Origin of the sequence: Lacticaseibacillus camelliae DSM 22697 = JCM 13995 (assembly GCF_001436615.1) — a bacterium.
Classification (GTDB): Bacteria; Bacillota; Bacilli; order Lactobacillales; family Lactobacillaceae; genus Lacticaseibacillus; species Lacticaseibacillus camelliae.
In genome coordinates this window covers 57,672-112,809 of the sequence record NZ_AYZJ01000067.1, presented here as the reverse complement: position 1 = coordinate 112,809, position 55,138 = coordinate 57,672, and the positions used below count along the sequence as shown (strand labels likewise).

Annotated in this window: 44 protein-coding genes, 6 tRNA genes, 1 pseudogene and 1 riboswitch; of the genes and pseudogenes, 38 read left to right on the top strand and 13 right to left on the bottom strand. The window is 55.6% G+C overall.

Going from position 1 to position 55,138, the window contains the following annotated elements:
• Nucleotides 1-63 precede the first annotated feature (63 nt).
• The 4 genes from FC75_RS10010 (at nucleotide 64) to FC75_RS09995 (ending at nucleotide 397) form a co-directional block, all read left to right on the top strand.
• Nucleotides 64-152, top strand: a tRNA-Ser gene (locus FC75_RS10010).
• Nucleotides 153-160: 8 nt separating this feature from the next.
• Nucleotides 161-232: transfer RNA gene (locus tag FC75_RS10005), tRNA-Glu, on the top strand.
• A gap of 5 nt (nucleotides 233-237) precedes the next feature.
• Nucleotides 238-310 (top strand) — tRNA-Val (locus tag FC75_RS10000).
• 13 nt (nucleotides 311-323) lie between these two features.
• Nucleotides 324-397 (top strand) — tRNA-Asp (locus FC75_RS09995).
• Between the two features lie 47 nt (nucleotides 398-444).
• Here the strand turns inward: FC75_RS09995 and FC75_RS09990 are convergent.
• Nucleotides 445-1,086, bottom strand: coding sequence for a hypothetical protein (locus FC75_RS09990; protein WP_054662945.1), 642 nt, complete (start codon nucleotides 1,084-1,086; stop codon nucleotides 445-447).
• A 117-nt stretch (nucleotides 1,087-1,203) separates the two neighbouring features.
• A riboswitch (SMK box riboswitch) is annotated at nucleotides 1,204-1,290 on the top strand.
• On the opposite strand from FC75_RS09990, the gene metK reads away from it, so the two are divergent.
• From metK to FC75_RS09960, 6 genes are all read left to right on the top strand, one after another.
• Nucleotides 1,291-2,475, top strand: a complete 1,185-nt coding sequence (metK, locus tag FC75_RS09985; protein WP_054662947.1) for a methionine adenosyltransferase — start codon at nucleotides 1,291-1,293, stop codon at nucleotides 2,473-2,475.
• Between the two features lie 25 nt (nucleotides 2,476-2,500).
• On the top strand, nucleotides 2,501-4,000 hold the full coding sequence (locus FC75_RS09980) for an MDR family MFS transporter (RefSeq protein WP_056989801.1): 1,500 nt from the start codon (nucleotides 2,501-2,503) through the stop codon (nucleotides 3,998-4,000).
• Nucleotides 4,001-4,083: 83 nt separating this feature from the next.
• On the top strand, nucleotides 4,084-4,827 hold the full coding sequence (locus tag FC75_RS09975) for a MurR/RpiR family transcriptional regulator (protein ID WP_056989800.1): 744 nt from the start codon (nucleotides 4,084-4,086) through the stop codon (nucleotides 4,825-4,827).
• 248 nt (nucleotides 4,828-5,075) lie between these two features.
• The gene (locus FC75_RS09970; protein WP_056989799.1) at nucleotides 5,076-6,437 is read left to right on the top strand and encodes a PTS sugar transporter subunit IIC; all 1,362 of its coding nucleotides are present in this window, start codon (nucleotides 5,076-5,078) and stop codon (nucleotides 6,435-6,437) included.
• A 91-nt stretch (nucleotides 6,438-6,528) separates the two neighbouring features.
• Complete coding sequence (locus FC75_RS09965) at nucleotides 6,529-7,971, top strand: 6-phospho-beta-glucosidase (protein WP_054662950.1); 1,443 nt, start codon at nucleotides 6,529-6,531, stop codon at nucleotides 7,969-7,971.
• An 11-nt stretch (nucleotides 7,972-7,982) separates the two neighbouring features.
• Nucleotides 7,983-8,906: an ROK family protein gene (locus FC75_RS09960; RefSeq protein WP_054662953.1), complete on the top strand. Its 924-nt coding sequence runs from the start codon at nucleotides 7,983-7,985 to the stop codon at nucleotides 8,904-8,906.
• 65 nt (nucleotides 8,907-8,971) lie between these two features.
• Here the strand turns inward: FC75_RS09960 and FC75_RS09955 are convergent, their stop codons facing one another.
• Nucleotides 8,972-9,667 (bottom strand): phosphatase PAP2 family protein, encoded by a 696-nt coding sequence (locus FC75_RS09955; RefSeq protein ID WP_054662955.1) that lies wholly within the window; start codon nucleotides 9,665-9,667, stop codon nucleotides 8,972-8,974.
• Between the two features lie 322 nt (nucleotides 9,668-9,989).
• Here FC75_RS09955 and leuS point away from each other — a divergent pair, with 322 nt between their 5' ends.
• The 3 genes from leuS (at nucleotide 9,990) to FC75_RS09940 (ending at nucleotide 14,918) form a co-directional block, all read left to right on the top strand.
• On the top strand, nucleotides 9,990-12,398 hold the full coding sequence (gene leuS / locus FC75_RS09950) for a leucine--tRNA ligase (protein WP_056989798.1): 2,409 nt from the start codon (nucleotides 9,990-9,992) through the stop codon (nucleotides 12,396-12,398).
• A 173-nt stretch (nucleotides 12,399-12,571) separates the two neighbouring features.
• Nucleotides 12,572-14,203 (top strand): putative polysaccharide biosynthesis protein, encoded by a 1,632-nt coding sequence (locus FC75_RS09945; RefSeq protein ID WP_056989797.1) that lies wholly within the window; start codon nucleotides 12,572-12,574, stop codon nucleotides 14,201-14,203.
• Between the two features lie 4 nt (nucleotides 14,204-14,207).
• On the top strand, nucleotides 14,208-14,918 hold the full coding sequence (locus FC75_RS09940) for a pseudouridine synthase (RefSeq protein WP_056989796.1): 711 nt from the start codon (nucleotides 14,208-14,210) through the stop codon (nucleotides 14,916-14,918).
• A 38-nt stretch (nucleotides 14,919-14,956) separates the two neighbouring features.
• Here the strand turns inward: FC75_RS09940 and FC75_RS09935 are convergent, their stop codons facing one another.
• Entirely contained in the window at nucleotides 14,957-15,787 is an 831-nt protein-coding gene (locus tag FC75_RS09935) for an NAD(P)H-hydrate dehydratase (RefSeq protein WP_054662957.1), read from the bottom strand.
• Between the two features lie 100 nt (nucleotides 15,788-15,887).
• Here FC75_RS09935 and FC75_RS09930 point away from each other — a divergent pair.
• The 9 genes from FC75_RS09930 (at nucleotide 15,888) to FC75_RS09890 (ending at nucleotide 26,928) form a co-directional block, all read left to right on the top strand.
• Nucleotides 15,888-15,971, top strand: a tRNA-Leu gene (locus FC75_RS09930).
• A gap of 439 nt (nucleotides 15,972-16,410) precedes the next feature.
• The gene (locus FC75_RS09925; protein WP_082623142.1) at nucleotides 16,411-18,381 is read left to right on the top strand and encodes an ABC transporter substrate-binding protein; all 1,971 of its coding nucleotides are present in this window, start codon (nucleotides 16,411-16,413) and stop codon (nucleotides 18,379-18,381) included.
• A 115-nt stretch (nucleotides 18,382-18,496) separates the two neighbouring features.
• A complete protein-coding gene (locus FC75_RS09920) occupies nucleotides 18,497-20,005 on the top strand; it encodes an ABC transporter permease (protein WP_056989795.1) in 1,509 nt (502 codons plus the stop codon).
• Nucleotides 20,006-20,008: 3 nt separating this feature from the next.
• Nucleotides 20,009-20,956 carry an oligopeptide ABC transporter permease OppC gene (gene oppC / locus FC75_RS09915; RefSeq protein ID WP_056989794.1) on the top strand — a complete coding sequence of 316 codons (948 nt, stop codon included), beginning with the start codon at nucleotides 20,009-20,011 and terminating at the stop codon, nucleotides 20,954-20,956.
• Nucleotides 20,957-20,970: 14 nt separating this feature from the next.
• Entirely contained in the window at nucleotides 20,971-22,086 is a 1,116-nt protein-coding gene (locus tag FC75_RS09910; protein ID WP_054662959.1) for an ABC transporter ATP-binding protein, read from the top strand.
• Nucleotides 22,076-23,026, top strand: coding sequence for an ATP-binding cassette domain-containing protein (locus FC75_RS09905; protein WP_054662968.1), 951 nt, complete (start codon nucleotides 22,076-22,078; stop codon nucleotides 23,024-23,026). The genes FC75_RS09910 and FC75_RS09905 overlap by 11 nt, the downstream gene beginning before the upstream one ends.
• A gap of 135 nt (nucleotides 23,027-23,161) precedes the next feature.
• Nucleotides 23,162-23,245 (top strand) — tRNA-Leu (locus FC75_RS09900).
• 172 nt (nucleotides 23,246-23,417) lie between these two features.
• On the top strand, nucleotides 23,418-25,160 hold the full coding sequence (locus FC75_RS09895) for an ABC transporter ATP-binding protein (RefSeq protein ID WP_056989793.1): 1,743 nt from the start codon (nucleotides 23,418-23,420) through the stop codon (nucleotides 25,158-25,160).
• The gene (locus tag FC75_RS09890) at nucleotides 25,135-26,928 is read left to right on the top strand and encodes an ABC transporter ATP-binding protein (RefSeq protein WP_054662971.1); all 1,794 of its coding nucleotides are present in this window, start codon (nucleotides 25,135-25,137) and stop codon (nucleotides 26,926-26,928) included. Before FC75_RS09895 ends, FC75_RS09890 begins: the two co-directional genes overlap by 26 nt.
• Nucleotides 26,929-27,071: 143 nt before the next feature.
• Here FC75_RS09890 and FC75_RS09885 read toward each other — a convergent pair whose 3' ends face one another.
• On the bottom strand, nucleotides 27,072-28,409 hold the full coding sequence (locus FC75_RS09885) for a metallophosphoesterase (RefSeq protein WP_056989792.1): 1,338 nt from the start codon (nucleotides 28,407-28,409) through the stop codon (nucleotides 27,072-27,074).
• A gap of 112 nt (nucleotides 28,410-28,521) precedes the next feature.
• Here FC75_RS09885 and FC75_RS09880 point away from each other — a divergent pair, with 112 nt between their 5' ends.
• Nucleotides 28,522-29,586, top strand: a complete 1,065-nt coding sequence (locus tag FC75_RS09880) for a competence protein CoiA (protein ID WP_054662974.1) — start codon at nucleotides 28,522-28,524, stop codon at nucleotides 29,584-29,586.
• Here FC75_RS09880 and ald read toward each other — a convergent pair.
• From ald to FC75_RS09865, 3 genes are all read right to left on the bottom strand, one after another.
• A complete protein-coding gene (ald, locus tag FC75_RS09875) occupies nucleotides 29,554-30,663 on the bottom strand; it encodes an alanine dehydrogenase (protein ID WP_056989791.1) in 1,110 nt (369 codons plus the stop codon). The two genes, FC75_RS09880 and ald, sit on opposite strands and share 33 nt — an antisense overlap.
• Nucleotides 30,664-30,778: 115 nt before the next feature.
• Nucleotides 30,779-31,390, bottom strand: coding sequence for a DsbA family protein (locus FC75_RS09870; protein ID WP_056989790.1), 612 nt, complete (start codon nucleotides 31,388-31,390; stop codon nucleotides 30,779-30,781).
• 115 nt (nucleotides 31,391-31,505) lie between these two features.
• Nucleotides 31,506-32,099, bottom strand: coding sequence for a CYTH domain-containing protein (locus FC75_RS09865; protein ID WP_056989789.1), 594 nt, complete (start codon nucleotides 32,097-32,099; stop codon nucleotides 31,506-31,508).
• Nucleotides 32,100-32,201: 102 nt separating this feature from the next.
• Between FC75_RS09865 and yjbM the strand changes: the two genes are divergently transcribed.
• Genes yjbM through FC75_RS09845 form a run of 4 tightly spaced genes read left to right on the top strand, consistent with a single transcriptional unit; the run spans nucleotide 32,202 to nucleotide 35,483 of the window.
• Nucleotides 32,202-32,924 carry a GTP diphosphokinase gene (gene yjbM / locus FC75_RS09860; RefSeq protein WP_056989788.1) on the top strand — a complete coding sequence of 241 codons (723 nt, stop codon included), beginning with the start codon at nucleotides 32,202-32,204 and terminating at the stop codon, nucleotides 32,922-32,924.
• A complete protein-coding gene (locus FC75_RS09855) occupies nucleotides 32,899-33,708 on the top strand; it encodes an NAD kinase (protein WP_054662989.1) in 810 nt (269 codons plus the stop codon). Before yjbM ends, FC75_RS09855 begins: the two co-directional genes overlap by 26 nt.
• The gene (locus FC75_RS09850; protein WP_056989787.1) at nucleotides 33,698-34,597 is read left to right on the top strand and encodes an RluA family pseudouridine synthase; all 900 of its coding nucleotides are present in this window, start codon (nucleotides 33,698-33,700) and stop codon (nucleotides 34,595-34,597) included. Before FC75_RS09855 ends, FC75_RS09850 begins: the two co-directional genes overlap by 11 nt.
• Nucleotides 34,598-34,613: 16 nt before the next feature.
• Nucleotides 34,614-35,483, top strand: coding sequence for a DegV family protein (locus FC75_RS09845; protein WP_056989786.1), 870 nt, complete (start codon nucleotides 34,614-34,616; stop codon nucleotides 35,481-35,483).
• Nucleotides 35,484-35,547: 64 nt separating this feature from the next.
• On the opposite strand, the gene FC75_RS09840 is transcribed toward FC75_RS09845, so the two are convergent.
• The 6 genes from FC75_RS09840 to FC75_RS09815 form a co-directional block, all read right to left on the bottom strand.
• Nucleotides 35,548-36,015 carry a hypothetical protein gene (locus tag FC75_RS09840; protein WP_056989785.1) on the bottom strand — a complete coding sequence of 156 codons (468 nt, stop codon included), beginning with the start codon at nucleotides 36,013-36,015 and terminating at the stop codon, nucleotides 35,548-35,550.
• A 50-nt stretch (nucleotides 36,016-36,065) separates the two neighbouring features.
• Complete coding sequence (locus tag FC75_RS09835; protein WP_173581556.1) at nucleotides 36,066-36,704, bottom strand: copper homeostasis protein CutC; 639 nt, start codon at nucleotides 36,702-36,704, stop codon at nucleotides 36,066-36,068.
• A gap of 12 nt (nucleotides 36,705-36,716) precedes the next feature.
• The gene (locus FC75_RS09830) at nucleotides 36,717-37,538 is read right to left on the bottom strand and encodes an undecaprenyl-diphosphate phosphatase (protein ID WP_056989784.1); all 822 of its coding nucleotides are present in this window, start codon (nucleotides 37,536-37,538) and stop codon (nucleotides 36,717-36,719) included.
• A 142-nt stretch (nucleotides 37,539-37,680) separates the two neighbouring features.
• Nucleotides 37,681-38,715: a lactonase family protein gene (locus FC75_RS09825; RefSeq protein WP_054662997.1), complete on the bottom strand. Its 1,035-nt coding sequence runs from the start codon at nucleotides 38,713-38,715 to the stop codon at nucleotides 37,681-37,683.
• 110 nt (nucleotides 38,716-38,825) lie between these two features.
• On the bottom strand, nucleotides 38,826-39,803 hold the full coding sequence (locus tag FC75_RS09820; RefSeq protein ID WP_056989783.1) for a GMP reductase: 978 nt from the start codon (nucleotides 39,801-39,803) through the stop codon (nucleotides 38,826-38,828).
• 180 nt (nucleotides 39,804-39,983) lie between these two features.
• Nucleotides 39,984-40,931, bottom strand: a complete 948-nt coding sequence (locus FC75_RS09815) for a magnesium transporter CorA family protein (protein WP_054663000.1) — start codon at nucleotides 40,929-40,931, stop codon at nucleotides 39,984-39,986.
• Between the two features lie 69 nt (nucleotides 40,932-41,000).
• Between FC75_RS09815 and FC75_RS09810 the strand changes: the two genes are divergently transcribed.
• From FC75_RS09810 to FC75_RS09760, 11 genes and pseudogenes are all read left to right on the top strand, one after another.
• Entirely contained in the window at nucleotides 41,001-41,828 is an 828-nt protein-coding gene (locus FC75_RS09810; protein ID WP_056989782.1) for a methyltransferase domain-containing protein, read from the top strand.
• Nucleotides 41,829-42,054: 226 nt separating this feature from the next.
• Nucleotides 42,055-42,564: a tRNA (cytidine(34)-2'-O)-methyltransferase gene (locus FC75_RS09805; protein WP_054661674.1), complete on the top strand. Its 510-nt coding sequence runs from the start codon at nucleotides 42,055-42,057 to the stop codon at nucleotides 42,562-42,564.
• A gap of 75 nt (nucleotides 42,565-42,639) precedes the next feature.
• Complete coding sequence (locus FC75_RS09800; protein ID WP_056989781.1) at nucleotides 42,640-44,961, top strand: DNA translocase FtsK; 2,322 nt, start codon at nucleotides 42,640-42,642, stop codon at nucleotides 44,959-44,961.
• 9 nt (nucleotides 44,962-44,970) lie between these two features.
• A complete protein-coding gene (gene yfmF, locus FC75_RS09795) occupies nucleotides 44,971-46,230 on the top strand; it encodes an EF-P 5-aminopentanol modification-associated protein YfmF (RefSeq protein WP_054661677.1) in 1,260 nt (419 codons plus the stop codon).
• Between the two features lie 11 nt (nucleotides 46,231-46,241).
• Complete coding sequence (gene yfmH, locus FC75_RS09790) at nucleotides 46,242-47,540, top strand: EF-P 5-aminopentanol modification-associated protein YfmH (RefSeq protein WP_056989802.1); 1,299 nt, start codon at nucleotides 46,242-46,244, stop codon at nucleotides 47,538-47,540.
• Nucleotides 47,537-48,262 (top strand): elongation factor P 5-aminopentanone reductase, encoded by a 726-nt coding sequence (gene ymfI, locus FC75_RS09785; RefSeq protein WP_056989780.1) that lies wholly within the window; start codon nucleotides 47,537-47,539, stop codon nucleotides 48,260-48,262. The genes yfmH and ymfI overlap by 4 nt, the downstream gene beginning before the upstream one ends.
• Before the next feature lie 87 nt (nucleotides 48,263-48,349).
• The gene (locus tag FC75_RS09780; protein WP_054661680.1) at nucleotides 48,350-49,291 is read left to right on the top strand and encodes a helix-turn-helix domain-containing protein; all 942 of its coding nucleotides are present in this window, start codon (nucleotides 48,350-48,352) and stop codon (nucleotides 49,289-49,291) included.
• Nucleotides 49,288-49,863 carry a CDP-diacylglycerol--glycerol-3-phosphate 3-phosphatidyltransferase gene (pgsA, locus tag FC75_RS09775; RefSeq protein ID WP_054661682.1) on the top strand — a complete coding sequence of 192 codons (576 nt, stop codon included), beginning with the start codon at nucleotides 49,288-49,290 and terminating at the stop codon, nucleotides 49,861-49,863. The genes FC75_RS09780 and pgsA overlap by 4 nt, the downstream gene beginning before the upstream one ends.
• A gap of 57 nt (nucleotides 49,864-49,920) precedes the next feature.
• Nucleotides 49,921-51,177, top strand: a complete 1,257-nt coding sequence (locus tag FC75_RS09770) for a competence/damage-inducible protein A (protein WP_054661685.1) — start codon at nucleotides 49,921-49,923, stop codon at nucleotides 51,175-51,177.
• A 179-nt stretch (nucleotides 51,178-51,356) separates the two neighbouring features.
• Complete coding sequence (gene rny, locus FC75_RS09765) at nucleotides 51,357-52,925, top strand: ribonuclease Y (RefSeq protein ID WP_056989779.1); 1,569 nt, start codon at nucleotides 51,357-51,359, stop codon at nucleotides 52,923-52,925.
• Between the two features lie 142 nt (nucleotides 52,926-53,067).
• Nucleotides 53,068-55,026: pseudogene (locus tag FC75_RS09760) on the top strand (KUP/HAK/KT family potassium transporter); the annotation flags it as partial.
• Between the last annotated feature and the right edge of the window lie 112 nt (nucleotides 55,027-55,138).

Below are 55,138 nucleotides of genomic sequence, written 5' to 3'. Positions count from 1 at the left end.
GGTAGAGCACCTGACTGTTAATCAGGGTGTCGTCAGTTCGAGCCTGACATCCGGAGTTTTTATGGAGAGTTGTCCGAGAGGCCGAAGGAGCATGGTTGGAAACCATGTATACGAGTTTACCCGTATCAAGGGTTCGAATCCCTTACTCTCCGTTGAGTATGGCCCGTTGGTCAAGTGGTTAAGACACCGCCCTTTCACGGCGGTAACATGGGTTCAAATCCCGTACGGGTCACTTATGGAGGATTAGCTCAGCTGGGAGAGCGTCTGCCCTACAAGCAGAGGGTCACAGGTTCGAGCCCTGTATCCTCCATTTTTTTGCTTTTGGTTCCATGGTCTAGTTGGTTAGGACGCCTGCCTGTCACGCAGGAGATCACGAGTTCGAGTCTCGTTGGAACCGTTCCACATGAAAAAGCGTTCATCCTAGGATGAACGCTTTTTTGATGTCTAGCCGTGAATCCGAATAAAGATAAACGTCAGGTTCAAGATGATGCCTGCCCAACTAAACGGTAGCGGATTTGGTTTGATGCGGCGTGTATTGAGTACACTTGCCACGACCAGAAACGCTGCGCAGAAAGACAAAGTGAACTGTTGCATCCAGTAACCCATGCCAAGCCCTGCGAGCCCAAGTACCGCCAATAGCCATAGCGGCAGATTTCCGGCCCATACGCAGAGCAGCAGTAAGCCGTTGATCAAGGCGAAAACGATTGGCGCAAGCGTGGTGAGACCTTGGGTTAGGTTTGCGCTTAACATGATTTGAATGAAGGTCAGTTCAACCAGCCAACCGGTGATGGCCATCTTGGCACTCATCTTCTGAGTGGCCAACAGCCAGCCGAGTCCAACTTGGGCCAGTGCCAGCGGCAAGAGCGCCCACTGACTGCTGCTGCCGATGATGGCAAGCGCGAGGGCCGCAATCGTCCACGGCGTTGTGCGGCTGGTGGTGCTCAAAGCGGCCAAGACGAGGGTCAGGCCAAGCAGGGCCAAAAACGGCCAGTCATGCCAGTTGAAGTTTGACAGGCTGAGCATTAGTGGCAGAGTCGCTGCCTGAAGAAAACGGCTGACGCTGAGCACACATTTTTGAATCGTCATAAGCAAATTCCTTTCATCATGTGTCCTATGATACCGAACAGGGCGATGCGGTGCAAAAGTAATTTGTGATGGCCTGCAAAGGACGTTAGATTTAACCCTAACCCTGTGATAAGATTAGACAGTTGCAAAGAATTCCCGATGGGATCCAAGGCGGCGCGTCTTGGAGATGCCTTGTAACCGAAATTAAAGGGGGAAACAATTAAGATGCAAGAACGTCATCTATTTACCTCAGAGTCAGTCTCTGAGGGTCACCCAGACAAAATTGCAGATCAGATTTCCGATGCAATTTTGGATGCGATGCTGGCGCAGGATCCGGATGCTCGTGTGGCGTGTGAAACGACCGTGACCACAGGGCTAGTCCTGGTGGTTGGTGAGATTTCGACCACTGCCTATGTTGATATTCAAAAAACAGTGCGTGACACGATTCGCCGCATTGGTTATGACAAGGAATCCGGGTTTGATCCGGACTCCGTCGGTGTGCTAACGGCGCTAGATGAGCAGTCGCCGGACATCGCGCAGGGGGTCGATGATTCCTACGAGGCGCGTGAAGGCGAAGATGATCCACTTGATCGCATCGGCGCCGGCGATCAAGGTATGATGTTCGGGTACGCGATCAACGAGACGCCTGAGTACATGCCGCTGCCAATTGAGCTGGCACACAAACTGATGCAGCGGATCGCTAAGCTGCGCAAGGATGGGACCATTACTTACTTGCGCCCGGACGCGAAGGCGCAGGTCACCGTTGAATACGATGATCACGAAAAGCCGATGCGCGTGGACACCGTTGTGGTGTCCACTCAGCATGATCCGGATGCCACCTTGGCCCAGATTCGCAAGGATGTCGAGGAGCAGGTCATTCGCGCGGTGATTCCGGCCAACCTACTGGATGACAACACGAAAATTTATGTGAACCCAACAGGCCGGTTTGTGCTGGGCGGGCCCGAAGCGGACTCCGGTTTGACCGGGCGCAAGATCATCGTCGATACTTATGGCGGCTTTGCGCGTCACGGTGGTGGGGCCTTCTCTGGCAAGGATGCGACGAAAGTTGACCGGTCTGCCTCGTACGCGGCGCGCTACATCGCCAAGAACGTGGTGGCGGCCAAGCTGGCTGACAAGCTGGAGGTCCAGCTCGCCTATGCGATTGGGGTGGCTCAGCCCGTGTCGGTTTCGGTGGATTGCTTCGGAACAAACAAAATTCCTGAGGCAAAAATTGCCGAGGCCATTCGCGATAACTTTGATCTGCGGCCGGCGGGAATCATTAAAATGTTAGACTTGAAGCGGCCGATTTACGAGCAAACCGCCGCCTATGGTCATTTTGGACGTACAGATGTTGATCTGCCATGGGAACACCTTGATAAGGTGGCCGATTTGGCGAAGTACTTAGATTAACGAGAAAAGAGGCGGCCGTTCCAGGATGCTGGGCGGCTGTTTTTTATGGAATGGAGAAATTATAGTGAGTAAAACCAAGCAAACCAACGTGGCAATCACAACAATCGCAATTTTCGTGGCGACGTTCATGACCGCGATTGAAGGCACAATTGTGGCGACTGCCATGCCCACGATTGTCGGTGACCTTCACGGCGTTCGCCTGATGAACTGGATCGTGTCGATATATTTGCTGACCAACGCGATGGCAACGCCAATCTACGGTAAATTTGCGGATAAAATTGGCCGCAAGCCGGTGTTTCTGCTTGGCTTGCTGATTTTTATCATCGGGTCTGCAGCCTCGGGGCTTTCCCAGTCTATGCCGGTCCTGATCATCTGCCGCGCTTTTCAGGGTATTGGTGCCGGCGCCATTATGCCCGTGACCTTCACCATTATTGCGGACATCTATCCGTACGAAAAGCGGGCCAAAGTGCTGGGATTCAATGGCTCGGCGTGGGGCATCGCGTCGGTGGTCGCACCACTGCTTGGTGGCTTCATTGTCGATTCTCTGTCCTGGCACTGGATCTTTTTCATTAATGTGCCCATTGGCTTGATCACGATGGCGCTGATCGCGGTCTTTTTCCACGAGCAACACGAAACGGTACCGGCACCTGTGGATTACCTGGGGACGTGCTGGCTGGTACTGACGCTGCTGCTGTTGATGCTGGGCTTTCAGGCGTTAGCCGGGACCCATGGACTGTCTAGTTTTCTGGGCCTGCTCATTGGGGCGGGCATCACCCTGTGGTTGTTTGTTCGCCGTGAACGGCGCGCCGCCGATCCCATTATCGACTTGAAGCTGTTCAGCAATCGCCCGTTTGTCGTTGCCAACGTGCTGGCCGCCTTGGTGTCCGGAGTCGTGATCGGCTATGAGACTTATATGCCGATGTGGGTGCAAGGGGTCTTAGGCATGGCGGCGTCGTTTGGCGGCTTTGCCATCACCCCCAGCAGTCTGATGTGGGTCATCGGCTCCTTCGTTGCGGGACGTTGGCTGACTAAAACCGCGCCAAAACGGATCCTGACCTTTGCCCTGCTGGATATTCTGGTGGGCATCCTGATCCTGGCGCTAGTGCCCGAAAGCACACCGTACGTGGCCTTCTTGGTGATTGCTGGGGTGATGGGCTTTGGGTTTGGAATTGTCATCACGACGACGACAGTTCGCGCGCAGGCGGTCGTGAAACCGGACGAGGTTGGCGTGGCGACCAGCTTTAACACGCTGTCGCGGACGCTAGGCCAGACGCTGATGGTGTCTTTGTACGGCGTGGTCCTCAACCTCCGCATGGCGCAGGGCGTTGCGGCCCACCCAGCAGTGAACATGGGGATGCTGAATCGGTTGATCAATCCGCAAACCGCCGTTAGCCTGCCGCGTCACCTGTTGCCCGTGCTCCACGAAATTCTGTACTCTGGGTTGCATAACATTTACTTCTTTTCCGTGGTCATTGTCGTGTTGGGTTTGGTGTTCAACGCCTTGGATCGCTCGGGCAAGCAGTAGAATTTGGCAGGCAGAATTATTGAGAGTTGTAATTTTAGTTTGAAGCCGTCATAATAGAAGAAAAGGCTTTTGGGGGCGCTTCATTGTTCTCTTACGAAAAATTACAGACGCTGAACGATATTGAGACGGCAATTTACAATTACGTCATCAAGCACGAGGCGGCAGTGGAAACCATGCCCATCCGGGAACTGGCCAAACACGCCCATGTTAGTACCGCTTCTGTCCTGCGTTTTGCCGAAAAAATGGGTTACGACGGCTATGCCGAACTGCGCTTTGCGCTGAAGCAGGATCGTAAAGCAAAAGCGGCAGAGTTTCAGGCCACCACTTACGATACTTCGGTCCAACTGGCTGATTTTTTCAACAAGGTGAATTCCGCCGATTTCAGTAAGTTAATTGACGAAGCGCTAGCCATGGTTCTAAAGGCGCCTTTGGTGATGTTTTTTGGGTTAGGGTCAGGGAACTCGCTTGCGCAGTACGGCGCACGCTTCTGGTCGAACGCGGGGAAAATTGCATTGCCTGTGTACGATCCATTTCAGCCCTTCCCGCAAAGCAGTCCGCTGCCGGCAGGGACGGTCTTGGTCGTGCTCTCGGTTTCCGGTGAAACGACTGAAACCATTGATTTTGTGAATAAGGTCCGGCCCGAAGACGTCAAGATAATTGCGGTGACAAATTCAGGCAACTCGACCATGGCCAAACTGGCCGACTTGACGATTGCGTACTTCATGCCCGAAATTAAGCACGCCTCGCTTAATTTGACGACTCAGGTGCCGGTGGTCTACCTGATTGAGCTGATCGGTCACCGACTGGATGAGCTCAACCACCAGTAAACATAACGATAGTTCTGACACCCGTTACAATCCTGTAACGGGTGTTTTTAAGTGAAACCGGTTTCTTTACAGGCCTCAGGGGTAGCGCTTACGTGGTGGAAGCGGCTACACTAATAACTGTGATGAGCGCATCACATTGATTTCGGCCGAAATCATTCATATCGCAGGGTGACCTGCACAAGCGTTTAGCAATGATACATTGACTTGGCTGCCGAGTGAAATCGGCGGCAGAAAGATAGGTGAACATAATGGGGGATTATATCAACCAAAAAGTTTTGCCTAAGATCATGAAGTTCACGAGCACCCGTCCGATCACGGCCTTGAAGAATGGCATGATGTACACCATTCCTTTCATCATCGTGGGGTCCTTCTTCCTGATTTTGGGTTCGTTGCCTGTTGAATCATGGGCAAACTGGATGAACAGTACCGGCTTGGTTCCGTACTTCAACCAGATTTATAACTTTAGTTTTAACATCATGGCGCTGATTGCCGTTACCGGGATCGCGTATGAATGGGCACGTGCTGAAAAAATCGATCCGCTGGCTTCAGGGATCACCGCGCTGCTGTCATTCCTGATCGTGCTGCAGCCTTCTAACCCAATCGTTAACCAGGCTGGCAAGACCATCGTCACCAACTCCCGTGGGATCACGGGCTGGATCGATACCGGCTTCTTAGGCGGTAAAGGGATGATCGCCGCGATCATCATCGGCCTTTTGACCGGCTGGATCTATTCCTGGTTCGTTAAGAACAACATCACCATCAAGCTTCCTGATTCAGTGCCAGCGAACGTCGCTAACTCGTTCATCGCGCTGATTCCAGCCGCCGTTCTGCTGACCGGCTGGGGCCTGGTTTACATGTTCTTCGATCACTTTGCCCACGAAGGCATGCTGCAGTGGCTGTACCAAGTTATTCAGACACCACTGCAAGGGCTGACTGATTCCTTCGGCGGGGTCCTGGTTGTTTCCCTGCTGATCACGTTCCTGTGGTTCTTCGGGGTTCACGGGTCCGCGATTATCTCTGGTGTTATGACTGGGATCCTGATGTCCAACTCAACTGATAACGCTGCGCTGTTCCACTCAGGCAAGGCGCTGACGGTTGCTAACGGCGGCCATATCTTCACGCAGGCGCTGCTGGACCAGTTCGGGACTGTTACCGGTGCTGGTATCACCGTTGGGCTGCTGTTCTACATCCTGTTCTTTGCGAAGTCCGATCAGTTGAAGGCGTTGGGTACTTTGGAAATTGCCCCAGCGATCTTCAACATCAACGAGCCATTCCTGTTCGGGATTCCGCTGGTTATGAACCCTGTTCTGGCTATTCCGTTCATGGTTGTCCCTGCACTTTCCATGTCGCTCACTTACTTTGCGATTAAGCTTGGGATAATTCCACTATTTAACGGGATATATGTGCCGTGGACCACACCGGCAATCTTCTCTGGGTTCTTGGTCGGCGGCTGGCGCACTGCCCTGTGGCAGGCTCTCATGCTGGCCATGTCCTTCGCGGTTTACTTCCCATTCATCCGCACCTACGACAACACGTTGTTGAAGCAGGAGCAGGAGAAGTTGGCTGAGGAAAACAAGGAAAAATCTGATACTGCAACGGCTCAGGCTTAATGCTGAACTAGTCTAATTAGTTCTTAAGCGTCCGGATCCCGTGGATTAAACACCGGGCTTCGGGCGCTTTGTTTGTTGAAAGGAGTGCCACATGGCAAAATTACGCAAAGATTTTCTCTGGGGTGGGGCTGTTGCTGCGCACCAACTGGAAGGCGGCTGGCAGGAAGGCGGTAAAGGCGTTTCCGTGGCCGACGTGATGACGGTTGGGGCCAACGGGGTTGAACGGCGTATCACCGACGGGGTGAAGCCCGGCGAGAACTACCCCAACCACGACGCCATCGATTTTTACCACCACTACAAAGATGACGTGAAACTGTTTGCCGAGATGGGACTCAAGGCTTTTCGGACCTCGATCGCGTGGACCCGGATCTATCCCAATGGGGACGAGACCGAGCCAAATGAAGCCGGACTGAAGTTCTACGATGACCTCTTTGATGAGCTGTTGAAAAATGGCATTCAGCCGGTCATTACGCTGTCCCATTTTGAGATGCCCTACCACCTTGTCACTGAATACGGTGGCTGGCGGAATCGCAAAGTGATCGACTTCTTCGTTCGGTTTGCCACCACGGTCTTTAAGCGGTACAAGGACAAGGTCAAGTACTGGATGACCTTTAACGAGATCAACAACCAGGCCGACTACAAGGCCAAGTTTGCGCTGTTCACCAACTCGGGGCTGCTGATCAAACCAGGCGAGAACGCCGAGGCGGTGATGTATCAGGCGGCCCACTACGAGACGGTTGCCTCAGCGTTGGCCGTGCAAATCGGCCACAAGATCAATCCCCACTTTCAAATTGGGGCGATGATTGCCATGGTGCCGATTTATCCAGCCAGTCCTGATCCCCGCGACGTCTTCAAGGCCGAGCGGGCCATGCAGTCCCGTTACTGGTTCGCTGACGTGCAGGCCAACGGGCGCTACCCAAGCTGGCTGACCGAGTACCAAAAGGCGAAGAAGATGAACCTCGATATCACCCTGGCTGATTTGGATGTGCTTAAGGCCGGGACCGTTGATTACATTGGTTTTTCTTATTACATGTCGTTTGCCGTGAAGGCCAAAGCAAGCGAACCTTCAGCCTTTGACTACCAGGAAAGCGTCGACAAGGTCGAAAATCCCACGGTGAAGCGCTCTGAATGGGGCTGGCAAATCGATCCGGTGGGGCTGCGTTACGCAATGAACTGGTTCAACGACCGGTATCACCTGCCGCAGTTCATTGTTGAAAATGGGTTCGGCGCGGTCGACAAAATCGACGCCCAGCACCATGTCCACGACGATTACCGGATCGCTTACCTGAAGGCACACATCGAGCAGATGAAGCTCGCGGTTGAAGTCGATGGGGTGGACCTCATCGGGTACACGCCATGGGGATTCATCGACCTGGTGTCTGCCGGCACCGGCCAAATGGATAAACGCTACGGGTTTATCTATGTGGACAAGAACGATGAGGGCAAAGGCACACTGGCGCGCTACAAGAAGGATTCCTTCTATTGGTACCAGCAAGTCATTAAGAGCAACGGTGAGGATCTGGACGCCAAGTAGGAGGCGGGCGTATGAAAACATTCGTCGGATTTGACGTCGGCGGGACGACCATCAAATACGGTTTAGTCTCGGCGGCAGGCAAAATTTTAGATCACGGGTCGTTTAAAACGCTCAAGCGCGCGTCGAGCAACGTCAACAAAATGGTCGGTGTGGTCACCGCTTATCAAAAGCAGCAGGTCATTGATGGCGTGGGGGTCGATGCCCCAGGAATTGTCGACAAAGATGGTTACATGATCACCGGTGGGGCCATTGACAGCTTTTACCGGTACCCACTGGGGAAGACCCTTCGCGACAAGCTGAAGCTGCCTGTCAAGGTCGAAAACGATGCCAACGCGGCCGCCATTGCCGAACGCTGGCTGGGCAACGCCAAGGATGTCGACGATTACGTCTGCCTGGTTTTGGGCACAGGCATCGGCGGCGGCCTTGTCCTTAATGGGGACGTCTATCGCGGTGCGCATGGGATGGCCGGTGAAATTGGCTGGAGCATCACGCATGACTTGGATTTTCGCGACGACCTGGAAGGGGTTTCGCTGAATTATGCGGCTTCGGTGGTCACCGGGCTGGTCCGGCGCTACAATCTGTCCCTTCAGCACTATGACCCCAAAGCCAAGCCGGAAAAAGACGCCGCTCAGATCATTGCGCTGGCGCACGAGGACGATATGATCGCCCTGCCGGTGTACAGCCAGTTCTTGAGCGATGTGGTCGTGATGCTGATGAACCTGATTGGCACACTCGATCCTGAGCGGATTTTGATCGGCGGCGGGATCAGCCAAAACGACACGTTCATGCAGGACCTGCAGGCGCGGTTTGACGAGTACATTGCCCGCCACCGCGGACTGAATGAGGCCCGCAAGAGTTTTCCGTACAAGATCATGCCGGCTGGGCTGCGCAACAACGCAGGCCTGATCGGGGCGGTTTATCCGCTGACCCGGTAACGCAAAAGGATCCAGACTTCCTGGGGAGGAGGTCTGGATCCTTTTTTGTCCGGCATCGAAGGCCGTTATTTTCGTGAGTTGGCCTTGTGCTGAGGACCGGCCCAGCCGGTGGGCCCCACGGCGGTCAGCCACGGGTACATCAGCCACCACAGCAGCATCAGGCCGGCCAAGGCAGAGCTCCAGCCGGCGAACACATCAGTGGGAAAATGGACTTGCACATAAATGCGCGAAACGCCAATGAGGATGATCATCACCGTTGAGAAGCCGACCAGAAAGTGGCGAGCGCGCGGCAGCGACACCAGGCTGAGCGCGATCAGGATGACAGTCCCGTAAAGCAGCATTGAGCCGCTGGCGTGCCCGGAGGGAAAACTCCAGCCCCCGGCAGTAGTCAGCGGGGTGATCCTTGGGTCTTGAACAAACGGGCGTGGCCGGCGAATCCAGTTTTTGATGATGTGGTTGACTAAGCTCATCAGGCAAATCGAAGCAAAGGCGAACCAGGCATAGCGGCGCCGCCTGAAGTAAAAGAGGACGGCGGCGACAATCAGGCCCACGATCACGACCACCGGCGGGTCGCCCAGGTTGGTGATCACCAGCACAATGGCGGTCAGCCAGGTCGGGCGGTACGCGGTGACCACTTGGACGACGGCATGATCAACGGTCGAGATCCATGCGGCGTGCGTGATGACGCCGCTTAAAAGTGGGATGAAAACCGCTAAACTGACCGCGGCTATAATCAGCGGATACACAGGACGTTTTTTCATAATAATGAATTTTAGCATACTTCCGTGGGGATGCCGCTTGTTTCAACCTTAGGATTTTGCTATGATTGACGCAACATCGAACGTGTTTGGGACGAGTAGGCAAAGTGTTTCGCTTAAGAAAGCAGGCGGCTGCTGCAAGCCTGTGCGAAGCTTCGGCGAACTGACCCAAGTCATGCACGCCGGCACTGGCCGTTATCCAGAAACAAGGGCTGCTGTTAGGCAGAACTTAGGTGGTACCGCGGCAAAAAGCCGTCCTAACAATGTTAGGACGGTTTTTGTCGTTTTTCCTACCACGCTCGATAAATTCAAGGAGGCATTAAGCATGTACGATCACAAGGCGATCGAGAAAAAGTGGCAAAAGCACTGGGCTGAGCACAACGAGTTCAACACGACGACGGACCCGAACAAGAAGAATTATTACGCGCTGGACATGTTTCCGTATCCGTCAGGGCAAGGCCTGCACGTTGGCCACCCTGAGGGCTACACCGCCACGGACATTATCGCGCGGATGAAACGGGCCCAAGGCTACAACGTGCTCCACCCAATGGGCTGGGACGCTTTCGGGTTGCCTGCCGAGCAATACGCGCTGAATACCGGCCATAATCCCAAGGGCTTTACCCACAAAAACATCGAGACCTTCAAGCGCCAAATCAACAGTCTCGGCTTTTCCTACGACTGGAACCGGGAAATTGCCACTACGGATCCTAATTACTACAAGTGGACCCAGTGGATCTTCGAGCAGCTGTACAAGCATGGCCTGGCTTACGAGGCGGAAGTGCCGGTCAACTGGAGCCCGGACCTGGGCACCGTGGTCGCCAACGAGGAAGTCATCGATGGCAAAACCGAGCGCGGCGGCTTCCCTGTGATTCGAAAGCCGATGCGTCAGTGGATGCTGAAAATCACCGCTTACGCCGACAAGCTTTTGGCCGACCTCGATGACCTCGATTGGCCGGAAAACATCAAGCAGATGCAGCGGAACTGGATCGGCCGCTCGGTGGGCGCGCAGATCACTTTTGAGGTACAAGGCACTGACAAGCAGTTCGATGTCTTTACCACCCGGCCAGACACCCTGTTTGGCGCAACCTATGTGGTCATGGCGCCGGAGCACGCGCTTGTCGACGCCATCACGACCCCTGAGCAGAAGGCCGCGGTGGCTGCTTACAAGGCAGGCATCGAGCACAAGTCTGACCTTGAGCGGACCGATTTGAATAAGGAAAAGACCGGCGTGTGGACCGGGGCCTATGCCACCAACCCGGTGAACGGGGATAAGTTGCCGATTTGGATCTCCGATTACGTGCTGGCGACATACGGCACCGGCGCCATCATGGCGGTGCCAGCTCACGACGATCGCGACTACGCGTTTGCCAAAAAGTTCAATCTGCCGATCCGCGCAGTCATCGAAGGCGGCGACATCGATGATGCTGCCTACACCGGCGACGGTGTGCACATCAATTCCGATTTTCTGAACGGCAAGAACAAGCAAGACGCCATTGACACGATGCTGCAGTGGCTGGAAGACAAGAAGATCGGCGAGAAGAAGGTCAACTACAAGCTGCGCGACTGGGTCTTCTCCCGGCAGCGCTACTGGGGCGAACCGATTCCGGTGATTCACTGGGAAGACGGCGAAACCACCCTGGTGCCCGAAGATGAGCTGCCCCTTGTGCTGCCTGAAGAGGCGGACATCAAGCCGAGCGGTACCGGCGAATCGCCACTGGCCAACCTGGACGACTGGGTCAACGTGGTCGATAAAAACGGCCGCAAAGGTAAGCGCGAGACGAACACCATGCCGCAGTGGGCAGGGTCGTCCTGGTACTTCCTGCGCTTTGTCGATCCCCACAACAAGGAAAAACTGGCCGATTACGATAAGCTGAAACAGTGGATGCCCGTTGATCTGTACATCGGTGGCGCGGAGCACGCGGTCCTCCACTTGCTGTACGCGCGGTTCTGGAATCTCTTCCTGTATGATATTGGCGTGATCCCGAACAAGGAACCCTTCCAGCGGCTGTTCAACCAGGGGATGATCCTGGGCGACAACCATGAGAAGATGAGCAAGAGCAAGGGCAACGTGGTCAATCCGGACGACGTGGTCGAAGAATACGGTGCTGATACGCTGCGGCTGTACGAGATGTTCATGGGCCCGCTGGATGCCGGCATCGCCTGGAGCACAACTGGCCTGGCCGGGGCGCGGAAGTTCCTGGACCGTGTCTACACGACCTTCATCGACGACAATGGCAAAATGCGTGATCACATCACGACCATCAACGATGGCAAGCTCGACAAGGTTTACAACGAAACGGTCAAGAAGGTCACCGAAGACTACGATGCGCTGCACTTTAACACGGCCATTTCACAGATGATGGTCTTCATCAACGAGGCGCGGAAGGTCGATGACCTGCCGTACGCGTATGTCGAAGGGTTCGTCAAGCTGCTGGCGCCGATCGCCCCACACCTGATGGAGGAAATCTGGCAGAAGTTGGGCAATGAACACAGCCTGACTTACGCCCCATGGCCAACTTACGACGAGAAGGCCTTGGTCACCAAGCAGGTCCAGCTGATGGTCCAGGTCAACGGCAAGCTCCGCGGTCATGTTATGGAAGCCGTGGATGTTGATAAAGATCAGGCCATTACGGATGCGATGGCGATCGATAACGTCAAGAAGTTCACGGCTGGCAAGACAATCGTTAAACAGATCGTGGTGCCAAATAAGATCGTCAATATCGTGGTTAAGTAGTGCTAAAGTGGTCCGGCGCAGGTCGGACCATTTTTGTGCGAAAAATTACGGATTGCTAACGTCTCCGGGTTCTGATTGAAAGGAGCCCGTGCTTCACTTAAAATAGAGAATAATCTAAAGGGCCTCACCGTTTCAGTAGAGGTCATATCAAGTGAGAAAATTGGGGTAAAGGCATGGCAAAAAAACCGCAAGTCAAAACACCGAGTGCGCAGGAACAAATGCTGCGCGGGTCGGCTTGGATGACAGCCGGAAGTATTTTGTCCCGAGTCCTCGGGGCAATTTATATTATTCCGTGGCGCATCTGGTTAGGTGCGGCTTTTTTGGCGGCCAATAATCTGTTTACCAAAGGGTACAACATTTACAGCATTTTCCTGACGATTGCGACGGCCGGGGTGCCAGGGGCGATTTCTAAGCAGGTGGCCCATTACAACGCGATGAATGAGTACCGCACCGGCATTCGGCTCTTCAAGCAAGGCACCATTTTGATGGGGGCCATGGGGCTGCTGTCCTTTGGCTTGATGTGGGTGCTGGCGCCGTGGCTGGCGCTCAACGACCCTGCGCTGACGCAGGTCTACCGGTCGCTGGCCTGGCCGCTGCTGATCATTCCTGTCATGAGTATCATGCGGGGGTTCTTCCAGGGCTATAACGACATGGCGCCGTCTGCGCTGTCGCAGCTGGTTGAGCAGGTGGCACGCGTCATTTACATGCTGGTCATGACTTACGCCATCATGGTGCTGGGCAGTCACAATTACGTGGATGCGGCGTCGCAGTCGACGTTTGCCGCGTTCGTCGGGGCCGTTTTTGGCCTGTTGTTGCTGGTTTTAGTCCTGCTTTCCCGGCGCCAGAAGTATCAGACCTTGGTGGAGGGGTCGACAGATGCCGTGAAGATCTCCACGCCACACATCCTGAAGGAAATTGTGGCGCAGGCGGTGCCGTTCATCATTATTGGGTCCGGTATCAACCTTTACTACTTGTTCGATCAGTACACCTTTAATCCCATGATGGCCAGCCATTGGCGCGCCAGCACGGTCGAACTGAATAGTTTGTTCACGCTGTTTGCCGGGAACGCCAATAAGCTGATCATGATCGTGATCAGCTTGGCGGTCGCCATGTCGTCGACGGTGCTGCCGCTGCTTTCAGGGGCGAAGACGCGTGGGGATAAGCACGCCATCGGCGAACAGGTGACCAATCTGCTTCAGCTGTTCTTCATTGTCATGGTGCCCAGTGCACTGGGGATGGCGGCGGTGGCCAAGCCGCTTTACGTGGTTTTCTATTCTTACGATCAGCTTGGCATTCGGCTGCTGGTGCTTTCTGCGTTTGTGGCGGTGGGCATGGGCTTGTTCACGGTGCTGGCCGCGGCACTGCAAGGACTGTTTCACAACCGCATCGCCATTTACGACATGCTCGTGGGGATGGTCGTGAAGGTCGTCCTGCAGTGGCCGCTGATTTACTTCCTGAATGTCTGGGGGCCATTAGTCGCGACCTTGGCCGGGATGCTGGTGTCCAGCCTGCTCATGATTCACGCGCTGCGTCAGCGTTATCCGGTCCGGCTGCGGCAAACCGGTCGGCGCCTGGTCGGGATCACGCTGTTTTCGGTATTGATGGCAGTCGTTGTGCGGCTGATCGTCTGGCTGGTGGGTCTGGTGATTGCGCCTGAACGCGCAGTCGGTGCGGTGGTTGCCCTGGTGATTGCAGTGCCGGTTGGGGTCGTCATTTACGGCTATGCGCTGCTGAAGACGCGCCTGGCTGACATGGTGCTGGGCGAACGCGTTGGCCGGCTGCGCACGCGCCTGCACATGAGGTAGGCCAATGAGATTAGATCGCTATTTGGCTAATCTTCAGTACGGGACGCGCAGCGACGTCAAAAAAATGATCAAGGCCAATCGGGTCGGCATTGATGGCCAAAAAGTTCGCAATGGCAGTGTGGCTGTCGCGCCCGGTGCGCAGGTGACCGTCGACGGTGAAGTGGTTGGCGGCAGTCTGCAGGTTTACTACTTGATGAATAAGCCCAGCGGGGTCTTAACGGCTAATTCCGACGCGGCCCAGAAAACGGTCCTTGATTTGATTCGCCCGGCCGATAAGCGGCCGGGCCTGTACCCGGTTGGTCGGCTGGATAAGGACACGACCGGCTTGCTGTTACTTACCAATGATGGCGCACTCGGACATGCGCTTTTGGCCCCTAAGCGCCATGTGCCAAAGACCTACCTGGTGACGCTGGCTTCGCCGCTAACGCCTGCGATGGCGCAACAATTGGCACATGGGATCACCTTTCAGGAGTTCACCAGCGCACCTGCGACCGTGGTGGTGCGCCCCGCAAGCGGCCAGCGTCTAATTGAGTTAACGATTCACGAAGGCAAGTTTCATCAGGTGAAGCGGATGCTCAAGGCAGTGGGTAATCAGGTCACTGCCTTGGCACGGGTTCAAATGGGCCCGTTGCAGCTGCCCCCAGACTTAGCGCCTGGGCATTACCGGAGCCTGACGGCTGAGGAGTTGGGCCAGCTGCTCAAGGCAAAAAAATAATCGAACCGCCACCTGGCGATTCGATTATTTTTTCGGCCTTACACCTGCGCTGCGGCAGCGCGCTGCATGTAGTTTGGCAGCTGCTGAATCAGCATCGACGGGAGGACCACGTAATTGGTTTTCGCCAGTTCCTCGGCGATTGCGCTGTGGGCGTAGACCGCTGCTGAGACGACATCGTCGCTCAGGCCGAACTGGGCAATGAAGCCGGCCAGCATGCCAACGAGGGTGTCGCCCATGCCGCCGGTGGCCATTGCAGGGGTGCCCACGGGGTTCTCATAGCTGGCTGTTGGCGTAAATAGTTCGGTGCGGTGTGATTTCACGATCACCGTTCCGGGCAGTTTAGTTGCGGCGGTTTGGTTGGCCAGTGGGGTTTGATCCCGCACGGCAATGCCGGAAAGACGCTGCCATTCCATCTGGTGTGGGGTCCAAACGGTGCGGGCGTGGCTGACAGTGAGTTGGTGCTCGGCAATCAGCGTGATCGCCGAGCCGTCGATGATCAGCGCCTGCGAATCCTTGACGGTTTTCAAGGTGTGGCTCAGGATCGATGCGGCCAGCTCATCGGTGCCTAGGCCGGGGCCAATCGCGACGACGTCCACCGTGCGGATCAAGGCCATCAGCTGCGGATCATCGTAGGGGATGATCATAGCCTCAGGCAGGCGGGCGTGTAAGGCGCTACGGTTGACTGGCGCGGTGGCGACGCTGACCAGGCCGGCACCACAATAGACGGCAGCGCTGGCGGCCATGATTGCGGCCCCACCGAACTGAGCGTTCCCGCCGATGACCAGCACGCGCCCAAAAGTCCCTTTGTGGCTTTCTTGGGGCCGCGGCTGGATGACCCGATTGATCAACGATGCGGAAATCTTCTTCACAGCAATCACCTCATCAGCATTATACCGCACCACTAGGTGGCTTTTTTCCCAAAAGGGGTTGGCAAGACGCCGTTTGATTGATATACTTATTCCTGTTGTTGCCGCAATGGCGGAATTGGCAGACGCGCAGTGTTCAGGTCGCTGTAGGGTTTTCCCTGTGCAGGTTCGACTCCTGTTTGCGGCATCAGGCGACATCGAAGTCGGTCATCGAAAGGTGATCGACTTTTTCTTTTGCGTTTTTATGGGTCACCGGGGTTTGCAGGGGGAAATCATGGCAATCGCAAAAAAGATATTTCAAAGGTTAAATATTGCAAACCATGACTCATTCTAAGAAGCCGGCTGGCCAACTTAGAATCCTTTAATACTTGGCAAACGCCGAGAGACCAGGGACTGGATGCCTCAGAAAACTCCGTTGCAGTGGGCAATTTTGCGCCTGCTTCTGTTCGTCAGTGGTGACTGAGCCCCGGTGTCAGCCAGAATTGTTCAAGAAAAAATCGCATTTGTTCGCGAAAAACCTCCACACATGCTTGACACCCCCCTCTAATCAATTTATAATCTTAGATATTCTCAAGTACGTTAGAGGCGGAATTGGGAACTATCTCATAGGTTGGAGGCTTATGTGTATGAAGATGAATAAGAAACGAGGCGCGGTGGTCGTCGCATTGACGCTGGCCACACTGCTCGCTGCTTGCGGTAATAGCTCAAGTAGCAACAGTTCCTCAAAGAACAGCACTTATAATTATGTGTATTCGACTGATCCGGATAACTTTGATTACTCCGTTACCAGTCGTGCGACCAACAGTAATCACTTGGCCAACTTCGAAGAGCCTTTGATGAGCACTAACAAGTATGGTGAAATCGTCCCAGGTCTGGCAAGTTCTTACAAGGTGACCAATGGCGGCAAGACTTACACTTACACGCTGCGTAAGGGTGTGAAGTGGGTCGATGCCCAAGGCAACACGTATGCCAACGTTAAGCCGCAAGACTTTATCACTGGTATGAAGCACGCCGTTGAAGCAAAGTCCGAAACCTTGTACATCGTTCAAGGCTCCATCAAGGGCTTGGATGATTACGTCAATGGTAAGACCAAAGACTTCAACAAGGTCGGCATCAAGGTTGTTGGCAAGAACAAGATTCAGTACAACTTGAATGAAGCAGAACCATTCTGGAACTCCAAGTTGCAATATGGGATCTTGGAGCCAGTCAACGCGAAGTTCTTGGCTGAAAAGGGCAAGAGCTACGGCCAGCCAAAGGCTAACGCGATTTTGTACGATGGCCCATACCTGCTGAAGAACTTCACTTCGAAGTCTGTCATCGAGTACACGGCTAACCCGAAGTACTGGAACAAGAAGAACGTTCACGTTACGGACGTCAAGGAAACATACAACGACGGGTCAAACCCAGACGCTTTGTACAAGTCCTTCCAGAAGGGTGATTTCTCTCAGGCGCGGGTATACCCGAACCTGCCAGGTTACAAGTCAGTTAACAAGAAGAACGTTGTTTGGGGTCCTCAGGACGCTTCGACGTACAACATGACCTTCAACTTGGACCGTAAGTCATACAACATGACCGATAAGAAGACGGACAAGCAAAAGGCTGACACGAAGAAGGCTGTTTTGAACAAGGACTTCCGTCTGGCGATTCAGTTTGCGTTTAACAAGACCGCGTACAACGCGCAGTCAACTGGTGCCGCTGGTGCGACGAAGTCTCTGCGTAATTCATTCATCCCGCCTACTTTTGTTCAGGCTGACGGTAAGAACATCGGGACCTTCACCCAGACAGATCTGCACGCACTGGGCTCTGAATACAAGTTCATGGATCTGACGGATGCGCAGGATGGCACTTACAACAAGGCTGCTGCCAAGGCTGAATTTGCCAAGGCGAAGAAGGCACTGTCTGCTGAAGGGGTTTCATTCCCAATCAAGCTTGATCTTCCTGAAGAGGAAAAACAGGCGCTGCAGCTGAACCAAGCTAAGTCCTTCAAGAAATCTGTTGAGTCCGTGCTGGGCAAAGACAATGTTGAAATCGACATCATCCAAGCTGCTGAAGACAAGTACTTGGCAGGGACTTACCAAGCTGCAACTGGTGCACAGTCCGACTTTGATATCAGTAACGCTTCCGGCTGGAGTCCTGACTATCAGGATCCTTCCACTTACCTGGATATCTACAAGCCATCTAGTGGTGCGCTGCTGAACACCTTGGGTCTGACGCCTGCTTCTGCTTTGACTTCCGCAGCCGACAAGGCTGATTACGCCAAGGCTGCCAAGGCTGCAGGTCTTGATAAATTTGAGGAATTGACTAACCAAGCCGAGGCCATCACAACTGACACGAATGCTCGTAACAAGGCTTTTGCTAAGGCTGAAGCTTACCTGTTGAGCACTGGCGTTCAAATTCCAATCAATTCTCTGGGCGGTACTCCTTCTGTAACGAAAGTTGTTCCATTTACTGGTTTGAAGTCATGGACTGGTGCAAGTTCATCTCGTTTCGATGGGATGAAGATGCAGTCTAAGCCTGTTACGACTTCGCAGTTCAACAAGGCACTCAAGGCGTGGACCGCAAAGCGCGCTGAAATTGCTAAGGAACAGGACAAGTAAACTAAGCTTTGAGCTGACTCGATAAGCTCTTTGAACTTAGGCGTGTTAAAGGGCTAGCACACTGATAATGTGACTAGCCCTTTTTCTTTAATGAAGATAAGAGGGGGAACCGCACATGAAGAAGTATCTGTTCTTTCGCGTACTTCGTTCAATCGTGAGTATCTTTCTGGTCACGACCCTGACATTCATCCTGATCTACACGATGATCCCACGACGGGACGTGTTCAAGCAGGATCCGATGATCAACAAGTTGTCCTCGAAGCCCGACTCGCTGACTGATTACAAGAATAACGCGTACGAAAAAATGAACTACATGGATTACAAGGACACTAGGTCACTGATCAAGACGGTCGAGAAAGCCGATCCTAAGGTCACAGTGACAGCTGCCCATACCGCCTCCAACCAAGCTGCGTTCGAAAAGTGGACGAAGGCTAATGGTTATACCTTGCACCGCTTTAAGATCAGCAAGGATTACTATGCTACGCGTGATCTGCCAATTTGGGAACGGCTCGGCCGCTTCTATGGCAATATGATCAAAATCGATACCCCGTGGGCCATTCATGACCCGAAAAACCCGAATCTGCCGCGCTACCTGAAGATCAAGCATGATCCTTTGGTTGGCTGGGCTGTCGTTGGTTCGGGGACAAAGTACCGTTACCAGCTTTACTTCAACTCGAAGTTTCCGTACATTCACGAGAACTTCTTGAAGTTCAACCTTGGGACTTCCTATCCAACTTATGCTGGCGAACCTGTCAGTGAAGTGATTGGCGGCGGCCAAGGCCCTGCCGACAGCATCACTAAGACGTTCCCGAACGGTCGTAAGCTCATCACGTCTGATGACGTGTACACACGGGCCTACCAGCCGCGGAAGCACCGCGATCCCGAAGCCTATGAACAGTACAAGGACGATTACACCAGTACCGAGCAACTCAACCGCGATCCTTCAATGGTTGGGACTTCTGTCCGGGCCGGGTTCATCGGGCTGATCATCTCGTACGCCATTGCGATTCCGATGGCCATTTACATGGCGCGGAAAAAAGGCAAGTGGTTCGACCGCGCCGGGACCTTCGTGGTCACCGTGCTGATTGCCGTCCCGAGTCTGGCCTTCATCTACGTCTTCCGTTACTTAGGGGCCACGCTGTTCGGCCTGCCGGATTCATTTCCAACTTTGGGGGCCGAGAACTGGCGTTCTTGGGTTCTGCCTGCGGTGGTCTTAGGGCTGCTGAGCGTTTCCGGGCTGGTGATCTGGTTCCGGCGTTTCATGATCGACCAGCAGAAGTCTGATTACGTGAAATTTGCCAAGGCCAAGGGCCTGAACGAAAGCGAAATTTACACCAAGCATATCTTTAAGAACGCCTCGATTCCAATCGTTCAGGGGATTCCTGGATCTATCATCGGATTGATCGGTGGGGCCACGATGACCGAAGAGATTTTCGCTGCCCCTGGGATGGGGAAGATGCTGCCAGATTCAATTTCTGCGCACAATAACGCGGTCGTTATCGCACTGGTCTTCATCTTCACCACCATTGCTGTTCTCTCCGTTCTGCTTGGCGACATTGCCATGGTCCTAGTTGATCCGCGAATTAAGCTGTCGTCGTCCGACACATCAAAGGGGGAGGAATAGTCAATGGCTGAAAAAGAAACTGCTCAACCAGAAATTCAGGATTCCGACTTTACCCCGGTGGAGATTGATAAGCTTGAAACTGAAAAACTCGATACCGAAAAGTACTCGTATTGGGGTTCTGTCGGCCGTGCGTTTTTCTCCAGCAAGATGACCATTTTCCTATTACTGCTGATGCTGGCAATCCTGTTGATGTCGTTCATTCAGCCGTCATTTTCTGGCTATTCGCTGAACAACGTGTCTAAAATTAACGATTTTGGGGCCCGATACAACTGGCCGAGTGCCAAGTACTGGTTCGGGACCGATGACAATGGGCAATCACTGTTTGATGCGATTTGGGCTGGTGCGAAAATTTCCATCTCGATTTCCGTCATTGCGACGTTGATCACGACGGTTATCGGTGTTGCCGTTGGTGCGGTCTGGGGCACTTCTAAGGGCCTTGATCGCATCATGCTGGAAGTTTACAACGTTATTTCTAACGTGCCTCAGCTTTTGATCATCATGGTTCTGTCCTACTCCTTCGGGGCGGGCTTCTGGAACCTGATTTTCGCGATGACCGTCACCGGGTGGTTAGGCACAGCGTACTTCATCCGGGTCCAGGTCATGATCATGCGCGATCGTGAGTACAACATTGCGTCCAAGACACTGGGCACTGGGCTGGGACGGATGGTTTTACGCAACATCATGCCGTACCTGACATCCGTTATTGTCACCCAAGTCTCGCTGTCCTTGCCGTCCTACATTTCATATGAAGTGTTTCTCTCCTTCTTGGGCGTTGGGCTGTCGGCCAGCACCCCGTCACTGGGCCGGTTAATTTCCAAGTACTCACCATACATGACGAGTTATCCGTACTTGTTCTGGCTGCCGGTGCTTGTGCTGGCGCTGATCGCGGTTTCCCTGTACTTGGTCGGCCAACGGCTGGCTGATGCTTCGGATCCGCGCACACACTTATAAAAGGGGGAGTGACAATGAGTGACGAAAAAGAACCGATTCTGAAAATTGACGACCTCTCTGTTCACTTCCATGTCCGCGGCAAGACGCTCAAGGCAATCCACCATGTCTCGATGGATCTCTACAAGGGTGAAGTACTGGCCATTGTCGGGGAGTCCGGTTCCGGCAAGTCTGTTCTGACCAAAAGCTTTACCGGAATGCTGGAAGAAAACGGTGAGATTGCCGGTGGTACGATTGTGTACAAAGGCAAGCACCTTGAAAAGCTAACGAAAGATAAGCAGTGGGAAGGGATTCGTGGCAATGAAATCGCCACGATTTTCCAGGACCCGATGACATCGCTGGACCCGATCCGGACGATTGGGTCTCAGATTGCCGAAGTCGTGGTCAAGCACCAGGGCAAGTCGAAGGCCGAAGCAAAGCAAATTGCGATTGAGCTGATGAACCGCACAGGCATTCCTAATGCGGCGGCCCGCTACAATGAGTACCCGTTTGAGTATTCTGGCGGCATGCGGCAACGGATCGTCATCGCCGTGGCGCTGGCTTGCCGGCCAGACATTTTGATTTGCGATGAACCGACAACCGCGCTGGATGTCACGATTCAGGCCCAAATCCTCGACTTGATCAAGTCCCTCCAAAAGGAAGACGGTTTTACCACCATTTTCATTACGCATGACCTGGGGGTTGTGGCGTCCATTGCCGACCGCATCGCAGTCATGTATTCCGGCCGCATCATTGAGTACGGCACCTGCGACGAGATCTTCTACGATCCGCGTCACCCGTACACTTGGAGCTTGCTGTCCTCGCTGCCGCAATTGGCCCAAAAGGGTGGTCAGCTGTACTCGATTCCAGGCACGCCGCCAAGTCTGTACAAGGACATTGTCGGCGACGCCTTCGCGCCGCGCGATCCGTGGGCGATGAAGGTTGACTTCAAGGCCGACCCGCCATTCTTCAAGGTTTCCGATACGCATTACGCCAAGACATGGCTCTTGGATCCGCGGGCGCCGAAGACTGAAAAGCCGAAGCTGATTCAAAACCTGCACGAACGGATGGCCGCAACTGTGGCGGAATCCCACTTGGAGAACTTGGATCTGGCGCTCAATGCCAATAAGGAGGATGATGCAGATGGCGAATGATAAAGAAACAATTGTTAGTCTGAAGGATCTGCAGATCTCCTTTGGCTCAGGGAAAGATAAGTTTGTTGCTGTTCAGGATGTCAACTTCGACATTTTCAAGGGTGAGACCTTCTCGCTGGTTGGCGAGTCCGGGTCTGGCAAGACCACCATTGGCCGCGCCATTCTGGGCATTAACCCAACGGAGAAAGGGACCATTACCTTTGAAGGGGAACAGATCAACGGCAAGATCTCTGAAAAGAAGAAGCACTCAATCGAACGCAAGATTCAGATGATCTTCCAGGATCCGTCGGCCTCCCTGAATGACCGGGCCACTGTCGACTACATCATTTCGGAGGGTTTGTACAACTATGGGCTGTTCGATTCCGAAGAGGACCGCGTCAAGAAAGTTCGGACGATGCTTGAGGAAGTTGGGTTGCTGCCAGAGCAGTTGTACCGTTATCCCCATGAATTCTCAGGCGGCCAGCGTCAGCGTATCGGGATCGCCCGCGCGCTGATCATGCAGCCGGACCTCGTGGTGGCCGATGAACCGATTTCCGCGCTGGATGTTTCCATTCGGGCGCAGGTGCTGAACCTGCTGAAGAAGTTCCAGCGTGAACAGGGTGTCACCTACCTGTTCATTGCCCATGACCTGTCTGTTGTCCGGTTCATCTCGGATCGCATTGCGGTCATTCGCGCCGGTCGCATTTTGGAGCTGGCGCCGACTGAAGAGCTGTTCACGAACCCGATTCATCCGTACACCGAAGCACTGCTTTCGGCTGTGCCAGTGCCGGATCCGCAAATTGCCCGCACGCGCAAGTCGTATGTTTACGACCCGAGCATGCACCACTACGAAACCGATAAGCCAAAGTTTGTCGAGATCAAGCCTGGTCACTTCGTTTACTGCAACGAAGAAGAACAGGCCCGTTACACCAAGGAATTGAAAGAACAGGGTCAGATCTAGTCTGCTCCTCTGGTAGGTCGTTCGGCCCCCTCTGGACGGCTTCCCGTAAGTCCCCACTCATCACGAGTGGGGACTTTTTGAATCCGAAAACGGTTGGCAAAGCGTGCCGCGCTTGCTATAATACTAGTTGTTGCTGCCGCAATGGCGGAATTGGCAGACGCGCAGTGTTCAGGTCGCTGTAGGGTTTTCCCTGTGCAGGTTCGACTCCTGTTTGCGGCATCAAAGTTCTTGAACCGGTCATCCCCAGATGGCCGGTTTTTTGTCGTCTAAAATATTTGACAGCCGGGCGATGTGCAGTAAACTGACCTTATGAACATTTCAAGCAGCGCCACGGATCCTTAGTCCTTACTAGGCCTGGGTTCAGTGGCGCTTTTTTCGTGGAGGTGGCAAGGTGTTTAAAATCCTGATGCAAAATATGCATGGCAAGGTGCGCCTGACATTTTTTCTTGCGCCGCTGGTCATGCTGATCGAGGTCTTCTGCGACTTGCAGCAGCCGACGATGATGGCGGACATTGTGGACTCAGGGCTGGCCAAGGGGGACATGCAGTTCGTGATCAAAACGGCGGCCTTGATGCTGATGTTTGCGTTGATCGGCATCTGTGCCGGAGGCGGGTCCGGCGTCTTGGGCAATTATGCCTCACTGCACATGGGGCAGAGCCTGCGCACGAAAATGCTGACCATTGCCTTAAATTCTCGCGCGGCTGGCGGCCTGCCGCCGGCAACTTTGATCACCCGTATCACCAACGACGTGACCCAGATGCAAAATTTGGTGATGATGATGACCCGTGGGATGGTGCGGGCGCCGATGCTGATGCTCGGCGGCGTCGTGATGTCGACGCTGGTGTCGCCGCGCCTGGCGCCGATTTTATTCGTGATCCTGCCAATTCTGCTGGTTTACACGCTGGTCGTGATGCGGCGCAGCCTGCCGTTTTACACGGACATGCAAGGCAAAACCGATGACATGAACCGAGTGATGCGGGAAAATTTGCAAGGCGCTAAGACCATCAAAGCGTTTGTGCTTGAAAATCACCAGCAGGCGCAGTTTACTGAGACCAATAACGCCTTGCTTGACAGCTCCGTGCGGGCTTCCATGGCGACGGTGCCGCTCGCGCCGGTGATTCAATTTTTGCTCAATCTTGGGGTCGTGATCGCGTTGGCGTATGGTGGCACCCTGGACGTCGGTGGGGTGATCCTGGATGGGCAAATCATTGCCTTCATCAATTACATGATTCAGATCACCAACGCGATGGTCATGACGGTGAACATTATCACCGCCTTTTCGCGGGCGATCACATCGGCGACGCGCGTTCAAGCGGTCCTCAGCGAGCAAGTCGGTGAGGTGCAGGTGGGTTCTGCTGCTGACGCGCCACAGGATTCGAGTGTGACGTTTGATCACGTGTCGTTCGGCTACGATCAAAGCAAGCCCATTCTGGATGACATCAGTTTCTCCGTGCCAAGCGGGCAGTGGCTCGGCATTATCGGCACCACTGGTTCCGGCAAGTCGACCTTGATCAACTTGCTGACGCGCGGGTTTGATGATTACACCGGCACTATTAGGATCGGCGGTGTGGACACCCAGCAGCTCGACTTGGCGGCTGTGCACCACAAGGTGACCGTGGCCACTCAGGACGCCATGCTGTTTTCTGGGACGGTGCGGCACAATCTGACCTTTGGTGAAAAAGCAGCCACCGAGGCCGAGCTGGCGGCCGGCGCGCACTTGGCGGACGCAGATGAGTTCATCGAGCCGCTGCCCAAGCGGTATGATGCCCCGGTTGAGCAAGGCGGGAAGAACTTCTCAGGCGGCCAGCGGCAGCGGCTGAACATTGCGCGTGCGGCCGTGCCTGACCCGGATATTCTCGTGTTTGACGACGCGACGAGCGCGGTCGACCAAACCACGAACGCCAGGATTCAGCAGCGGCTGGTCGAGCACCGGCGCGGCCGCACGACGCTGATCATCTCGCAGCGGGTGGCCAACCTGCTGCAATGCGATCAGATCCTGGTGATGCAGGAAGGGCGACTGGCGGCCCGGGGGACCCATCAGGAGCTGCTGGCCAGCTCGCCGTTTTACGCGCAGTTGGTTGAGACTCAGCTGGGAGGAGGGCGTTTTGATGCAAGTGATGAATCGCGGGCCTAGACACAACCTGCACCAGGAAAAGGCCCAAGTCACGGACTGGCAGGCGACGGCGCGGCGGATTTTAGGGTACATTGGGTTTGCGCGCGGCAAGCTGATTATTGTGTTTGTGCTGACCATCTTCACCACCGCGGCGACCATTATTGGCAACCGGGTCAACGGCATTGTCGTCGATCAGTTTCTCAAGGCCAGCAAGTTGCATTTGCTTTATGTCATCTGCTTGGTCCTTGGCGTGATGTACCTGCTCTCGGCGGTGTTCACCTATTTTCAGAATGCGGTGACGGTAAAAGTCGCCCAGAAGGCGTCGGCGGACATTCGCCGTGATATCTTCAGCAATCTCCAGCGCCTGCCGATGCGCTACTTTGACACTCATGACAACGGGGATGTGATGTCGCGGCTGACCAACGACGTGGACAACATCAACACCGCCATGATGCAGACCTTTGTCCAACTTTTTACGGGCATTGTTTCTGTCGTGGGCATGGGGGCAGCGATGCTGGTGCTGTCGCCGCTCCTGACGCTGATCGCGCTGGCCGCCTCGGGGTTGACGTACCTGTTCACCCGCGCTGCGGCTAAGGTCACGCAGAAGGCCTTCATGACGCAGCAGGAGGCACTGGGCGCTTTGAACACGCAGATTGAGGAATCGGTTTCGGGTAAGCAGGTGGTCCAGCTTTTTGACCACGAGGCGGACACGATGGCGACATTTAATCAGACCAATGCGCGATACACGCATGCCGCGTTCATCGCCCAGTCTGTGTCCAGCTTTATCGGGCCGGTGAACAACGGGACCAACAACCTGGCGTACCTTGCCATCACCGCCGCAGGGGCATTTTCGATCCTCACCGGCAGCAGTACGATCACGGTTGGGATCATCTTCACGTTTCTGATCTATCTGCGCAATTTCACCGGGCCGATCAACAATGTCCTGAATTTGATCAACACCCTGCAGCTTTCGCTGGCTTCGGCTGAGCGTGTCTTTGAGGTGATCGATGAGCAGCCGGAGAAAGATGTCCCAGAGGCGGTCTCAGTTAAAACCACCACCGGGCACGTTGAGTTCGAGCACGTTGATTTTGCCTATGAACCGGGCCGCCAGATTTTGCATGACATTAACCTCGTTGCTGAACCTGGCCAGACCATCGCGCTGGTAGGGGCAACCGGCGCGGGCAAGACCACCATCATGAACTTGCTGACCAATCTTTACCCGCTGCAGTCCGGCCGGGTGCTGCTGGACGGTCGCGACGTGACTTTGATTCGGCGTGAGGACCTGCGGCACTTGATCACCGTGGTTCAACAGGAGCCCTACATGTTCCAGCTGTCGATTCGAGAAAACATTCGGCTGGGCCGAGCCGATGCGACCGACGATGACGTGGTGCTGGCGGCGCAGCGCGCCCATGCAGACGGGTTTATCCGCCAGCTGAAGGACAGCTATGATACCGTGCTAGCCGAGAATGCGCACAACATCTCGCAGGGCCAGCGGCAGCTGCTCAGCATTGCCCGTGCCTTCATTGCTGAGGCGCCGGTGCTGGTCTTGGATGAGGCAACGGCATCAATCGATTCCAACACCGAGGCGGATGTTCAGCGGGCCATGACCGGGCTGATGAAAGGCAAGACCAGCTTTGTGATTGCCCACCGGCTGTCTACGATTCGTCACGCTGATCAAATTCTGGTCATTGATGATGGGCGCGTCGTGGAGCGCGGCACGCACGAGGAACTGCTGAAGCGCAACGGGGCGTATGCTGCCTTGTACAACAGTCAGTTCGATCAGCATTAGCAGGCGACTGAGACATTAAGTCGTTTTAGCCTACAAGACAAACACCTCTGCGCCACGATGCGGTTTAAAATCGCGGTGCAGAGGTGTTTGTTTACTCGACTGTTGCGTGATGGAACGCGATTGGGGCATTTATGTCGCGCACTTCACTTGGTGGGGATGACTTGATGCAGGTCGTTGCGATCTTTATCCTGCATAATTGATTTCATATAGCGATGAATACTCGGCACTTGGTCATCCACCTGGTAACCGGTTGTGGCGCGCAGCTTGGCCGCCGCCGCATTGGAAATGTCGTCTTGGCCGGTGAAGAAGCGCCAGTTGAGCTCACCCAAGAATTTAACGCCGGCCTCGCGTTTGCGTTCGCTCATCTGATGGTCAAAGAGGCTGTTTACCGCCAGCGCCTCACCATTTTGCAGGAAGAGCTTCTTCAGGTAGGCCTGGTAGTGCATCAGGTCAGGATTGTGTTTTTGTTTGGCCGTCAGCACGGGCCGGACGTTGACGGCTTGGCGATCATACGTCAACTGGTTCGGCGTCAGCTGCACGACACCATATCCGGCCGGTGAGATCGAAAAGGCCCCATCAACGATTTCCACTGGTTCGGCAGCCGTGCTGCCGCTTTTAATATCCTGGGCGTGAATGTGACCAGAAAAGACAACGGGCACATGGTACTGGGTCAACAACTTGCGAAGCTGCGGGGCGTTATTCAACACGTAGCCGCGGTTGACCATGGCGTTGTGCGTGTACAGATTGTGGTGCATGAAGACCAGGCTGGTGCGGCCGGCCTTCTTGGCGGCCGCCAGCTGACTGCGCAGCCAGCTCATGGTCGCTGGCTTCAACTCGCCTCCGGTGTTGGGATTGCGATTGCTCGGCTGAACGGTGTAAATGTTGGAGTCAAGCATGATCAGCTGATAATCGCGATTCAGCGTCACGGTGTAACTCAGCGAATCCGCATCCTCGCTGGTTTCATTGCGGTAGCCATCGCTAAAAATATTGCGCCAGTCCGTGGGGCTGATGTGGGCCACTCTGAGTTGCCGGTTGCCCTGATACTTGCGCGCCCAGCCGTCGTAGATGTCATGGTTACCAGGCGTGACCAGAACGTGGATGCCCGCTTTTTGCAAGGGGGCCAGCCGCTTTGCGAGGCTTTGCGCACTGGCCTTGGCCCCGTTGAAGGTGACGTCACCGGTAATGATCACGGCAGTGGGACGCGGCCGGGCGGTCAGCGCCTCGTGCACCAGTGCGCGAATGGCCACCGGCTGGTAGTCAACGTCTTTGCCCGCGGCGCTGCGGGCAATCTCGCGGTAGGCCGCCTGGTGATCATGCAGGGCCGGCGCGATGAAATGCGAGTCTGACAGCACCCAGAAGCTTGGTGTGCGACTTTGGGTGAGCACCTTGGCCGCAGTGCGCTGCGGGGTCGCCAGGGTCAGCCCCCACGCCAGCAGGCTCATTGCGAGCAATGCACTCAAGATTTTGCCAAACCACTTCATCCGCGACCCCACCTTAGATATATTCGTTAAATTGATTGTACCGCAGTTAGTCGTGTATTGCCGATGCGTTTCCGGTGTGAGACGGCGTAATCTTTGACTGGAGGTGAGGGGCATGCTAGTTGCGTTGAATGAGGCAGATGAGCTGGTGACGCTGCGCAGCCACGAGCAGGCGAAAGGGCTTAGCGGTCAGCGCTTTCGCTGTCCGGCGTGTCGAGGCGAGCTGCGAATCAAAAACGGGGCCCAACTGATCGCGCACTTTGCGCACAAGGACAACGCCTGCAAAACGTCAAGTGAGCCGGAAAGTGAGACCCACCTGGCCGGCAAATGGTGGCTGGCCAAGTTTGGGGCGCAGATCGGCGAGACGGTGACGCTGGAGACTTATTATCCTGAGATTCAGCAGCGCGCCGATGTCGTCTGGGAGCACCAGGGCAGGCAGCGCATTTTGGAGTTTCAGTGCAGTGGGATCAGCCCGGAGCGGATTAAAGCGCGGACGGATGGCTATCAGTCACTAAACTTAGAGGTGATTTGGATCGCGGGGCCGCAGTATCTGACCCGTTGGCCCGGCAGCAAGCAGGCAAGGTTTCTGCGGTGGGGCAAGGACATGGGATTTCATCTTTGGCAGCTGGACCCGGCCAAGCAAGCGATGACACTCTTGCAGCTGACAAGCCAAGCCATCGTTGAAACCGAGTATCGCCAGGGCCTGCCGACCAGGAGACAGACGCGAGTGTACGTTGAGCCGCTCGCCAGTCGCGCCAAGGCGATTCAGGCCGCGCTTGTTCACCGTGCACCGGCCGTGATGCAGTTGCAGGCGCGCGCCAGCGGCCAAGGCCTAAACTTGGCGGGCGCGCCTTGGCTCATGCATCAAGCGCTGCGGCATTTACCAGGTCTTGATGCCCCGGAGTGGGCCATCCGCGCCGCGTGGCTGCTTCGGTTTCAGCATCAGCCCATTGAAAAAGCCGCCGAGGCGGCTTTCTGGCAGCAGTATTCAAGCGTGCGCGCCCCGCAGCTGCCTGAGGGCCTGCTGCAGGCGGCAGTGCGGCGGCAATGGCTGGCCGTGTTGACAACTGGGGGGTATTTACAGGAAAGCGCCACTGGCTGGCAGTGGCGCCGCGTGCCGCGGTGGTACGACACAGTCGATGAAAAGTTACAGGCGCTCGGCCAGGCCGGCCTCAGCTAAGTCCAGGCTTTGGGCAACGGCGTGCTCAACCAGGGCGCCTTGGTAAGTATTGATCCCAGTGAACACCATGTTGTCGGCTTTGGCGGCTTTGGCCAGCCCCAGGCTGGCGATCTTGAGCCCCGCCGGGGTCGTGACCGCCGTTAAAGCTTCGGTGGCTGTCCGCGGCACGGCCCCTGGAATATTGGCCACAGCGTAATGAATGACGCCGTGTTTAACATAGGTGGGGTGGTCGAAGTCGGTCGCGTGATCTGACGTGGCAAAGATGCCGCCTTGATCGATCGGAATGTCGACGACGACCGAGCCGGGCTGCATGCTGGCCACCATTTCTTCGGTCACGATTTTCGGCGCCTTGGCGCCTGGGATCAGCACCGCCCCGATGGCCAGATCTGCAGTGGGGAGAATGGCGCTGAGATTAGCCGGCGTCGAGAACAGCGTTTCGATTTGACCATCAAAGTCGGTGTCGAGTTTGGCAAGGACATGGGCGTTGATGTCCATGACGGTGACCCGTGCGCCCAAGCCAAGCGCGGTGCGCGCCGCATTTTCACCGACAACGCCGCCGCCGATGACCACGACATGGGCTTTCGGCACACCAGGGACACTGGTTAGCAGGATTCCCTTGCCGCCGTTTTGATTCTGCAGGCATTCCGCCCCAACAAGCACCGCCATCCGTCCCGCCACTTGGCTCATCGGGGCCAGCGCGGGGAGGTCATCTGCCGGCCCCACCATGGTTTCGTAACCGATGCCGGTCACCCCGGCTTTGAGCAGTGCCAAGGTCAACTCACGGTTTGCGGCCAAGTGCAGGTAGGTGTAAAGAATGAGCCCTTGCCGAAAGAAGTGATACTCGGCCGGCAGGGGTTCTTTCACCTTGATCACCATTTCTGCTGCCCAGGTGGTACTGGCATCGGTCATCGTGGCACCGGCCGCCTCATAGGCTTCGTCGGCATAGCCAGCGGCGAAACCGGCATCGTGTTCCACGGCGACGGGGTGACCGGCGGCGACAAAACTCTGCACGCCGCTGGGGGTCAGGGCAACACGATTTTCATTGTTCTTGAGTTCTTTGGGGATTCCAATTTTCATGAGTTCATCTCCTTGCTGATATGAGTTAATGATACGCGCCTGCCTGCAGCAAAAGCGAGAAAGCGGTTACGCTGTCAAGCAAAAAAAACGGCCAGGCAATTGCCTGGCCGTTTGGTCACTGCAAAACGTGGAATAAGTCTTTTGAGGGTTGAATCTCTGGCTGAGTGATAATTTTTTGCACGACGCTCTTAAACCGTTCGTAGGATTTCAGGTTGCCCAGGCGCAGCCCATCGCCGGCACTTGCGCTGTTCATGATCACCACCGCCGGCGTCTTGGTGATCCCCATCTCGACGGCAATCGCTTGATCGGAGGCGAGACAGTGGTGCATTTCTTCGCGGCGCCGATCATCACGAAACGCGTCGAGGTCGAACCCGACCGCCTCGAGGCACTCATAGGCCGTCTCCTGGTCGTAAGGGGCAACTGGAATCGTCATGTGGGCCTGTTCCATGATCAGCAGCTTGCGTGCCTTTTGATTGCCCTGAAACTGGGCTGCCTTGTAGTCCACAGCCAATTGGTAGGCCGTGTCAAACAACTGGTTGCGAAGGGCCAGATTGTGCGAATCCAAATGGGCATCGGCCATGTACTGGTCGATGACTTTAAAGTTGACCAGCGGAACGAAGCGGAGGCTGATCTTTTGCGTCAACTCACTGGAAAGACGCTGGACGATCAGTTCTGCTTCACGGCAGCGGCTGCCAATGGGGTTGATGAACAAGAAAAGTTCTAACACGGCGAATCCTCCAGTTTGGGCTAATAAGCAACGGGTTAAGGTTTGACCAACCTTTGCACCGACTGTCGGTGCCTATTGTTTATCCTTACCTTACCAGAAATCTTATCAAAGACAATTAATCAGCTTGTGAAATATTCACGTTGGCATACGCCCGCCGAACTTTGTTTTGCACGGGCTGCAAGGCGATTGCAAACTGCTTGGTCGTTTGATCCCAGTAACGCTGGGCGGCTGCTGGGTCGGTGTACTCCAGCTCCAGCTCCCAGTCCCGCTTGCCGTTTGGGTACAGCGTTTCATCTAAGGTCAGCTTTCCGGCAGAAACATCGAGTAAGCGCCGCCAGGTGGTGGCCGCGGCAAATTGCTGAAGGTTGTCTGGCAGGATCTGCTGGCTCGCTAAATACTCGCGAATCTGGCCGTGGGTGGCGACGCTGTTGGCCCGGATCAGCTGGCGCGCTTCACTGACGGTCAGAGGGTCAGTCATTTCCTCAAGCAGGCGGTCGGGCCCTTTGGGGAGCTTTAGCGTTTCCTCAGCCCGCGTGTTAAAGAGCCGGATGCGCAGGCCCAGGCCAGCTTTGTGCAAGCGAAAATCGGCCGTGTCATAGTAGGTATTGGCTTGACCGAATGCCGGGGCAAAGGGCAGTGCGGCCTGCAAGGCGGCAGCTTGGTCAGCTGTGATCAGGGTTTTGAACTCTTGCTCGGATTGGATACTCATACAATTCACCTCGGTAATAGTATACAGCTACTCTTCTGGCCGGTGGGTGGCAGGCGGCGCATTTATGGTAAAATGAAACAGAATCAGAGTGGAGGCTTTGGCATGCAGCGCGATTGGGATACTTTTTTGATGCCATACGAGCAGGCAGTGAAGGAACTTAAAATTAAATTTCGCGGTATGCGCAGCCAATTCCTTCAGGAAAGCCGTCATTCCCCGATTGAAATTGTCACCGGCCGCGTCAAACCGGTGGATTCGATCATCGAAAAACAGTCGCGAAGGTACATCTCGGATGCCTTGCTTGAACAGGACATGCAGGATATCGCCGGGCTGCGGATCCAGTGCCAGTTTGTCGAGGATATTTACGCCGTCGTGGATCTGATCCACCAGCGCACGGACATGAAGGTCGTCGAGGAGCGGGACTACGTGACCAACGTGAAGCCATCGGGTTACCGGAGCTATCACGTGGTCATTGAGTATCCGGTCCAAATGGTGGAAGGCGAGAAAAAGCTGCTGGCCGAGATCCAGATCCGGACCATGGCGATGAACTTCTGGGCCACCATTGAACACTCGCTGAACTACAAATACCAAGGGGAGTTCCCCGATGCGCTGAAAGAGCGGCTCAAACGCGCGGCCCAGGCCTCGGCGCTGCTTGATAACGAAATGTCCGAGATCCGTGAAGAAATTCAGGAGGCGCAGCGCCTGTTTTCCTACGGCAAAGGGCAGAATATGCCGCGGCGGTTGGATGAACCGGATTCTTCCCATGATAACGACGCTGACGGTAAGCAAAGGATGAATGACGATGCGCATAGCGATCCAAGCAAATAATAACGCGAGTTCTCAGGCGGCCCGGCAAAAACTGATCAAGGGGCTGAAACAGGCTAATTTTGAGGTGGACGTGCCGCATCCGGAAGTCGTCATCACCATTGGCGGGGATGGCACCCTGCTTTCGGCGTTCCATCGCTACGCCGCGGTGCTGGATGAGGTCCGATTCATCGGGGTCCACACTGGCCACCTGGGATTCTACACCGACTGGCGTGACTACGAGACGGATGAGCTGATTGCGGCCCTTAAGCGGGATTCTGGGGAAAGTACCAGTTACCCACTGCTGGATGTGCTGGTCGACTACGAAGACGGGACGACTGCGCACTTTTTAGCGCTGAATGAAGCCACGTTGAAGGGCACGAGCGGCACCATGCGCACTGATGTTTACGTCAAGGAGAATTTTTTTGAAAGCTTTCGCGGCGATGGGCTGTGCGTGGCCACCCCGACAGGGTCGACGGCTTATTCCAAGTCCAATGGGGGCGCGGTGATCCACCCTCGGCTGGCTGCCCTGCAAATGACGGAGATCGCCTCGATCAACAACCGCGTGTTCCGCACGCTGGCGGCCCCGATGATCCTGGCGCCAGACGAATGGGTGTCCTTGCGGCCGGAGCCGTTTCAGGAGTATGTGATGTCGATTGATCAGTTCACGGCCAAGCCGGCCATGATCAACGCGATCCGGTTCAAAGTGGCAAGTGAAAAAATCCGCTTTGCCAGTTATCGGCACATGCACTTCTGGGACCGCGTTGAGGACGCCTTCATCGGGGAGAAGAAACCGGATGCGCTTTAAGTGGACTTATCAAGGGCCGCGAGTCAGCCTGCAGACGTTCTTGCGGCACCAAGGGTTTTCACAGGCTCAGCTCAAACAGTTGAAGTTTCATGGCGGTTTTGTGTTTGTGAACAAAAGACAACGCAACACCGCTTTTACTTTGCGGCCGGGTGATGTGATCTTTTTACAAACCGCGCCGGAAGTAGCCGCGGACGCGGTGGTGCCATTCGCCGCGCCGCTTGCGATCGTTTACGAGGATGAATACCTAATGGTGGTCAACAAACCCGCCGGGGTCCCCTCTATTCCAGATGTCGGCAAAAGTCCGGACACGATGGCCAACCGGGTGAAAGCTTACCTGCTAAAGACGCATGCGGAAAGCACGGCGATTCACGTGGTGACGCGGCTGGACCGTGACACCAGCGGGCTGATGCTATTTGCCAAAAGTGGGCTGATCCACAGCCTGCTGGACGCCGAGCTGCACACAGACGACCTGCAGAAGGAATACTTGGCGCTGGTCGCCGGCGCGAGGAAACTGCCGCGGCACGGCTGGTTGGTGCTGCCGATTGGCCATGGCCCTGAGTTTTACATGAAGCGCGCCGTTGTGCCATCGGGAAAGCGTTCGGTCACGGAGTTTGAGACGCTGGCGCAAAACAGGCGCGGCAGTCTGGTGCGCGTGCAGCTGCACACCGGCCGGACGCACCAGATCCGCGTGCATTTTGCCGCCATTGGTCATCCGTTGTTCGGGGACGATCTCTATGGCGGGCCGGCCGCTGGGCTGAACCGCCAGGCGCTGCACTGCTCCCATCTCCATTTCTGGCACCCCATCCTGAAAAAGCCGCTGGAGTTGACGGCACCGCTGCCGAACGATATGTTATCTTTGGAGAACGAGTTGGGCCTGGCCCAAAAATAATGAGGATGTGGGAAAGATGTACCAACTATTGACCGATTCTGCGTGCGATTTGCCGCGTCAGACCCTGGCAGATGCGAATGTTAACTTCGTGTCCTTTCACTTCAATGTTGAAGGCCAGGATCTGACGGATGACATGGGGGGCTCGTACGAGCTAAAAGACTTTTTTGCGAAAATCAAAAATGGCGTGATGCCGTCCACTTCGGCCATCAATGTTGGCGAGTATGTCGACTTTTTCACGCCATACGCCAAGGCGGGAACGCCGGTCGCCTACATTGCGTTTTCGAGCGGTCTGAGCAGTTCCTTTGAGGCGGCGACCGAGGCCAAGGCCATGGTGCTGGAGAAGTATCCTGAGGCGCAAATCGCGCTGGTGGACACCCTGGCAGCCTCTGAGGGGGAGGGGCGCATGGTGCTTGAAGCCATCCGGCTGCAAAAAGAAGGCAAGACCCTGGCGGAGCTGGTGGCTTGGTTCGAAGAGAATCGGCTGCGCCTTCAGGAATGGTTTACTGTCGATTCGTTGGATTATTTGTATCACGGCGGCCGTGTGTCACGCACATCGGCAGCGCTGGGGACGCTGCTCAACATCAAGCCGATCATGGACGTGGATACTCTGGGCCGGCTGCGTGTAGACGGTAAGGTGCGGGCTCGCAAGCGGTCGCTGACCACGCTTGGAGACAAGATGCTGGCGGCGCTGCCAAGCGATCCGCAGCAGCCCATCCTGATTGCCACTTCCGGGGACTACGAGGCGGCCAACCAGGTCCGAGATTACATTTTGGCTAAAGCGCCAGCCGCGAACGTGACGGTGGGCGATATCGGGCTCACGATTGCCAGCCACACCGGTTTCGGCTGCGTGGCGGCGTTCGTCATGGGGACGGACAAACGGCAGTAAGAAATCAAAAAGGCGACTGCCAGCCAATCGAGTCAAGATTGGCTGGCAGTCGCCTTTTGTGTGGTCAGACACTCAGCTCAAACGCAAAGCTGGTCGTCGCCGGCCACGGCTTGTCATCGCTGGCAAAAAAGCCGTGCAGTTGCAGCTGCTTTGCTGCCTTGGTCAGCGCGAACCCACGCGGGCCTTGGTTGCTGAGGGCAGGGCTGGCAACAAAAACGTTGCCGGCCGGTTGATCGCCCCATTGTAGTCTCAGGAAGGCCGCGGCGGCAAGGGGCACCAAGCCCAGGCCGTAGTGCTGGGCCGTTTGAAAAATGTGCGGCAGGGTGCTGCCTTGGCTCAACCCTAGGTCACGCGCGCGGATCAGCCCCAGACGGATCGGGTAGGGCCGCTCACCTGGGTAAACGGGCATGGTCTGGAGGAGCCGCTCGGCAGCCTGGTCGGTTTGGACGTGCCGCTCGCGCAGCGCGTTGACCAGCGCCGCCCGGGTCATGCCGCCGCCGCTCAGCTGAATGGTCGTAAATTGGGGATCCATTTGCCGCCTCCTGCAAAACGCCGTGAGGATCATCCTCGCGGCGTTGACTGTTACTTGAAAGTGACCACCTTGGTGCCATGGGCCTGCTTGACGCCGATGGCTGCGGTGATTTCATCGACATTAGCCGCAGTCACGCCGCCGCCGGGCAGGATCTCAAGCTTGCCCGCAGCCATTTTCACGAGCTCCTGCAGGTGAGGCACCGTTTGGGCAATGGGCACACTCAGCGGGCCGCCGTGAGTCAGGATGCGGCTCACGTCATGGGCGGCCAGCCAGTCAATGGCGGCCTGTTGACGCGCTGCCGGGATCTCGTCGAACGCCATGTGCATAACGACGTTCATTCCGCCAGCGGCGCCGATCAGGTTTTCCATCGCCTCTTCGTCCAACCAGTGGTCTTTCGTCAAGGCCCCAAAGGCCACGCCGTCCGCGCCGAGTTCCTGGGCGACAAACAGGTCAGCCTCCATGATTTTCAGCTCGGTGTCCGTGTAGACAAAGTTGCCGCTGCGTGGCCGAATCATGCAGACGATCCCGGCATCGTGCTCGTGGACGTAGCGAATGGCTTCAGCCATGACCCCGCGCGAAACGGTCGTGCCGCCAACGGTGAGGTTGTCGTTCAACTCAATGCGGTTGGCACCGGCGCGCAAGGCCGCCGGAATGTCAGTAAAGTTTTCAACACAAGCTTCTTTTAACAGCATGAGAACCTCCTAGATGAATAAGACTAGCAGTACCACTAAGCCCAAGGCGATGCGGTACCAGCCAAACGGCTTGAAATCGTGCGTCTGCACAAACTTAAGCAGCCACTTGATGGCCACAATGGCGACCAGGAACGAGACAAGCATACCAGTCAGCAAAATGCCCCACTGTAAGCCGGTGAAGACGTTGCCCTTCATCAGGTAGGAGCCGATTTTCAAAATCGAGACGCCGACCATGGTCGGGATCGCCAGGAAAAATGAGAATTCTGTCGCGACGTAGCGGCTGGCCCCAAGGATGATGGCCCCAAGGATCGTTGCCCCAGAGCGGCTGGTCCCCGGAACGATTGAGAGGGCTTGGAACAGCCCAATGAACAGCGCGGTTTGAAAGCTGATGTCCGCCAGCGTAGTGATTTTAGGTGAGCGGTCCTTGAAGTAGTTCTCGATGATGATGAACAAGATCCCGTACAGGATCAGCATCGAGGCGACCACGATCGGCTTGTGTAAGTGCGCGTCCATGAAGTCGTTCAGCGGCAGGCCGATGATGACCGAAGGCAGGACGGCCACAATGACCTTAAACCACAGCGTCCAAGTCGCGGCACGCTCCGGTTTTGATTTGCTGGGTGCCCAAGGGTTGAGCTTGTTGAAGTACAGCAGCACCACCGCCAGGATCGCCCCAAACTGGATCACGTACTCGAACATGGCCATGAAGGCCGGGCTTTGATTGATTTTGACGATTTGATCGACCAGGTCAATGTGGCCGGTGGAGCTGATCGGCAGGAACTCGGTCAGGCCTTCAACAATCCCGATGATTGCTGCTTTAATGATATCTAACATATTATCCTCCTCAAAGTTGCCAATGGGTCAAGTATACCGGACTCACCAATTATGGCTAGGCGGAAAAGGAAAAATTTCGGTAAAGCCTGACTTCCCACAGTAAAACAGCGCGCCGTGTGGGCACGCTGTGAGACTTTAGGCGTTACGCTTTGAGGAAGACCACATTGACAGATTCTGGGGCGACAATATCCTTTTGGACCATCGTCAGCTTGCCGGAGCCGCTGTCGCGCTGATACAGCGTTGCGTTGCTGGTATTCTGGTTGACCGCCAGCAGGTAGTTTTCGGTGAGATCAAGATTGGCATCGCGCGGGAAGTCGCCTTCCGTTGAAATCTGCTGCACTTCGGTCAGCTCTAGGCCATCTTCTGAGACCGCGTAAACGGTGACGCTGTTGTAGCCGCGGTTGGTCACGTAGATAAACCGGGAGTCCGCGCTGATGCGAATGGCTGCGGCGCCGTTGTGCTTAGTCCAGTCGGCCGGAATGGTCTTCTGGGTCTGACCTTGGGTGAACCCGCCGGTGGCCTGATCGTACTGCAAGACGGTGATCTGACTGGAAAGCTCACCCAGTAGGTAGGCAATCGGTTTGTCGTGATGGAACACCAGGTGGCGCGGCCCGAACCCAGGGGCCAGCTTGAGGATCGCCGGCGTGCCGAGTTTGCCTGCTTCGTCAAGCGGGTAGGTGTAGACCTCGTCCGTCCCCAAATCGATGACCGCGAGGCGCCTGTCAGGGGTCAGACCGGCAAAGTGGACGTGGCTGGCATCCTGTTCAGGCAGTGGGCCATGGCCATGGTGCCGGGCAACATCGGTCGGCGTGAGGGTGCGGTCGGGGTTGATTTTATAGACATTGACGCGGCCTTCGTGGTAATTCGCGGCAAAGACGAGCTGCCGCTTTTCGTCAATCGACACATGGGCGGGACTCGTACCCGGTTCCAGCACGGTGTTGAGCAGCTGCGGTGGGGTCTGGTTCAGGTCAAAGGCTGCTAAACCGCCTTTGCCATCCGCGGCGTCAACGACATACGCCGCATTCGCCTTGGAGACGGCCAGGTAAGTGGGCGAGCCAATGCCGGTGATGTACGGCTCGGCTTCACTCATGGTGCCCGTTTCCGAATCGAAGGTCGCGCGGTAAACGCCTTGGCCTTCGTGTTTGGTGTAACCACCAAGTAAAACAGTTTCTTTCAATGTATTGCCTCCTTGGTTAGATACGTACCCGACCATTATAGCAGAAACCGGATACAGCTTCGAAACACACAACCGCCTGCCGAGGACGGCAGGCGGTTGTGAGGGCGAAGTTAGTACTGATCACCGTTAAAAATCGAGTTTTTCACGATCACGTAATCGACGGCCTTAAGCGCGCCGATGTCGCGACCACCCGCGTAGGAAACTGCTGACTGGAGGTCTTCTTGCATTTCGACCAACGTGTCTTTGATTGAGCCCTTGACCGGCAGCAGGATTTTCTTGCCTTCAACGTTGTGGTGGGTGCCTTTTTGGTATTCAGAGGCGGAGCCGTAATATTCCTGGTATTCTTTGCCGTCTTTGACAATGTGCTTGCCTGGCGTTTCTTTGTGCCCGGCAAATAGTGAGCCGATCATGCACATCGTCGCCCCAAAGCGAATACTTTTGGCGATGTCGCCATTGTTGCGGATGCCGCCGTCGGTGATTATCGGCTTGCGCGCGGCCTTGGCGCACCATCTCAGCGCAGCCAGTTGCCAGCCGCCAGTCCCAAAGCCCGTCTTGAGCTTGGTGATGCAAACCTTGCCTGGGCCAATGCCGACCTTGGTGGCGTCAGCCCCTGCGTTTTCCAAATCGCGGACCGCTTGGGGCGTGCCGACGTTGCCTGCGATCACAAAACTGCCTGGCAGGTATTTTTTGATGTGGCGGATCATGTCCATCACAATGTCGGAATGCCCGTGAGCGATGTCGATCGTGATGTATTCAGGCACCAGCTGAGCGCCGGCAAGCGATTTGATGAAGGCGAACTCCTCGTCCTTCACCCCCACGGATATCGAGGCAAACAGGCCGGCCTCGTGCATGTCGCGGACAAACTGTTCTCGCGTTTCCGGATTAAACCGGTGCATCACGTAGAAGTAACCGTTGGCGGCGAGCCACTTGGCCAGCGGTGCGTCAATAATGGTTTGCATATTCGCAGGGACGACTGGCAATTTAAATTTGCGGCCGCCGAACTCAACGCTGGTATCCACTTCCTTGCGTGAGCGCACCACGCATTTATTTGGAATCAGCTGAATATCTTCGTAATCAAAAATTTCCATGCTTATCGTCCTTTCACCACATCGAGAACTCGTGTGACCTTTGCCACACCACGCGCTAATATACGGTAAGCGTTCGGAAATGTCAACTTATTCTCAAAAATAATATTTTAATGTTCGATACGTTCCGAACAATGCCTCGGACGGGGAAAAGAAAACCCTCGCCGCGGCGAGGGTCATGTGTTAGAAGTACCGATTTTTCCAGAACTGCAGGCCGATGAGGACCGAGATGATCAAAGAGATGATGATGGTGATGATCCAAGAGATATGCATCCCCGCCCAGGGTAAGTCCATATTCATGCCGTAGAACGAGAACACCAGCGTGGGAATGGTCAAGATGATGGAGTAAGAGGTGAGAAACTTCATGACTCCATTCATGTTGTTGTTAATGATGTTGGAGTAGGTGTCTGTGGTTTCGCTGATGATCGAATTCGAGATCTGTGCCATTTCAATTCCTTGCTGGTTTTCGATCAGGATATCATCCAGCAGGTCAGTGCCTTCCTCGTCCAGCTGCAAGGGATCCGTGCGTTCGAGCTGCTGCAGCACGTTGCGATCGGTGCGCAAGCTCATCATGAAGTACACCAAGCCGCGCTGAATTCCCATTAACCCGTAAAGCTCCTCGTTGCGCAGACTAGATTGCAGTTTTGCTTCCAAGCTCTCGCGCGCCTTGTTGATGTCCCGCAAGTACGTCAGGTAGGCTGCCGTTGCGCGGTACATCATTTGCAACGCGGCGTGATTTTGACGTCGGGGGTCAAAGTCAGGCACCCGATTTTCGGCAAACAGCGAAAGTAGCGGCTGGGTCTGCGTATCGATCGTGATCAGGGCGGTTGCGGTGATAATAATGGCCAGCGGGATTGTTTTGTAGGTGACACGCTTTTTCGGGTCCAGCGTCGCCACGGGCATATCAAAAATAAGCAGGTGCACGTTCACGTCCGCATCGTATTCGTAGCGGGCGCCTTCGTCGGGATCCAAGCCGTAGAGCAGAAAGTCTTCCGGCACGCGGGTCTTTTTTTCCAGCGTGGACAGCTCGTCTTTGCTGGGCGCAGTCACGTTGATCCAAACCCCGGGTTCGATTTTGGCTTGTGGCTTCACGCCGCCTTTTGTATCATCGAATTTGTAAACAGAAAGCATGATGACCTCCGCAGACTTTTTCTTAAGTGTACTATAAAACTGTGAGAGTTCGCGGGAAAGGGATGCGCGATGCGAAAAATTGAGGAAAAAGCCAAGGTGATGGCCCAACTGGCAGTGTTTGCTTGTCCAGTTTGCGGCGAGCCGCTGAGTGTGAGTGGGACCAGTTTGCTGTGTCCGAATGGGCACCGGTACGATTTGGCCAAAAAAGGGACGGTCAATTTTCTGGCGAAGCCGAGTCCGACGGAGTACGATACGCCAATGCTGGAGGCCCGGCGGCGCGTCCTACAGGCGGGCTTCTTTGCGCCATTCATCGAGGCCATTGGCAGCCGGCTTGGCGCTGGCGAGACGGTGCTCGACGTCGGTTGCGGGGAAGGCACGCCGACTGCGGCGCTGGCGCAAAGCGGTGCCCTGGCGGTGGGCTTTGACATTTCGGCCCCTGCGATCGCGCTGGCGGGGCGGCTGGCGACCAGCGCGGTGTTTTGTGTCGCGGATCTTGCTCGGCTGCCCTTCCAAGATGACAGTTTTGCCGCAGTGGTCGACTTGTTCTCGCCAGGCGCGTACCACGAATTCGATCGGGTCCTTCGCCCGGGCGGTCGGTTGTTCAAAGTCATTCCGGCGGCAGGCTACCTGCGCGAGCTGCGGCAGGGGCTTTATGCCGGCACGGCCAAGGCTGAATACAGCAACCAACCGGTGCTTGACCGGTTTTTGGCCGCGTATCCTGGTGCGGTCCAGACGCCGCTGACGTATGACTTTCCGGTGACGGCTGCTCAGTTCAGCGATGTCATGAAAATGACCCCGCTGACGTGGCAGGCTGACGCGGCGAAGCGGGCGGCAATGCTTCAGTCGCCGCCGACCAGTATTCACGTGGACGTGTGTTTACTCGAGGCGTCCCGTTAAATGTGAAAACGCTAAGGTTTGGCGCGGTGAAAGCGCTAAATATCAGGCGAGGGCTTGCAAGGTCTAGGCATCGGTGTTAAATTACTCTTAAGCATTTTTATTTCTGGCTTTTATCAGGGCTTGCTTTTGGGAAATTGATAAAAGTTAGCGATGAAAAATTTAACTAACGTACCGTCTCGCCGTGCAGTCACCGAGGTGGTGCGTTTTTTTGTGGAGGTAAGTTAAAATGACCAATCATATTGTGTTGTACCAACCGCTGATCCCGGCCAATACGGGAAACATTGCGCGGACCGCGGCTGCCACCGACAGCGTGCTGGATCTGATCAAACCGCTGGGGTTTTCGGTAGATGACAAGCACCTCAAGCGCGCCGGCCTCGACTACTGGGCCTCGGTGAAGATCGTGTACCACGAGTCGCTTGAGGCGTTCATGGCCACTGTGAAAGCTCCCCAGTATCTTTACCTGGTGTCAAAGTTTGCCGAGCAGACCTATTCCGACGTCGATTACAGCGACGCTGCGGTTGATCACTACTTCATGTTCGGCAAGGAGACGACTGGTCTGCCGGAGCCCTTCATGCGCGCTAATCCGGAAAAGGCGGTCAGGATCCCGATGACGGACAAGGTGCGGGCGTTGAACCTATCTAACTGTGCCGCCTTGGTGATTTATGAGGCCCTGCGCCAGCAAAACTTTGCCGGGCTGGAGCGCAGCCATGTCTATCCGCACGATAAGCTGAAGTAAAGGCGAACGGCGCCGCTTTTTTTCTATTCAAGGCGCCTCGTGTATAATGAGGCTTAGATTCTAAGGAGGCAATTCATGGCGCAGCGGCGGACGAGCAGCAAGCGAAAATCACCAACCAAGCGTAAGCCCCGCACCCGTAAAGTCGACCACACACTCAACTGGGTCGGTTGCGGGCTGTTTGTGGTGGCCGCGTTGGCGTTCTTTAAACTCGGCATTATCGGGACGTTTCTGGCCAACTGTTTTCGGTTGGTGATTGGGGATGCGTACCTTGTCGGGGCGGCACTGGTGGTGCTTTATGGCGCTTGGCTGATTGTTTCCGGCAAGGCGCTGCGGCCGACCGCGCGGCTGAGTTGGGGCGCCGGGCTCATCACGCTTGGCGGGTTGGGGGTCATGTCGGGCCGGGCGATGGCGGCCCAAAGTGTCCATGCCCACTTTTTCCTTGCAACGTGGCGGCTGTTGCAAGGGGATTTTGCCTTGCAAGCAACCACCTCGCGAGTCGGCGGGGGATTGATTGGCGCCGGTTTGCTCAATCTTTTTGCGCCGCTGCTGGCAGAAATTGGCGCGATGATTTTATTCTGGGTGCTCATCTTGATCGGCGTCGCCGCACTGGCCGGCGTTAAACCAGCGCAAGTGTTTGCGGCGGGGCACTGGTTGGCCGCCAAGCTCAGCGAAGCAGTCGCCGGCTTGCGCAACCAGTTCGACCAAGGCCGAGACCTTCGCACCGCCAAGCACACCGCCAAGAAAGAAGCGACTGAGGCGGCATCCAAGCCGGCTCACATGAATGCCGCAACTGAGCCTGCACCTCAATCGAGCACTGAGCCCGCCAAAGACTTGCCCAAGCCGGTGGCCGAGCGGCAGCAAGAAATCAAAATCAATGTGCCTCATTCGGAAGCCGCGCAAACAGAGCTGTTGGCTGATGAAAAAAGCAAAGCGGCAGACGCCGAGCAGCCGCTGGACACCAGCGCAAGCGCTGGCGACGATTACGTACTGCCGGCGATGAGCTTACTGACGCCGATTCCGGCGACTGACCAGTCAGCCGAGACCGCCAAAATCCGCAAGAACTCGGTCAAGCTCAGTGAGACGCTGCAGTCGTTTGGCGTTGACGTGACCGTGAAGCAGGCCACACTGGGTCCGAGCATTACCCAATACGAGATTCAACCTGCGACTGGCGTCAAGGTTTCCAAAATCACCAACCTGGCCGATGATTTAGCGCTGGCGCTGGCCGCCAAGGATATCCGCATTGAGGCGCCAATCCCTGGCAAATCACTGATTGGTATTGAAGTGCCAAACCAGCAGGTGGCCACGGTCGGGTTCCGTGAAGTGCTTGAAAAAACGCCGGCCCATCCAGGGAAGCCGCTGGTGATTCCTTTGGGCAAGGACGTGGATGGGCACGTCAAGACCTTTGATCTGACTAAGATGCCGCATCTGCTGATTGCAGGGGCGACCGGTTCGGGGAAATCGGTCATGATCAATGTGATCATCACGAGCATCTTGATGACCACCAAGCCCGACCAAGTGCGGCTCATGCTGATCGATCCCAAAAAAGTGGAGCTGTCGGTTTATGACGGGGTGCCGCACTTGCTCACCCCAGTGGTGACCGAGGCCAAAAAGGCGCCATCAGCCCTGAACAAAGTGGTCAAGGAGATGGAAAACCGGTACGAGCGGTTTGCCGCCGCAGGGGTTCGCAACATCGGGGAGTACAACCAAAAGGCCAAGGCGGAACATGATCCTGACGTGCCGCATTTGCCGCTCATTGTGGTGATCGTGGACGAGCTGTCAGATTTGATGATGGTCGCCGGCAGCGAGGTGGAAACAGCGCTGGTGCGGTTGGGCCAGATGGCCCGGGCCGCCGGAATCCATGTGATCATTGCCACGCAGCGGCCCAGTGTCGATGTCATCACCGGCCTGATCAAAGCCAACTTTCCTTCCCGCTTGGCGTTTGCGGTTTCGTCAGGGGTTGATTCCCGGACGATTCTGGACATGAATGGCGCCGAAAAGTTGCTTGGCCGTGGGGACATGCTTTTTGCCCCAATTGATGCGGCTAAGCCGATGCGGATCCAAGGGGCTTACATTTCTTCCGAAGATGTGGAAGCGGTCGTTAAATCGATCACCGATCAGGTGGCACCGGAGTATGTCGAGGACATGACCCCGAGCGATGAGCCCGAGGAAGCGGCTGCCGGTGACTCGGAAGACGAGCTGTATGACGAGGCCAAGGCGTTTGTGATTCAGCAGCAAACCGCGTCAACCTCACTGCTGCAGCGCCGTTTTCGGATCGGTTACAACCGGGCGGCGCGGTTGATCGATGACCTTGAGGCAAACCATATTGTGGGGCCGAGCGAAGGCAGCAAACCACGCAAGGTGTTTGTCCAACCGGGACAATCACAGGACGAAAGTTAAGGAGTTTTTATGCGAATTCAATTAACTGATGGTGTATTTCTGAATGTGCTTTCAACCAAACAGTTCAAAACCACCCGGGTCGCCGTGCACTTCATCGCGCCTGCCAAGGCGGAGACGTTTGCGGCCCGCACCCTGTTGACCTCCGTGCTGGAAACCAGCTCGGCCCGGTATCCAACTCAAGCTGCCTTGTCCGCTGCTTTGGAAGCCATGTTCGGGGCTAGTTTCGGCATCGGGGTGGCCAAGGACGGCACGATGCACCGGGTGACTGCGACCTTGAACCTGGTGGCGGACCAACTCGCCCAAGTGCCACTGCTTGCCCAAGGGTTCGCGCTGCTTCACGAGGTGCTGCTCAGGCCGTTATTGGTGGCGGGCCAGTTTGACCGGACCGTGTTTGACCGCGAAAGGAAAAACCTGGCTGCGTATTTGGGCAGCTTGGATGAAGACCGCCAGCTGCAGGCCAGCTTGGCAACGCTGCGGCTGTACTTTGAGGGCAACGGTGCGCAAGCCACGCCTAGTTTCGGGACCACTGCGCAGCTTGAGCGGCTGACCCAGGCGGACTTGATGCACACGTATCAGGCGATGATCCGCCATGATCAGATTGAGATCGTGGTCGTCGGTGATGTCACCGAAGAGCAGGTGCGGCCACTAGCTGAGCAGCTTGGGTTCAGTGCCCGGCCGCAGCCGAGTTTCGCACTGAGTTATCGGCAAGCCGAGGCGCCGGTGCGGCAGCAGACGGTCAAGGCGCACGTGAACCAAGCCAAGCTGAACTTGGCTTATACGGCGCCCAGTGATTTGTATGGCCGTCAGTATTATGCGAACGTGGTGATGAACGAATTATTTGGCGGCTCGCCGTTGTCTCTTCTCTTCACGAATGTGCGCGAAAAGGCTAGCTTAGCGTATTACGCCAGCTCTGCATTTAATCCTTTCCGGCAGTTTGTGATGGTGCAGACTGGCATCGATGGCGCTCAACGCGAGCAGGTTCAGTCGTTGATCACGGCGCAGTTGGCAAATTTGGCGAGTGGCGAGTTTTCGGCGGCCTTGCTTGCACAAATCAAGGAAGGGCTGCTTAACGCGCGGCAGGCCGCTTATGATTCGCCGCGCTTTTTGGCGCGGCAGGAGCTGCTTCAGGCGTTGGTCCCCACTCACCAGCCCGGCTATGCGGCTTATGCGGCGGCGATCACCGCGGTGACCAAGCAGGAAGTCATGGCGGCAGCTGCGGCATTGCGGCTGCAGGCCGTGTACTGCTTGGACGAACAGGAGGCGGAGTGATGGAAACGGCGATGGCAAAAAAGTATTATCCCACGGTTGGGGAAACGTTGGTCACGAAGACCTTGGCGAATGGTCTCCGCGTGCTGTTGGTCCCAAAGCCGGCCTATCACCAAACCTACGCGATGTTTGCCGTCAACTACGGGGGCATCGACGTGCGTTACCAGCCAGCTGGCGTCAGTGAAATGGTGGAAGACCCAGAGGGCATCGCGCACTTTCTTGAACACAAGTTGTTTGAGAAGGAGGATCACGACGCGTTTGACCTGTTTGGCCAAACCGGCGCGTCGGCTAACGCGTTCACCGGCGCCACCAGCACCGCGTATCTGTTTTCGACGTCCACCAAGCTGAGCCAGAACCTCAAGACGCTGCTTGACTTTGTGCAGATGCCCTATTTCTCTGATAAGACGGTGGCTAAAGAACGCGGCATTATTGGTCAGGAGATCCAAATGTATCAAGATGACCCTGGCTGGTTGCTTTACTACGGCATCATCGGCAACTTGTACCCGGGTCACCCGGTTGCCCGTGACGTGACTGGGACCATTGACTCTATCGCCAAGATCACGCCGGAACGGTTATACCAGGCCTACCGGACATTTTATCAGCCCAGCAATATGACGTTGACTCTGGTCGGTAGTTTTAACGCGGCGGCGATCATGGCCCAAATCGCCGATGATCAGGCCCAAAAAACTTTTGCGCCCAGCACCCCAATCGTGCGCGGGGTCGGCTTTGATGGGGACCTGGCGACGATTCTGCCTTATCGAGCAGCCGATTTGCCGGTGATCCGGCCGAAAAGCGCGATTGGGATCAAAGGGCAAGTGGATGTCCAAGCTGATCTCGAAGGGACCAAGTACAAGTTGGCGATCGAGGTGCTGCTGGAAATGGTTTTCGGCGACTCGTCACCGCTTTATCAGCAGTGGTATGACGAGGGGCTGGTGGACGACTCCTTTGCCGCGGACTATATTGCCGGGCGCACGTTTAACTACGCCACGATCTCTGGGGATGCAGACGACCCTTCCGCAATGTCGGATGCCGTCGCGGCGGTGATCGCCCGCGGTGCCGATCAGCCGGCACTCACGGCCGAGCGGTTTGAACGGATCCTGCAGGCGGCGCTGGGCAAGTACTACATGTCCCTGAATTCCCTGGAACAGACCGCCAATCAGTTGTCCTCTCAGAGCTTCACCGGGTTGAACGCGTTTGAGGTGGTCGATGCGTTGAAGTCATTGACACTAGAAGACGTAAAAGCTGCCGCCGTAAGCTTCTTCGATGTTGACGCAGTGTCCGTCTTTCACGTGCGGCCGGAGGCGAAAGCATGAGCTTTGCGTTGATTATTGGCGCCAGCGGGGATATTGGCGGCGCTTGTGCCAAGCGCTTGGCCGCACAGGGCTGGTCGCTCTACCTGCATTACGATCAGCATGAGCGGCCCGTCACAGCACTACTGGAAGAGCTGACTGCTGCCTATCCCAAGCAGGATTTTCTGAAAGTCCAGTATGATTTTACTGATGAGACCCATTTAGACCGGCTCACCAGCCAGCTTTTTGGGGTCGATGCGGTGGTTTTTGCCGCGGGGATGACCTACTACCACTTGTTTCAAGAAACGACTGTGGGTGAGTTGAGCACGCTGATGAAAGTCCATCTGCTGACCCCGATGGTTTTATTGACGAAGTTGCAGGCCAAACTCGCGGTTTCCGGGCGCGGTCGCGTCGTCTTTATCGGCTCCGTGTATGGCGCGGCCGGGTCGGCCATGGAAGTGGCATACAGTACGGTCAAAGGCGCGCAGTCGGCGTTTGCCAAGGCGTACGCGCAAGAGGTCGCAAGCCTTGGCATCACGGTCAACGTGGTCGCGCCCGGGGCCGTTGCGACCAAGATGAATGCGATGTTTGATGACGCCACGCTGGCAGCAGTGCGGGCTGAGATCCCGGCAGGCCGGTTTGCAGAACCTGCAGACATCAGCTTTTACGTCGCCAGCTTGTGTGCCCCAGACGCAGCCTACCTGACGGGCCAAACGCTATACGTGACGGGCGGTTGGCTGCGCTAGCAACGCAACTATTTCTTAATTCATGTAGCAGTTTATTCATGCTATACTGAAAACAGTCAATAATAAACTAGCGGGTGAAGAAAACAAATGGACGAAATTGGGCAAAAACTGCGTACCGCCAGAATTGAAAAGGGGTATACCCTTGATGACCTTCAACAGATCACAAAGATTCAAAAGCGTTATTTGATTGCGATTGAAGAGGGTAATTTTGACGCGCTTCCAGGCGATTTCTACGTCCGGGCTTTTATCAAGCAGTACGCCGAGACGGTCGGGCTGGACGCTGATGCGCTGCTGACACAATTTCAGCAAGATATTCCGGACACGCAGCCGCAGGAGTACGTCGAACAATCAGTTGAAAATCGGACTCGCAGCGAGCGGTCGGCGGAAAATTCACCGGTCAACAAGCTGCGGCAGCACGCCTGGCCGATTGCCATCGCCGCGCTTGCCATCGTGATCATCGTCGGGGTTTACTTAGTGATGTGGCACAACTCAAGCTCTCAGCCTAAAGAGACGATTCCGACCAATGACAACGTCTCCGTTTCCAGCAGTAAAAAGACTTCGAGTCGTAAGAAGACCTCCAGCAGCAGTCAAAAAGCCAGTTCGAGCAGTTCTTCCTCTAAGAATGCGGCTTCGAGCAGCAAAAAGACGAAGAAATCAAGTAAGAAACATAGTGGGCTGAAAATTGCGGTGACTGACGTTTCCACCACTCGGCAAACCGCAACGGTGACTAACCTGCCTGCCACGGGCAACAAGCTCAAGGTGGCCGCGACTGATGCCGCCGCCTGGGTCGCGGTGTATGTCAACAACGCGGTGACCTGGCAGGGGACGGTTCAGCCGGGCAGTGAGCACACGGTTGACTTGCCAGACGGCACCACGAATTTTGCCGTTAACTCTGGTAACATGCCTAAAACAACAATCTCGCTGAACAGCAAGAAGGTCGACTTGGGGACCACGACCACGAGTGTCGTGCGGACCGTGACCTTCTCTGCGGCGGCTGCCAGTTCGTCAGAAAGTGGGAACGCACAGTGAATTTACCAAACAAATTAACGATGCTGCGGATCATTTTAATCCCGGTTTTCACGATTCTCTTGGTCCTGGGTTGGCCGGCTGGCAGCTTTGCAGTGGGCAGTGGGAGCATTTCATGGTCCTACCTCTTGGCAACCATCATCTTCATCGCGGCCACGCTCACCGACTTGGCCGATGGCAAAATTGCCCGGGCTCGGCACTTGGTGACCAATTTCGGTAAGTTTGCCGATCCGCTGGCGGATAAGCTGTTGGTGATGACGGCGTTTATTTTCCTTACGGCGGCTGGTATTATCCCAGCCTGGGGCACAGCGGTCATCTTGTGGCGGGAGCTGGCAGTGACCGGCCTCCGGCTGCTGTTGTCCAACGAAGGCGAAGTGCTTGCTGCGGCCTGGCCGGGCAAGATCAAGACGGTGACGCAGGATCTGGCGATTATCTGCTTGTTCCTGAACAATTTTGGCATGAGTTTTCCTTTGGGCCTGATCCTGTTCTACCTGGCGGTGATTTTCACGCTGTACTCAGGCATTGAATATTTCTACAAAAATCGTGGGGTGTTTGCTGATTCGTTTGGCAAATAACCCGAGGCCCGCAGGTAGCTGCGGGTTTTTGTTGTCTGGACGGAAAGGAAGAGTTGCATGAACGCAGAATTGATCGCAGTCGGGACGGAAATGCTGTTGGGCCAGATCACCAATACCAATGGGGCGTTTCTGGCTAAGCAGCTGAGTGATTTGGGCATCGACAGTCTCAACCAGCAGGTCGTTGGCGACAATTCGGCGCGTCTGGACGCTGCCATTGCGCTAGCTGAAAGCCGTGCCGACTTGATTTTTGTGCTGGGTGGATTGGGTCCGACCCCGGATGATTTGTCCAAGCAGACGTTGGCCAAACACTTGGGCGTTGAGCTCGTGACAGACGAACCCGCCATGGCCAAACTCAAGGCATTCGCGACGCAGCAGCATCACCAGATGACGGCAAACAACCTGCTGCAGGCGATGTACCCAGCAGGGGCCACAGTGCTGCCGAACGCGGTGGGGCTGGCCGTTGGGGCAATGCTCGATGTTCAAGGCAGGGCTTACGTGTTACTGCCGGGCCCGCCGCGCGAGTTTGAACCGATGGTGCTCAATGCGCTGGTGCCGGCGCTGCTGAAACGGCTGGGGCACGGCGAGGTGTTGGTGTCGCGAGTGCTGCGCTTCTTCGGCATTGGTGAATCACAGTTGGTGACCGAGCTTGACGATCTGATTGCGCAGCAAACTAATCCGACCCTGGCCACGTACATTAAGCCTTACGAAGTGACCTTGCGGCTGACCGCCAAGGCAGGGTCAGAAGCGGCGGCTGAAGCGCTGCTGGACCCGTTGGAACGTGAGGTGCAAAAACGTCTCGGCCAATACTTTTATGGGTACGGCGATAATAACAGCCTGGCTGCTGAAGTGGTCGCCGCCCTGGGCCGCACCCACACGGTGGTCACGGCAGCCGAGAGCTTGACTGCCGGCGCCTTGCAAGCCGCCTTGGCTGATGTCCCTGGCGTGTCTGACTGGTTTAAAGGCGGGTTTGTGACATACTCGAATCAGACCAAGGCGGCATTCTTGCACCTTGACCAGAAGCAAATCGATGCGGCGGGAGCGGTCAGTGAGCAGACGGCGAAAGCGATGGCTGAAGGCGCACTCAAGCAGGCCGGCGCCGATGTGGCCCTCAGTTTGACCGGTGTGGCCGGCCCTGGCCCTAACCAAGGGGTGGAGGCCGGAACCGTATGGATCGGGCTGGCTGCAAGCGGTCAGCCGACCAGTGCGTCGGTGCATCATTTTCCGGGAAATCGCGCCGCCGTTCGCGGCCGAGCGGTCAAAGCGGCATTATTTATCTTGCTGCGTTTTCTGCAAGGCCGTGAAAAGCACGTCTAAAATAGCGCTTAAAACTTTTCTTCAGGCGGGTCTGCCACGTTGGCAAACCCGCTTTTGCGTAGGCTTGACGCGGTTTCATCAAGTTGACACCAAAAGCGGCAACCGCTACAATCAAGATTGTGTCAAATTGTATAAATTAATAGCATCGTGAAACTTTTTGATGATGCGGAGGTGAAAAGATGAGCTCAGGAATTTTGCTCTCAGTGATCCTCGCCGTCATCGCTTTAGTGCTCGGATTGTTGATCGGCAATTGGCTTCAGAAACGGAGCCATGCGCATACTTTGGATCAAGCACATGACAGTGCTGCAGGAATCATTGAGAACGCGAAGAAAGAAGCCGAGACGCTCAAAAAAGAACGATTGGTCTCGGCACGTGAGAAAGCCCACCAGTACCAAACTCAGGTGGAAGCCGAGCTTAAGGATCGGCGCAGTGAGGTCCAGCAGTCAGAACATCAGGTGTTGCAGCGTGAAGAGGCGCTCGATCGCCGTGATGATACACTTGACCAGAAGGAAAAGAGCCTGACGGAGCGTGAAAATGACTTAAACGCCCGCCAGCAGCAATTGGAAGCTAAAAAAGAAGACATTACCGCCACTATTACGAAACAACAGCAGGAGTTGGAACGCATCGCCGGCCTGACCAAGGCGCAGGCGAAGGACCAGGTCCTCACTGAAACCAAGGCTGAACTGGCGCATGAACGCGCCATGTTGATCAAAGAAAGTGAAGATGAGGCAAAGGAGACGGCGGACCGTACGGCCAAGTCGCTCATTGCCGATGCCATCCAGCGCAGTGCCTCTGACGTGGTCGCCGAAACAACGGTCACAACGGTCACGCTGCCTAATGACGATATGAAGGGGCGGATCATCGGCCGCGAGGGTCGTAACATTCGGACTTTGGAAACGTTGACGGGCATCGATCTGATCATCGATGACACGCCGGAAGCCGTCGTGCTTTCGGGGTTTGATCCGATTCGACGCGAAATCGCAAGGATGGCGCTTGAAAAACTGATTCAGGACGGTCGCATTCACCCGGCGCGCATTGAGGAAATGGTCGATAAAGCGCGCAAGGAAATGGACCAACGCATTCGTGAAATCGGGGAACAGGCAATTTTTGATGTCGGGATCCACAACATGCATCCCGATTTGATCAAGATCTTGGGCCGCTTACACTTTCGGACCAGTTACGGGCAGAACGTCCTGGATCATTCGATCCAGGTGGCCAAACTGGCTGGGATCATGGCGGCAGAACTCGGCGAAGATGTTAACTTAGCGAGACGCGCAGGATTGCTCCATGATATTGGTAAGGCTCAGGACCGCGAAGTAGGTGGTTCGCATGTCGAGATTGGCGTGGAGCTTGCCACCAAGTACAAGGAACCGGAAGTGGTGATCAACACGATCGCGTCTCATCATGGCGATGTGGCGCCGACGTCGGTCATTGCGGTGTTAGTTGCCGCGGCCGATGCGATTTCAGCCGCCCGCCCAGGGGCCCGTTCGGAATCGCTGGAGAATTATCTCCACCGGTTGGAGAAACTGGAGGCAATCGCCAACTCGTTCAAAGGGGTGGCGCAGTCGTACGCGATTCAGGCTGGACGCGAGGTGCGCGTGATTGTGCAACCGGATCAGTTGTCCGATGAGCAATCAGTTGTTCTCGCCCGGGACATTCGCAATCGGATCGAAAAAGAACTCGAGTACCCTGGCCACATTAAGGTGACCGTGATCCGCGAAAAGCGGACTGTGGAATACGCCAAATGAGGCTTACAAAAGCGGATCGTCATCCTTGGGGTGGCGGTCCGCTTTTCTGCTATCAGTTGACGCTGACCCGTGAATTGGATTATCATTTCGTACAGTCACTTGGGGCGCCTGGTGCAATCCGGACGTCGATAAGGAGAGAATAATGACACGGAAGAAAAAAGCGTCACTGATCGGTATGTTGATCACTTTAGGCATCGTGTACGGCGACATTGGGACCTCACCCCTGTACGTCATGAACGCGATTATCGCAGATGCGGGCTCGGTCGGCGCCTTGACCCCGGACTACATCATTGGGTCGGTGTCGCTGATTTTTTGGACGTTGATGATCCTCACCACGATCAAGTATGTGGTGCTGGCGATGCAGGCTGACAACAATGGTGAAGGCGGGATTTTCGCTCTGTACGCGTTGGTCCGGCGCCGCGGTGCGTGGCTCGCGATTCCTGCGCTGATTGGGGGGGCTGCGCTGCTGGCGGACGGGACGCTGACCCCGGCGGTCACGGTCACCACGGCCCTTGAAGGCTTGAAAAATCAGCGCTTCGGCAGCTTTGTGTTCAGCAACTCGCAGCTCGTTGTGCTGGTGATCACCAGCGTGGTTTTGCTGACGCTATTCATGATTCAGCGGTTTGGGACCGCCAAACTTGGCAATGCCTTCGGGCCGATCATGTTGGTTTGGTTTGTTTTCCTGGGCTTGGCCGGGGTGACGCATATGACGGGTCACCTGGAGATCCTGAAAGCGCTGAATCCGGTTTACGCGGTTCGCATTCTTTTTTCGCTTGCCAATAAGGTCGGGATTTTTCTGTTAGGCAGCATTTTCCTGGCGACGACTGGGGCCGAGGCGTTGTACTCGGACATGGGTCACGTTGGCAAGTACAATATTTACGCGACATGGCCATTCGTGTATGTCTGCCTGATGCTGAATTACTTTGGCCAAGGCGCTTGGCTGATTGGCCATTATCAGGACGCTGCGTTTTCGGGCATGACGACTCTTAACCCGTTTTACACAATGCTGAACAGCGGACTGCGGCCGTTTGCCATTGTGCTGGCCACTTTGGCCGCGATCATCGCGTCTCAGGCTTTGATCACGGGTTCCTACACGTTGGTGCACGAAGCCGTGGGCCTGAAGTTCCTGCCGCGCATGGCGATCAAGCACCCGTCGACCGAACGCAGTCAGATTTACATTTCTTTTGTGAACTGGTTCTTGTGCTTGGTGACCCTGAGCGTGGTCTGGTTCTTCCGGACCTCTAAGGCGATGGAGGCCGCATACGGACTGGCGATCACCATCACGATGCTGATGACGACCATCCTGTTGTTCGAGTTCCTGTCCATGAAGATCAGGCGGCTTTACGCGGGCCTGATCGCCGGGTTCTTTGGCCTGATCGAAACGGTTTTTCTGATCGCTAGCATGGTCAAATTCCTGCACGGTGGGTATATCACGTTATTCATCATGTTGCTGATCCTGACGCTGATGGCCGTGTGGTACTTCGGCAATAAGATTCGGGAGCACTATCAGGACGAAAGCGAGTACGTGGTGCTGACTGATTACGTCGATCAGCTGACCGAGTTGTCTGCGGACGACTCAATCCCGACTTACACGACGAACCTCGTCTACATGACCAAGGTCAAGGAAGGCTACCGGCTAAAACGGTCCACGCTTTATTCAATCTTGGACAAGCGGCCTAAGCGCGCCAAGGTCTACTGGTTTGTGACCGTCAACGAGACGGACAAACCGGTTGAAATGCGTTACACGGTTGACATGCTGCACACGCGTAATGTGATCTCTGTCCAAATCTACTTAGGGTTCCGCATGTCGCAGCACGTGAATGTCTACATTCGAAAGATCATCAATGACTTGCTGAACGCGAAGGTGATCGACCCGCAGACGCCGAAGTACACGACCGTCAAGAATCGTAACGTCGGCGACTTCAAGTTTGTCATTATTCGCGAGCAGGCGCAGAATTTACTGACCACCGAGAACATTCCTGGGTGGCAGCGCAGCCTGATTGGCGGCCGATTGTGGCTGCAGAACATCACGACGAGCCCAGCCAACTGGTACGGCCTCGAATTTGCCAACGTGGTGGAGGAAACCGTGCCGCTGTTCATCAGCGTGCCAAGGACCGTGGCCTTTTCTAAGCATCAGATCATGAATGCCAAAGCAATGCGGTTGAAGGCCGTCGACCGGGTCAAAAACAGTCCGATTCAGACGCAGACAGAGA

Excerpts from the sequence above, each read along its gene's own strand:
- FC75_RS09990 (WP_054662945.1), bottom strand. The coding sequence starts at position 1,086 with ATGACGATTCAAAAATGTGTGCTCAGCGTCAGCCGTTTTCTTCAGGCA.
- metK (WP_054662947.1), top strand. The coding sequence starts at position 1,291 with ATGCAAGAACGTCATCTATTTACCTCAGAGTCAGTCTCTGAGGGTCAC.
- FC75_RS09980 (WP_056989801.1), top strand. The coding sequence starts at position 2,501 with ATGCTGGGCGGCTGTTTTTTATGGAATGGAGAAATTATAGTGAGTAAA.
- FC75_RS09970 (WP_056989799.1), top strand. The coding sequence starts at position 5,076 with ATGGGGGATTATATCAACCAAAAAGTTTTGCCTAAGATCATGAAGTTC.
- FC75_RS09965 (WP_054662950.1), top strand. The coding sequence starts at position 6,529 with ATGGCAAAATTACGCAAAGATTTTCTCTGGGGTGGGGCTGTTGCTGCG.
- FC75_RS09960 (WP_054662953.1), top strand. The coding sequence starts at position 7,983 with ATGAAAACATTCGTCGGATTTGACGTCGGCGGGACGACCATCAAATAC.
- FC75_RS09955 (WP_054662955.1), bottom strand. The coding sequence starts at position 9,667 with ATGAAAAAACGTCCTGTGTATCCGCTGATTATAGCCGCGGTCAGTTTA.
- leuS (WP_056989798.1), top strand. The coding sequence starts at position 9,990 with ATGTACGATCACAAGGCGATCGAGAAAAAGTGGCAAAAGCACTGGGCT.
- FC75_RS09945 (WP_056989797.1), top strand. The coding sequence starts at position 12,572 with ATGGCAAAAAAACCGCAAGTCAAAACACCGAGTGCGCAGGAACAAATG.
- FC75_RS09940 (WP_056989796.1), top strand. The coding sequence starts at position 14,208 with ATGAGATTAGATCGCTATTTGGCTAATCTTCAGTACGGGACGCGCAGC.
- FC75_RS09925 (WP_082623142.1), top strand. The coding sequence starts at position 16,411 with ATGAAGATGAATAAGAAACGAGGCGCGGTGGTCGTCGCATTGACGCTG.
- FC75_RS09920 (WP_056989795.1), top strand. The coding sequence starts at position 18,497 with ATGAAGAAGTATCTGTTCTTTCGCGTACTTCGTTCAATCGTGAGTATC.
- oppC (WP_056989794.1), top strand. The coding sequence starts at position 20,009 with ATGGCTGAAAAAGAAACTGCTCAACCAGAAATTCAGGATTCCGACTTT.
- FC75_RS09910 (WP_054662959.1), top strand. The coding sequence starts at position 20,971 with ATGAGTGACGAAAAAGAACCGATTCTGAAAATTGACGACCTCTCTGTT.
- FC75_RS09905 (WP_054662968.1), top strand. The coding sequence starts at position 22,076 with ATGGCGAATGATAAAGAAACAATTGTTAGTCTGAAGGATCTGCAGATC.
- FC75_RS09890 (WP_054662971.1), top strand. The coding sequence starts at position 25,135 with ATGCAAGTGATGAATCGCGGGCCTAGACACAACCTGCACCAGGAAAAG.
- FC75_RS09885 (WP_056989792.1), bottom strand. The coding sequence starts at position 28,409 with ATGAAGTGGTTTGGCAAAATCTTGAGTGCATTGCTCGCAATGAGCCTG.
- FC75_RS09880 (WP_054662974.1), top strand. The coding sequence starts at position 28,522 with ATGCTAGTTGCGTTGAATGAGGCAGATGAGCTGGTGACGCTGCGCAGC.
- ald (WP_056989791.1), bottom strand. The coding sequence starts at position 30,663 with ATGAAAATTGGAATCCCCAAAGAACTCAAGAACAATGAAAATCGTGTT.
- FC75_RS09865 (WP_056989789.1), bottom strand. The coding sequence starts at position 32,099 with ATGAGTATCCAATCCGAGCAAGAGTTCAAAACCCTGATCACAGCTGAC.
- yjbM (WP_056989788.1), top strand. The coding sequence starts at position 32,202 with ATGCAGCGCGATTGGGATACTTTTTTGATGCCATACGAGCAGGCAGTG.
- FC75_RS09855 (WP_054662989.1), top strand. The coding sequence starts at position 32,899 with ATGCGCATAGCGATCCAAGCAAATAATAACGCGAGTTCTCAGGCGGCC.
- FC75_RS09850 (WP_056989787.1), top strand. The coding sequence starts at position 33,698 with ATGCGCTTTAAGTGGACTTATCAAGGGCCGCGAGTCAGCCTGCAGACG.
- FC75_RS09845 (WP_056989786.1), top strand. The coding sequence starts at position 34,614 with ATGTACCAACTATTGACCGATTCTGCGTGCGATTTGCCGCGTCAGACC.
- FC75_RS09840 (WP_056989785.1), bottom strand. The coding sequence starts at position 36,015 with ATGGATCCCCAATTTACGACCATTCAGCTGAGCGGCGGCGGCATGACC.
- FC75_RS09830 (WP_056989784.1), bottom strand. The coding sequence starts at position 37,538 with ATGTTAGATATCATTAAAGCAGCAATCATCGGGATTGTTGAAGGCCTG.
- FC75_RS09820 (WP_056989783.1), bottom strand. The coding sequence starts at position 39,803 with ATGGAAATTTTTGATTACGAAGATATTCAGCTGATTCCAAATAAATGC.
- FC75_RS09815 (WP_054663000.1), bottom strand. The coding sequence starts at position 40,931 with ATGCTTTCTGTTTACAAATTCGATGATACAAAAGGCGGCGTGAAGCCA.
- FC75_RS09810 (WP_056989782.1), top strand. The coding sequence starts at position 41,001 with ATGCGAAAAATTGAGGAAAAAGCCAAGGTGATGGCCCAACTGGCAGTG.
- FC75_RS09805 (WP_054661674.1), top strand. The coding sequence starts at position 42,055 with ATGACCAATCATATTGTGTTGTACCAACCGCTGATCCCGGCCAATACG.
- FC75_RS09800 (WP_056989781.1), top strand. The coding sequence starts at position 42,640 with ATGGCGCAGCGGCGGACGAGCAGCAAGCGAAAATCACCAACCAAGCGT.
- yfmF (WP_054661677.1), top strand. The coding sequence starts at position 44,971 with ATGCGAATTCAATTAACTGATGGTGTATTTCTGAATGTGCTTTCAACC.
- yfmH (WP_056989802.1), top strand. The coding sequence starts at position 46,242 with ATGGCAAAAAAGTATTATCCCACGGTTGGGGAAACGTTGGTCACGAAG.
- ymfI (WP_056989780.1), top strand. The coding sequence starts at position 47,537 with ATGAGCTTTGCGTTGATTATTGGCGCCAGCGGGGATATTGGCGGCGCT.
- FC75_RS09780 (WP_054661680.1), top strand. The coding sequence starts at position 48,350 with ATGGACGAAATTGGGCAAAAACTGCGTACCGCCAGAATTGAAAAGGGG.
- FC75_RS09770 (WP_054661685.1), top strand. The coding sequence starts at position 49,921 with ATGAACGCAGAATTGATCGCAGTCGGGACGGAAATGCTGTTGGGCCAG.
- rny (WP_056989779.1), top strand. The coding sequence starts at position 51,357 with ATGAGCTCAGGAATTTTGCTCTCAGTGATCCTCGCCGTCATCGCTTTA.